The following is a 54,623-nucleotide window of genomic DNA, read 5'->3' as shown; positions in this document are numbered from 1 at the left end:
CCGCGGTCCGCGAGCTCAGCCGACCGGGTCCTCGGCCCCGTAGGGCCGCAGCCGCAGCTGGCGGGCGGCGTCCGCCGGCGTGGTGGCGCGGAGCACGTCGAGGTCGTCGGCACCGGCCCGGAAGAACCGCCCCGACCACTGGTCCAGCTCACCGGCGGCGATCGCCAGGGCCAGGGCCACCACGTCCTCCGGGCGGGTCCACTCGGTGCGCCCGGCGTGCATCGGCATCGCCCGGGTCATCTCGGTGTCGATCACGCCCGGCGCCAGGTCGAACGCGCGCACCCCGTGCTCGGCGCCGGCCAGGTCGACCGCCTCGGTGATCCGCATCTGCGCCGTCTTCCCGGCCGAGTAGGCGCTGTAGACGTCGCTCCCCCGGGTGCCCAGGCCGCTGGCCAGCCCGATCACCCGGCCACCACCGGCGGCGATCATCCCGGGGACGACGGCGCGGGAGACCAGGAACGGCCCGCGCACCTGGCTCTCCACGACCTGCCACCACTGGTCGGGGTCGGCCTCCCACAGCGGCACCTCGGCGGCGTCGATGAGGCCGGCGTTGTTGACCAGCAGGGTGACCGGCCCGAGCTCCGCGACCACCTGGGTGACCGCGGCCTGCACGGCGTCGGGGTCGGTGACGTCGGCGGCCACCGCCAGGGTGCGGGCACCGGTGGTGTCGGCGACCTCGGCCATCGCCCCGTGCAGCCGGTCGGCCGAACGGGCGAGGCCGGCCACGGTCGCGCCCCGCTCGGCCAGCCCCTGCGCCAGGTACCGGCCGATGCCGGCCGATGCCCCGGTGACCAGCGCGACGGTGCCCGTCAGGTCCAGCTCAGGCACGGAGGGTCGCCCCCGTCCGCTCCACGGCCAGCGCGATCGCGGCGTCGCGCGCCGCGTTCGCCTCCTCACCGGTGAGTGTCCGGTCCGGCGCGCGCAGTGTCAGCGCGTACGCCAGCGACCGCGACCCGGCCGGCACCGGGGCACCGGTGTAGACGTCGAAGAGCCGCAGCACCTCCAGCAGCTCACCCGCCCCTTCCCGCAGTGCCGCCTCGACGTCGGCGGCCGGGACGGCGTCGGCCACGACCAGGGCCAGGTCGACCAGCACCGGCGGAAAGGTCGAGACGTGCGGCCCGACGGCCACCGGCGCCGCGGGCAGGGCGTCGACGTCGAGCTCCATGGCACAGGTGCGCGCGGGGAGGTCCAGCGCCGCGCAGACCCGCGGGTGGAGCTCGCCGGCGTAGCCGACGACCGTCGCCTCGGCACCGTCGCCGACGAGCAGCTCGGCGCAGCGGCCCGGGTGCCAGGGCGCCAGCTCACCGGCCCGCACGGTCAGCTCGACGCCGGCCGCGGCGGCCACGGTGCGCGCCGCCTGCACGGCGTCGGCCCAGGTGCCCGGCCGGCCCGGCCCCCACCAGCCGCGGGGTTCGAGGTTCCCGGCCAGCACCACGCCCACGTGCCAGGGCTGCTCGGGCACCGCGCCGAGCAGCGCCGCCAGCACGTCGTCGTCGGGGCGCCGGTCGACCCCGGGCACGGGGGCCTGGGTGCGCGGGCCGCCCGGGAAGACCGCACCGTGCTCGAACACGGCGACGTCGCGCTGCCCGCGGGCCAGGTTGCGGGCGAGGGTGGCGAGCAGGCCGGGCAGCAGCGTCGTCCGCATCGCCGGGGCCTCCTCCGACAGCGGGTTGCGCAGCGTGATCAGCGCCCGCCGGGCGTCGTCCGCGGGCAGGCCGAGGGCGTCCAGCTGCGCCTCCCCCACGAACGGGTAGGACGGCGCCTCGACGTAGCCGGCGTCGGCGAGGGCGCGGCCGATGCTGCGCCGGCGGCGCTGGCGCTCGGTGAGCCCACGACCCGGCGGCGCGGTCGGCAGCACGGAGGGGATCTCGTCGAAGCCCAGGTAGCGGACGACCTCCTCGACCAGGTCGGCCGGGTCGGTGAGGTCACCGCGCCAGGACGGCGGCGTGACCTGCAGCTGCTGGCCGTCCCCGTCGACGGTCGCACCGATCGCCTGCAGCACCTCCACGACCTGCGACGGCGGGTACTCGACGCCGGCGATCCGGCCGGGCCGGCCGGCGTCCAGCGGGATCACCGGGCGCGGGCGGCGCACGTCGAGGTCGACGGGTGCACCGACGACGTGGGCGCCGCCGTGCTGGGCCAGCAGCGCGGCGGCCCGGGCGAGAGCCACGACGGTGACGTCGGGGTCGGTGCCCCGCTCGAAGCGCTTGGCCGCCTCGCTGGGCAGCTTGTGCCGGCGCACCCCGCGCCCGATCCCGGCCGGCTCCCAGTGGGCGGCCTCCAGCAGCACCGCGGTGGTGGTCGAGCCGATCTCGGTCGAGGCGCCGCCCATCACGCCGGCCAGCCCGATCGGCCCGGACTCGTCGGCGATCAGCAGGTCGTCGCCGGTGAGCGCCCGGTCGACGCCGTCCAGCGTGGTCAGCCGCTCGCCGTCGGCCGCCCGGCGCACCGTGATCGGCCCGGTGACGGTGTCGCGGTCGAAGGCGTGCATCGGCTGGCCGAGCTCGAGCATCACGAAGTTCGTGACGTCGACGGCCAGGGAGATGCTGCGGATGCCGCACTGGGCCAGCCGCCGGCGCAGCTCCCACGGGCTGGGCGCGGTCGCGTCCAGGCCCTCCAACGCCACCATGGAGAAGCGGTCGCAGCGGCCCGGGTCGGCCACCTCGACGGCCCAGCCGGGCTCACCGGACCACGCCGGGGGCGTGAGCGCGGCCGGGTCACGCCAGTCGACGGCGAGCGCCCCGGCCAGGTCACGGGCGATGCCCCGCAGGCTCATCGCGTAGCCGCGGTCGGGGGTCACCTCGAGGTCGAAGACGACCTCGTCCAGACCCAGGACGCCGGCGGCCGGCGTCCCGGGGGTGAAGCCGTCCTGCCCGAGCACCAGGATGCCGGCGTGGTCCTCGCCGATGCCCAGCTCGCGGACCGAGCAGATCATCCCGTCGGAGACGTGGTCGTAGGTCGTCCGGGCGGCGATGGCGAAGTCCCCGGGCAGCACCGCGCCGGGCAGCGCCGCGACGACCAGGTCGCCGACGGCGAAGTTGCGCGCGCCGCAGACGATGCCGCGGGGCGTCTCCTCCCCCACGTCGACCTGGCAGTACCGGATCGGCTTCTTGAAGCCGGTGAGCTCCTCGATCTCCAGCACCCGGCCGACCACGAGCGGGCCGGTGGTGACCGGTGGCCGGAGCACCTCCTCGACCTCGAAGCCGAGCCGGACGAACGCCTCGTCCAGCTCCTCGACCGTCGTCCCCGCGGGGATGTCGACGTGCTCGCTCAGCCAGCTGACGGGGACCTTCACTGCTCAACTCCGAACGCACTCGTGAAGCGGACGTCGCCCTCGACGATGTCGCGCATGTCGCCGACCCCGGCGCGGAACTGCAGCGCCCGCTCGATGCCCATCCCGAAGGCGAAGCCGGTGTACTCCTCGGGGTCGATGCCGCAGGCGACCAGCACCCGGGGGTTGACCATCCCGCAGCCGCCCCACTCCACCCAGCGCGGCCCGTCCCGGTGCTCGGGGAACCAGACGTCGAACTCCGCCGACGGCTCGGTGAAGGGGAAGAAGTGCGGCCGCCACCGGGTCAGCGCGTCGGCGCCGAACAGCTGGCGGGCCAGGTGGTCCAGCGTGCCGCGCAGGTGGGCCATGGTCAGGCCGCGGTCGACGGCGAGGCCCTCGACCTGGTGGAAGACCGGGGTGTGCGTGGCGTCCAGCTCGTCGGTGCGGTAGACCCGGCCGGGCGCGACCACGTAGATCGGCGGCCGGCGCTCGAGCATCGTGCGCGCCTGCACCGGGCTGGTGTGCGTGCGCAGCACCAGGCCGGAGTCCTCGGGCGCGACGAAGAAGGTGTCGGCCAGCGACCGCGCCGGGTGGTCCGGGCCGGTGTTCAGCGCGTCGAAGTTCAGCCACTCGGCCTCGAGCTCCGGGCCCTCGGCGATCTCGTAGCCCATCCCGACGAAGACGTCGGAGATGCGGTCGGTCAGCGTGGTGAGCGGGTGCCGGGCGCCGGGCAGGGCACGGTCCCAGGGCAGCGTGACGTCGACGCGCTCCTCGGCGAGGACCCGCTCGTCACGCTCGGCCTCCAGCACCGCCAGCCGGGCGGCGTGCGCCTCGGTGACCGCGACGCGGGCGGCGTTGACCCGCTTGCCGGCGTCCGAGCGGGCGTGCGGGGGCAGGGCGCCGAGCTCGCGGCGGGCCAGCAGCACCGGCGCGCGATCGCCCAGGTGGGCGGGGCGGACGGCGGCCAGGGCCTCCAGGTCACCGGCGGCGGCGAAGGCGTCGATCGCTGCCTGCACCGCCGCGTCGAGGGCCTCCGCGGACAGCGCGGCGACCTGCTTGGGGTCATAGGGGTCGTTGGCGCCAGACACGGGAGGCCATTCTGCCCGGACGCACCGGCCCGGCGCGCCCGGGTCGGGCGCCACGGCCACGGCGACGGCCCCGGGCTCACCCCCAGGGGTGGTACCACGGCCTGCAGCCCGTGGGTTCGGGCCCGTCGACGCCGATCCCCCGCTCGTGACCTCGACCCACGCCCCTGCTGCGACCATCGACGCGGTGCTCGCGTCCGGCGGCGTGCACAGCCTCTACCAGCCCATCGTGGAGCTGGACTCCGGCCGCGTCGTCGCCTACGAGGCGCTCGCCCGCGGCCCGCAGGGACCGCTGCACACCCCCGACGCCCTCTTCGCCGCCGGCCCGGTCGGCCGGCCGGCTCGCCGAGCTGGACGCACTGTGCCGGTCCGCCGCGCTGCGCGGTGCGGTCGCCGCGGAGCTCGGCCCACCGCTCACCGTGTTCGTCAACGTCGAGCCGCAGGTGCTGGAGTCCGCGCCGCTGGAGGAGCTGCTGGCCATCGCCACCACCGCCCCGGCGGGGTTGCGGGTCGTCGTGGAGATCACCGAGCGGGCGCTGGCGACCCGCCCGGCGGACCTGCTGCGCGCCGTGGAACGGGTCCGTGAGGTGGGCTGGGGCATCGCCCTGGACGACGTCGGAGCCGAGTCGATGTCCCTGGCCTTCATGCCGCTGCTGCGTCCCGACGTGGTCAAGCTCGACCTCCGCCTGGTCCAGCAGCGGCCCGGCCCGGCGGTCGCCGAGATCATGAACGCGGTCAACGGCTACGCCGAGCGCACCGGAGCGCTCATCCTGGCCGAGGGGATCGAGGACGAGGCCCACCTGGCGATGGCGCGCGCCCTGGGCGCCAGCCTCGGGCAGGGCTGGCACTTCGGCCGGCCGGGCGCCACCGCGGTGCCGGACCGGGAGGTCGGCCGGCTGGAGCTGCCCGGCACGAGCGGCGCGGCCGGCAACGCGGAGACCTCCCCGTTCAGCTGCCTGCCGGACGGGACGCAGCTGCGCATCGCACCGAAGGCGCTGCTCATCGAGCTGAGCAAGCACCTGGAGCGCCAGGCCATGCGGCTCGGTGAGACCTGCGTGGTCGCCGCCACCTTCCAGGAGGCCCGGCACTTCACCCCCGCGACCGGGCTCCGCTACCGGGACCTGGTCGCCCGCACGGGCTTCGTGTGCGCACTCGGTGCCGACCTGCCGGTCGAGCCGCTGCCCGGGGTGCGCGGCGCCCACCTCGCGTCGGCCGACCCGGTGCGCGGGGAGTGGGACGTCGTCGTGCTGAGCCCGCACTTCAGCGCCGCGCTCCTGGCCCGGGACCTCGGCGACGGCGGCCCGGACATGCAGCGCCGCTACGAGTACGCCCTCACCTACGACCGGCGGACGGTCGAACGCGCCGGGGTCTCCCTGGTCGCGCGGGTCGCCGCCGAGCCGCTCCCGCTGGAGACGGTGCCGGACGTCGCCGTCCCGACGGCTGCCCCGGCCACCGCGGCCGCCGCCGGCCGAACGCCGGACGAGGTGCTCCTGCACCGCGCCCTGGCGGCGACGACCAGCGGCGTCACGATCGCGGACATGACGGCGCCGGACCAGCCGCTGGTCTACGTCAACGCCGCCTTCGAGCAGCTCGCCGGCCTCACCGCCGGGGAGGTGCTGGGCCGCAACTGCCGCTTCCTCCAGGGCTCGGACACCGACCCGGGCACGGTGGACCGCATGCGCCAGGCCATCCGGGAGGGCGCGGAGTTCCGGGCCACGCTGCTCAACCACCGCGGGCCGGACCGGGAGCCGTGGTGGAACGAGATCCACCTGGCCCCGGTGCTCGACGCCGCCGGCGACGTCGTCCAGTACATCGGCGTGCAGACCGACGTCACCGGCCGGGTGACCGCGGAGCGGGAGCTGCTCCGTGAGCGCGACCGAACGCGCCAGCACCTCGCCCAGATCGAGGAACTCGCCTACACCGACCCGCTCACCGCGCTGCCCAACCGGCGCCGCTTCGAGGAGCGGATGGAGTCCGCGCTGTGGCAGGCCCGGCTCGACGGATCGGCGGTGGCGTTGCTCTTCCTCGACCTCGACGGCTTCAAGGCGGTCAACGACGCCCTGGGCCACGCGGCCGGGGACGAGCTGCTGCAGGTGGTCGCCGACCGGCTGCGGGGCCGGCTGCGCCGCGGTGACCTGCTGGCCCGGCTCGGTGGCGACGAGTTCCTCGTCGGGTTGCTCGGGTTGGACCCGGCGACGGCGGCGCGCGAGGCCGGTGAGGTCGCCGGGCAGCTGCGGGCGGCGGTGACCGAGCCGGTGGTGCTGTGCTCGCAGAGCGTGCAGGTGCAGGCCAGCGTCGGGATCAGCGTGCACCCGGACGACGGCGCCGACTTCGGCCCGCTGCTGCACCGGGCCGACGCCCGGATGTACGCCAGCAAGCACCCGGCCACGGCCTGAGCTACGGGGCGAGCTGGGTGGCGTAGAGGCAGATCGAGGCGGCCACCGACAGGTTGAGGCTCTCCGCCCGGCCGCGCATCGGGATGCGCACCCGCGCGTCGGCGAGCGCGGCCAGCGCCGGGTCCAGCCCGCGGGCCTCGTTGCCGAACAACCACAGCACCGGCGCGGCGAGCAGCCCGTCGTGTGCCGCCGCGTCCAGGGCCACCTCTCCCCCACCGTCGGCGGCCAGCACGGTCATCCCGGCGGCCTGCACCTGCGGCACGAGCTCGGCCAGCGGTGCGCTGCGCACGACGTCGACGTGGAACAGGCTGCCGGCGCTGCTGCGCACCACCTTGCCGTTGTAGGGGTCGGCGGAGCCGGCGCCGAAGACCACGGTGCGGGCGCCGCAGGCGTCGGCGGTGCGCAGCACGGTGCCGGCGTTCCCGGGGTCGGCGAGCTCGGCCAGGGCGACCGCCAGCCGCGGCGGATCGGTCACCAGGGTCTCGGCCGGCACGTCGCGCAGCGCGCAGACGGCGACCAGCCCCTGCGGCGTCACCGTCTCCGACAGCGAGGCGACCGCTCGGTCGGTGGCCACGTGCACGGGCACCCGGGCGGCGGCCAGCAGGTCCCGGTGGGCGGCCGCCGCGGCCTCGGTGACGAACAGCTCGAGGACGGCGCCCGGGTCGTCCTGGGCCTCGGCCAGTGCCTCGCTGACCGCCTGCCGCCCCTCGGCGAGGAAGGCACCGGCGTCGTCCCGACCGCTGCGCCGGGTGAGCTTGCGGGCGGTGGCGATCCGCGCCGAGCGCTCGGTCAGCAGTTGAAGGACCCCGTCCCCCTCACGCCTCGCACGCTCGGCGCGAGCCTCTGGACGGGGCCGACCGGCGTGCGAGTGGCGAGGGGGAACGGGGTCCTCTTTCCAGCTGGGGTGGTGCTCAGGCGGCCTGGGTGGGGGCCTGGGCGCCGGCCGCCTCGGGGTTCGCGGCGAGCGCGGCCCGGGCGGACTCCACCAGGGTGGCGAAGGTGGCGGGCTCGTTCACGGCGAGCTCGGCCAGGACGCGACGGTCCAGCTCGATGCCGGCCAGCTTGAGGCCCTGCATGAACCGGTTGTAGGTCATGTCGTTCTGCCGGGCCGCGGCGTTGATCCGGGTGATCCACAGCTTGCGGAAGTCACCCTTGCGGACCTTGCGGTCGCGGTAGTTGTAGGTGGCCGAGTGGAGGATCTGCTCCTTGGCCTTGCGGTACAGCCGCGAGCGCTGGCCGCGGTAACCGCTGGCTGCCTCGAGAGTCGTACGGCGCTTCTTCTGGGCGTTGACCGCCCGCTTCACGCGTGCCACGTGAGAGCTCCTGTCTGCTGGTTACGGAAGGGGACGGTCAGAGACCGAGGAGCTTCTTCATCCGGCTGTTGTCCGCCGGGGAGAGCACCTCGATGCCGCTGATCCGGCGCTTCCGGCTCGAGGACTTGTGCTCGAACTTGTGCTGGTTGTTCGTGTGCTCACGCACCAGCTTCCCGGTGCCCGTGACGCGGATGCGCTTGGCCGCGCCCTTGTGGGTCTTGTTCTTCGGCATGTCCTCGTCCTCGTCTGCGTGTCTGTCCGCGCCGGGAGCAGGGGGCTGCTCCCGGCGCGGGCCGTCTCGGTGGTGCGGGGCCCTCTCCCGGCTCAGGCCGGGGGGGCCTGCTCGCCGGATGCCGCCTGCTTCTCTGCCTTGGCAGAGCGCCGCGCGTCGTCGGTCGCCGCCTGGTTCCGGTGCGGCGCGATCACCATGACCATGTTCCGGCCGTCCTGCTTCGGGTTGGACTCCACCACCCCGAGGTCGGCGACGTCGCCGGCCAGTCGCTGCAGCAGCTTGTAGCCCATCTCGGGGCGGGACTGCTCGCGACCGCGGAACATCACGGTGATCTTGACCTTGTCGCCGCCCTTGAGGAAGCGCTCGACGTGGCCCTTCTTGGTCTCGTAGTCGTGCGGGTCGATCTTGAGACGCAGCCGCATCTCCTTGATGACGGTGAGCGCCTGGTTCCGCCGGGCCTCACGGGCCTTCTGCGCGGCTTCGTACTTGAACTTCCCGTAGTCCATGAGCTTGACGACGGGGGGCCGGGCCATGGGCGCGACCTCGACCAGGTCGAGCTCGGAGTCCTGGGCCAGGCGCAGCGCCTCGCCGATCGGCACGATGCCGACCTGCTCGCCCTCCGGACCGACCAGGCGGACCTCGGGGACGCGGATACGGTCGTTGATGCGGGGCTCGGTGATGGCCTCTCCTCTGCTGCTGCGGGGAGGAGTCGCACCCGTCCCGGGCTCCGACGCAGAAAGGCCCCGTGAGCTGGTGCTCACGGGGCCCACTCGCCGGGTCGCCGCAGCGGGCACCCCGGGGCGGGGGTGCTCGTGCAGCCGCGCGAGCCGACCGGGGCCGACCTGCGCGAACCGGGGACCTGAGCGCCTGTACGGCGCCAGGTGGGAGCGGGCTCCTCTTTGGTCAGCGGCATCGGTCTCTGCAGACCGCGGCCGCTGTGGTTCTCGCGCCTCGATGTAGCGGGGGGAGGCACGCCCACAGTACAGCGCCGGGACCCCCGCCGTCATTCCCGGGGGTACAGCAGCTCCTCCTGCGGCGCGGGGTTCCGCGCCTGGTGGTCGGCGAGCAGAGCCCGGAGCCCACGGACGGCGGTCAGCGCCCTCTCCCCGTCGGCTGCCTGGACGGCTCCGATGGCCACCTCGTCGTCGTTGCCCAGCAGCAGGCTCGCCCACGGCGAGTGCTGGTCGAAGCGGACCGCGCGCACCGCCGACCAGGGCACCTCGTGGTTGATGACGACGTTGCGGATCCGCACCCCGTCGGCGTCGGCGTCCACCCGGGACCGGCCCAGCAGCATCACCCCGGCCCCCATCGCGACGCCGAGCCCCACCATGGCGATCTGGTCGGAGGTCCGGAAGGACACCACGCCGGTGGTCGACTCCTTCAGCAGCACGGCGACCACGCTCATGACGAGCACCAGGCCGGCCGCCATCAGCGCGGTGATCACCCGCAGCCGGCGCGGGACGGCGGAGACCGGGGAGGGCGTGGGATCGGCGGGCACGTCACCATCCTGCCCGTTCCAGCGGGCGCGGCGCAGACGTGCAGGTGGGGACGGCGGCGGCGCCTCCCGCACTCCGGACGTCCGAGGTGTGGGGCAGCACGTCACACGGATGGAACACCGAGGACGCACCATGGACAGGTGACCGACAGCCAGCTCGACCACCCCGTGGCCAGCCCTGCCGGAGAGCCCCCGGTGCCGGACCTGCTGCCGCTGGCCGGCTACACGGTCGCGGTCACCGCGGCCCGCCGCAGCGAGGAGCTGGGTGCCCTGCTGGACCGCCGGGGCGCCCGGGTGCTGTACGCCCCGGCGATCCGGATCGTGCCGCTGTCCGACGACGCCGACCTGGTCACCGCCACCCGGGAGGTGCTGGCCGAACCGGTCGACCTGGTCGTGGCCACCACGGGGGTCGGCTTCCGCGGCTGGCTGGAGGCCGCCGAGGCCTGGGACCTGCCGCTGCGGGAGCACCTGGCCACCGCCCGGGTGCTGGCCCGTGGACCGAAGGCCCGCGGCGCGATCCGCGGGGCCGGACTGGTCGACGCCTGGTCACCGGAGTCGGAGAGCTCGGCCGAGGTGCTGTCGCACCTGCTGTCCGGGGCCGAGGGCCCGCTGCCCGGCCGCCGGATCGCCGTCCAGCTGCACGGCGACCCGCTGCCCGAACTCGTCGCCGGGCTGGTGCGGGCCGGCGCCGAGGTGATCAGGGTGCCGGTCTACCGCTGGGTGCTGCCCGAGGACACCGCTCCGCTGCGCCGCCTGGTCGCGGTGATCGCCGCACGCGCCGTCGACGCGGTCACCTTCACCAGCGCACCGGCCGCCGCCAGCCTGCTGCAGGTGGCCGAGGAGGAGGGCGTGTACTCCGGCGTCCTCAGTGCCCTCACCGACGCCGTGCTCCCGGTCGCCGTCGGCCCGGTCACCGCTGCTCCGCTCGAGGCCGCCGGCGTCCGGTCCGTCCAGCCCGAGCGGGCCCGGCTCGGCGCGCTGGCCCGCTCGGTCGTCGCCGAGCTGCCGGCCCGGCACCCGGTGCTGCACTCCGGTCCGCACAGCCTGCAGGTCCGTGGGCACGCCGTCGTCCTGGACGGCCGGCTCGTGGAGCTGGCGCCGGGACCGATGGCGGTGCTGCGTGCCCTGGCCCGGCGTCCCGGCGTCGTCGTCTCCCGCGCCGACCTGCTGAGCGATCTCTCCGGTGGCGGCGACGCGCACGCCGTGGAGATGGCCGTGACCCGGCTGCGCGCCGCCCTGGGCGCGCCCGTGGTGCAGACCGTGGTCAAGCGCGGCTACCGCCTCGCCGTCTGAACCACCTCGCCGGCTGGGTCGCCCGGCCGTCGTGTGCGCCCGGCCGACCGGGCCGGCGCGTCGCCGACCTGCGGGGTCGAACGCGTGTCCTGGCCCTCACACCGGTGCCACCGGGCCGGTGCGGCCGTTGTTCCGTGCGGGTCACGCCGCCGCGTCCGTCCCGAAACGGCTCCTCCCTAGCGTTCACGTTGCCCGGCCGGACGACCCGGCCGACCGCACCCGAGGAGCTCGATGACCCCCGTCCTCCCGAAGTCCGACGCCGCCGCCCTGGTGGTCGCCGCCCGGATCAGACGTGGCCTGACCTGGGCCCAGCTCGCCGAGGAGATCGGCGCGCCGGTCGTCTGGACCACCGCCGCCCTGCTGGGCCAGCACCCGATGACCCCGGAGCAGGCGCGGTGCGCCTGCCTGCTGCTGGGGTTGGACGAGAGCGTCGAGGAGAGCCTGCGCCTGCAGCCCTCCCGCGGCGCCGACCCGGCCACCCTGACCGACCCGACGGTCTACCGGTTCCACGAGGCGCTGTCGGTCTACGGGCCGGCGCTCAAGGAGCTGATCCACGAGGAGTTCGGTGACGGGATCATGAGCGCGATCAACTTCCGCGTCGACATCGCCCGCCGGCCCGACCCGGACGGCGACCGGGTCGTCGTCACCTTCGACGGGAAGTTCCTGGACTACCGGTGGTGACCCCGCTCCTGCTCCCCTCCCGCGCCGCCGCGGTCGCTGCGCGCGCTCCCCTCCCACCCGCACAGCCGAGGAGCCACCCATGTCCTACGTGAGCCCGAAGGACTTCACCACCAAGATGATCGACGCGGGTGAGGCGAAGGTCTTCATGGCCACCCGCGACACGTTGATCCGGGCGTTCATGGCCGGCGCGATCCTCGCCCTGGCCGCCGCGTTCGCCGTCACCGTCACCGTGCAGACCGGCCAGCCCCTCCTCGGCGCGCTGCTGTTCCCCGTCGGGTTCTGCCTGCTCTACCTGCTCGGCTTCGACCTGCTCACCGGCGTCTTCACGCTGGTGCCGCTCGCGTTGTTCGACAAGCGGCCCGGGGTGACCGTGCGCGGCATGCTGCGCAACTGGGGGCTGGTCTTCACCGGCAACTTCCTCGGCGCGTTCACCGTCGCACTGATGATGGCGGTGATCTTCACCTACGGCTTCGCGATGCCCCCGAACGAGGTCGGTCAGGCCATCGGCACCATCGGCGAGGGCCGGACCGTCGGATACGCCGAGTACGGGGCCGCCGGGATGCTGACGCTGTTCCTGCGCGGCGTGCTGTGCAACTGGATGGTCTCCACCGGCGTGGTCGCCGCGATGATGTCGACCTCGGTCTCCGGCAAGGTGATCGGGATGTGGATGCCGGTCATGGTGTTCTTCTACATGGGCTTCGAGCACTCGATCGTGAACATGTTCCTGTTCCCCTCCGGTCTGCTGCTCGGCGGCGACTTCTCCGTCGGTGACTACCTGATCTGGAACGAGATCCCGACCGTGCTGGGCAACCTGGTGGGCGGGGTGACCTTCGTCGGGCTGACCCTGTACGCCACCCACGCCCGCACCGCGGCGCCCCGCAACGCCGCCGTCCTCCCGGTGCTCGCCGTGCCGGCCGACACCACGACGGCCGACACCACGCCCGTGACCGCCGACACCACCACGGTCGGGGCCCGCTGACCCCTGACCCGCGCCGGCGGCGCGCAGGGCACGACGACGAGGCGGCCTCTCTCCGGGAGGGGCCGCCTCGTCGTCGGTCCGGGGGCCGGCGTCAGCGCCAGCGGTACAGGTCACGGAGCAGGGCGATCTCCGCACCGTGGTGGGCCAGCTCGTCGGTGGCGTGCACCAGCAGGTCGGCCCAACTGGAGTCGGCGTAGGGCCCCCAGTCCGGTCCGAGGGGCCGCCACATCCCCTCCTCCCCCAGACCGGCCATCGTCGTGCGGAAGGCAGTCGCGGCCGTGTCCAGGTCCCGCAGCGCTGATGCCGCATCGCCGTGCCACTCCCGGCCGGTCACCGCCAGCGGCCGCCCGGACGGCGTCTGGGCGAGGTAGTCGGCGAAGCAGTCCGAGGCCAGGTGCCACAGCCGCCAGGCGATCGTGGTGACCGGCGCCGGGTCCGGGGCCGGGCGGGCCCAGTCCGCGGTCCAGCTGCCGTCGTCCCCGCGGCGCACCGACCAGGCGCCGTCCACCGGCTCGTCGAGGTACTCGGCGTCGTCCAGCCCGGCCAGCCGCTGGTCCAGTCGTCCGCGGGCCTCGTCCCAGCCGCGGAGCAGCACGGGCAGCACGAGTCGGTCCGTCATGCCCCTGGACGGTAGGACCGACTGCCCCGCGCCGGGGGGTTCCCCGGCCTCACAGCGTCGTCCGGCTGCCCGTGCGGGGCATGTACCGCACCGGTCACGCCGCTGCGGTCGGGTGGAAACGCCCCGTTCCTAGCGTCGTCCTCGGCGCCGTCCCAGCCGGGCGAGCGCCCCGCTGACCGGCCGCTGACCAGGGATGACCTCATGACCGAGACCCAGCTCCACCGCCCGGGCGCACCCACCGCCGCACCATCCGCCGGCGAGTCCCCTCCAGCAGTCCGGGGCGGCCGGTGGATCGACGACTACACCCCGGAGGACCCGGCGTTCTGGGCGTCACCGCAGGGCAGGCCGGTCGCCCGCCGGAACCTGGTGTGGTCGGTGCTCGCGGAGAACGTCGGGTTCAGCGTCTGGCAGATGTTCAGCGTCGCGACCGCCGTGCTGGCCTCGATCGGCTACGGCTTCACCAGCGACCAGCTGTTCTGGCTGGTGGCCACCGCCGGCCTGGTGGGCGCGATCATGCGGGTGCCCTACACCTTCATGCCGGCGCTGTTCGGTGGCCGGAACTGGACGGTCGTCAGCGCGGCGCTGCTGCTGGTGCCGGTGACGATGCTCGTGGTCGCCGCGACGACCGGGCAGCCCTACTGGTTCTGGGTGCTGACCGCGGTCACCTGCGGCTTCGGCGGCGGCAACTTCGCCTCCTCGATGGCCAACATCTCCTTCTTCTACCCGGACAGGGAGAAGGGCTTCGCGCTCGGCCTGAACGCTGCCGGCGGCAACATCGGCGTGGCGATCATCCAGCTCGTCGGCCCGCTGGCCGTCACCGCCGGCACGATCGCGGTGATCGGCGGGAGCACGGGGGCGACGGCCGGCGGTGACGCCCGGTACGTGCAGAACGTGGCCCTCATCTGGGTGCCGTTCATCGTCCTGGCGATCGCCGGCGCCTGGTTCGGGATGCACAACCTGTCCGGGGCGAAGGCCAACATCGCCGACCAGGCAGCCATCGCCCGGCGCAAGCAGACCTGGATCATGTCCTTCCTCTACATCGGCGCGTTCGGCTCCTTCATCGGGTTCTCCGGTGCGTTCCCACTGGTGCTGGCCAACGAGTTCGCCGCCGACACCTACCGCTACGCCTTCCTCGGGCCGCTGGTCGGCTCGCTCTCCCGGCCCTTCGGCGGGTGGCTCGCCGACCGGGTGGGCGGCGCGAAGGTCACGATCGTGACGTTCGTCGGCCAGGCCGTGGCGATCGGCGCCGCCATCGCCGCGCTCGGGGCGGGGAGCTTCGGCGGGTTCCTGGCCAGCTTCCTGGTGCTGTTCGCCGTCGTGGGCATGACCAACGGGTCGACCTACCGGATGATCCCGATCATCTACCGGGCCGAGGCGGCCGCGTCGCGGTCCACGGACTCCCCGGCGCAGGTGCTCTACCGGGCGCGGCGGGACACCGCCGCCGCCGTCGGCATCATCTCCGCGGTCGGTGCGCTGGGAGCGGTGTTCATCCCGCGGATCGTGTCGGAGTCCTACCTCGCCACCGGCAGCGTGGTGACCGCCCTCGGCGCGTTCTGCAGCTTCTACATCGCCTGCGTCGCCGTGACCTGGTTCGTCTACCTGCGCCGCGGCACGCTGATGCAGCAGACCGGCGTCTGACCCCCGTTGCTCCCGGCCGCCCCGCCCCTGCCAGGGTGCGGGGCGGCCGTGCGCTGCCCCGCCGTGGTGAGACGGGACCCGCGCCAGGTGCGTCACCGGGCGCGGCGGGCCATGATCACCGCGTGAGGGACTCCATCGGCGATGAGCGCGTGCCCGGCCGGGACCTGGTCGAGACCGGGGAACTGGTCGCCGGGTCGATGACCCGGGCCGTGGCCGGGCTGCTCTTCGAGCCCGGGTCCAGCCCACTGCGGCTGGACGACCGGCTCGCCGCCTGCCTCCGCGACGCCGCCACCTCGGCCGCCGAGCTGCCGCTGACCTGGGAACGCGCGCGGGCCGGCGCCGCCCTCGCCTTCGCCGCCGAACTGTCGATCACCCGTGCCCACCAGGGCCGCACGGTGCGCAGCGACGGCTTCTTCAGCGTGAGCACCGCCGCCCGGTCGGCCGCCGAGCGGCTGGTCGAGGACGTCGTCCAGGCCGCCCGGGAGACCACCGAGGAACGCCGGGTGCGGCACCTCGGCTACCTGGTCGCCGAGGTCGTCGTCTCCCCCGACATCGACGTGGCGCTGGCCGCCCGGGCGCTTCAGCTGGCCGAGTCGTGCAGCTGGCGGCAGCTGGTGTTCCTGGCCGCCGTGGGCCGGCGTGACCGGGCCCCGCTGCCGCTGGGCGCCCTGGAGGACGACCCGCGCGGCTGGCGGGCCTGGGGCGCCCGGGAGGACGTGTCGGACCTGCAACGCAGCGGGCTGCTGGACCCGGCGCCGGTCGTCTCCCGTCCCGGCGCCGTCCGGCCCCGGCTGCGCCCGACCGACCTGCGGCTGACCCGCCGCGGCGTGCTGGTGCACCGGCTGCTGGCGCTGGACTTCGTCCGCGAGGACGACGTGACCGCCGCCCTCGCCGACCTCGAGCTGCCCCCCACCTGACCCGCGCCACCTGTTCCCAGCAGTGATCAGGTGACCTGATCACCGACTGTCCCCCTGTACCAGCGTTGGTGCGGGGGGCCAGGCATTGGTGCAGGGGGACGGCGGACCGGCCGCGTTCTGACCGCCGTCGCGACCGGGTCAGTCCGCGGACCGCGCGTAGGCCGCCGGGGTCGTCGCGATCATCCGGCGGAAGTGCCGGGTCAGGTGCGACTGGTCGGTGAACCCGACCGTGCTGGCCACCTCGGCGGCGGACAGCACCTCCAGCAGCAGCCGCCGGGCGAGGTCGACCCGCCGTCCGGTCAGGTAGCGGTGCGGCGGCAGCCCGTGCCGCCGGGGGAACGCGCTGCCGATGCTGCGCCAGCCGGTGCTGGTGCTCGCTGGCCCGGCCGAGCTGCTCCGCGCCGCCCGCACCCATGCATTGGAGCGATCGCTCACCTCCGCCATCCTCACCGCCGAGCTGTTCAGCACGCCGGGCGACCTGCAGAACCGCGCCGCGGTGCGCGCGGTCGCCGGCGCCGACCTGGACCCTGACCTGGTGGACCTCGCCGTACACGGCCCAAGAAACGCCGTCGACAAGGTCATGAAGGGTGTCCGCATGCACCCCTGAGGTGGTGACGTCCTGGAACGGCTCCGCTGCAGAGGCCCGCCGCGAGCCCGCCAGTGGTGTGGGGCAGCGTGGTCCTTCGTCAGACGGTGACGAAGACACCGTCCCGGTCGGAGACCGGGAAGAGCCGGACCGGTGAGCCCCACCGGACGAGTTTAGGGCGGCTCACCGGACGGCCGCTGGGTCGCCTTAGTCTTTACGGATGCCCCTGGAGCTCCCCTTCCCTGCGTCGGCGGAAGCAGCTCGCGAGGTTCGACACGTCGGACAGGTTTTCACGCCACAGCCCATCGCAGCGCTGATGGCCGAAATGTTTGATCCGCGGCCTGGCGACAATCTTCGAGCCTTAGACGCTGGCGCTGGCGCTGGCGCATTGACCGATGCTTTACTTTCCTCACGACTATCCCAGTCAGCCCAGCAAGTCAACATGCTGCTCGCCGAGGTCGATGAGCTCCTATGCGACCACCTAGAGGATGCGGTTGCCGACTGGGAACGACTGAGTCGCGGATCGGTGAAAGTCCTTAACGCAAATTTCATTTCGTTCGCCGATCAAGCGAAAGAAGACGCGACTACGTTCGATGCCATCATATCCAATCCGCCGTACGCTAGGATTGGCAAGGACACGCCAGAACGCCATCCGCTAAAAGCAAGGTACATTCGGGTTCCCAACCTGTACGGCGCTTTCCTTTGGCTCTCCGTCGAGCTGCTAGCGCCACAAGGACAACTCGTCGCCATCGTCCCCAGAAGCTTCTGCTCTGGGCCGCAGTTCGCCGAGCTAAGGCGAAAGATGTTTTCGCAGTGCAGTTTGCGACGACTCCACCTCTTTCAGAGTCGCACCATGGTGTTTCCGGAAGATCGAGTGCTTCAGGAAACGGTCATTCTGCATCTCGTGCGCGACACTCAGGCGGACAACATCGAGCTATCCTGGTCGCCGGGACTCGACTTGCAGGCCACTCACGCAACCACAGTGCCCTCTGACCGAGTACTTCAGAGTCAGGGCAACGATTATTTCATCACAATACCCGCAAGCCCGGAGGCAGCCCGACAGACCGGCCGCGCAGCAGATCATGCACTTTTGCTGCGATCTCCGGTGACGGCATCGACGGGTTCCGTGGTCGACTTCCGCATGAAAGACTATATCGTCGAAGAGGTTGACACGAAAAATGTGCCGCTTATCGGTTCACCCTTCGTATCCAAGGGGCACAGGTCTCGCCGAGATGGCCGCCTGTATTTGAAGCGCACCGATAAAACTCAGAGGCATATCTTCCCAATAGGGAATTACATCGTCGTCAAGCGTATTGCACCGAAGGAAAGTACTCCTCGGTTGATGGCCAGGCTCGTGACAGAGCAGGAACTGCGACCGCACTCAGGGGTCGCCTTTGAGAACCACGTCAACGTCATCCATGCCGGTAGGAAAGGGTTGAGCGCAGGGCAAGCCCAACACATCATGACAAGCCTCGCTCACCCTGCCACGCAGCAGCAGTTCGAGGAACGAAGCGGCACGACACAGGTCAACGTGTCAGACTTGCTCAGTCTGCACGACCCATTAGAGATTAGAAACAAGGAGTCGCACGATGACTGATCCACTTGATGGTGGCATGGATCGACGGCCGAGCCTTCAAAGCATTACTTGGCTTCTAAACCTTAATCGCTACAAGCAGCTTGACCTTAATCCGCCATACCAGCGCAGAAGCGTATGGAGCCTGCGAGAGAAGCAGCGGTTCTTGGACACCATTCTGCGCAACTACCCGAGTCCGGCGATATTTTTTCACACCAGCCTCGACGACGAGGGAAACCCTACATACCACGTCGTAGACGGCAAGCAGCGCCTCTCGACGATCTTGGACTTTGTCGATAACAAGATTCGATTGCCAAAGGACTATGGAGATAGCCGACTCAGGGGTGCCAACTGGAAGGCCTTAGAGGAGTTTCCTTCCGCTCGTAAGGCCTTTTGGCGCTATCAGCTGCTGGTCGAGCAGTTGGATGACGTCCAAGAAGCGATCGTTAAGGAGATCTTCGAACGCCTGAACCGAAACTCCCGGAAACTCGAACCGCAAGAGATGCGTCACGCCCGTTTCGACGGATGGCTGATCACATACCTCGAGGCCCAAGCCGACGCAGAAATCTGGAAGCAACTGAAGGTCTCAACACTCGCTCGACGCAAAAGAATGGCCGACGTCCAGATTCTTTCCGAGTTCGCCGAGATCATGCTTCGCCGTCAAGTAGTCGGATTCGACCAAGAAGGCATCGACTTCATATACGCCATGTATGAGGATCCAGCAGAGAGTGTTCCGGATTTTGATGGCCCTGCCTTCACGGAGGCCTTTGAGTCGAATGCACTATTTCTTCGGGACATGAATCTTCACAACTCCGTGATAACCGAAAAGGCAACCTCTCGGAATCATCTTTATCCCCTCTGGGCCACTGTCGCCTTGACGGACTTGCGCAAAAAGGATGCCAGCGCATGTGCTGATAAGTATCTCGGGTTCCACACGGAGCTTGAGCGATTGCGAATCCTCGACGCGGGAGACCCCACCCGCGACCGCTCAACGGACAACACCTCGGTACAGAGATATTTGTCCAACTCAACCGGGGCGAGCACCGAAGAGCCTCAGCGGCGCGCGCGATTTGAAGCGCTGCGGGACTACCTCCTAACGGAGTAGGCGTTGATCCCGGAATCGATGCGTCAGGCCTATGCGGCTCAAAGCGCACTAGCCGACCTACTCCTCCGTGAACTCACAGAGCTGTTCAGCAGCAGGAGAAGTGACTGGTACTACACCTCACGGAAGAAGGCGCAAGAAAGCTTTTACCAGAAACTTGAGTCCGGTCGATTCAGCGACCCTGAACGCCTCGAAGACTTCGTAGGCACCATGATAGTGGTGCCAACGCTTGCCGACATACCGATCGCTCTGGCGTACATCGACGACTTTTTCCAGGTGGTCGACCGGCGCCCCCCGACAAGCGATGTAACGAGCAAACAAGCGTCCGATTTTCGATTCGATGACTTGCGCTTGTATGGACACCTCAAGCCTGCCGAGGAACTACCACCTCGACCGATCGATGAGATCGTGTTCGAAATCCAGATAAAGACCTTCTTGCAACACGCTTGGTCGATAGCCACGCATGACCTTGTCTACAAGTACGACCGGGCTAGCTGGGCCAGGAGCAGGGTGGCGTTTCAAATCAAGGCTCTATTGGAGCATGCTGATCTGTCCGTCTCCTCCATGAATGCCCTGGAAGATTCGCCACATCTACCATCGATCGGCGAGCCCGAATCTCGACTAGATGAGGTGATTCGGTATCTGAAGGCCGAGTGGACTGCGGACGTACTGGCCACGGACTTGCGTCGCCAAGGCGAGAATTTCAGCAAAGTGGCTCGCACGTTGGATCTGAAAGACTTCGCTCAGTTGACCGCTTTTATCGAGAGGGGCAAAGCGGATGGCGGGGGGCGCCATCCCGACGGATTGAGCCCTTACCAGACGCTGGTGTGGTATGCAAGCATTCTCTCGAAGGACAAGCTCTTGAGCGTACTCAGGCGCCGCAACCAAACCTACAAAATATACATCACGCCTGAGGTCCTAGTCCGGCTTGGAGCAGATATTGAGTCACTTCCCAACGCGCTGCTGTAGCCACCGACAGTTAGACGAGGACCACAAGCTGGCCTGACTCCTCACGGACCGGGTAGATGCGCAGCGGGGCGGCTCCGCCGGTGCAGGCGCCGTCGGACCAGCGGAAGGCGTACAGGTGCAGCGGGCAGACCAGCACGGATGCGTCGGTCTGCCCGTCGGCGAGCGGCCCGCCGGAGTGCGGGCAGGCCGCCTGGGTGGCGTGCAGCGACCCGTCGCGCAGCCGGAAGACGGCGACCTGCACGCCCCCGGCCACGAACGCCCGGCCCTCCCCCGGCGGCACGTCGTCCATCCGGCCGACGACGTGCGGCACGCCCGCTCCCCCGGCGCTGGCCGGCGCGGTGGTGGGCGCCTCGGAGGTGCCGGAGTGGGTGGCGATCACCGGACCGGCACCTTCGGCAGGTCGACCAGCGGCAGTGCGGTGCGGAACTGGCCAGGGGTGGCCGGTCGCCCGCCGTCCTGGCCCCACGGGTCGGTGTAGGCGTCGATGGAGCGCTGGAGACCGGCGTCCAACTCGGCGAGGACCTCCGCGCTGCCCTCCAGCAGCACCGCCCTGATCTGCTCCAGCCCGACCCGGAGCACGAAGTCGTAGGTGCGCTCGAGCCAGTTGGCGTTCTCCCGGTAGTACTGGATGAACCGGCCACTGAGCTCCATGACCGCCGCCGGGGAGTCGACGGTGGCCAGCAGGTCGCCCTTGCGGATGGTGGCCCCGGCCGCGCCACCGACGTACACCTCCCACCTGCCGTTGCCGACCGCGACGACGCCGACGTCCTTGACGTAGGCCTCGGCGCAGTTCCGCGGGCAGCCGACCACGGCCATCTTGATCTTGGCCGGGCTCTCGATGCCCTGGAACCGGGTCTCCAGGTCGATGCCGAGCTGGGTGGAGTCGCCGAGCCCGAAGCGGCAGAAGTCGGTGCCCACGCAGGTCTTCACGGTGCGGAAGCTCTTGCCGTAGGCGTAGCCCGAGAGCATGCCCAGATCGGCCCAGACCGCCGGCAGGTCCTCCTTGCGGACCCCGAGCAGGTCGATCCGCTGGCCGCCGGTGACCTTGACCATCGGCACCTCGTACCTCTCCGCGACGTCGGCGATCGTCCGGAGCTGGGCCGGGGTCGTGACCCCGCCCTTCATCTGCGGGACGACGGAGAACGTGCCGTCGCGCTGGATGTTGCCGTGCACCCGGTCGTTGATGAACTTGGCGTCGTTCTCCTGCTCGTACTCCGCACCCCAGACCAGCCGCAGCAGCGAGGTCAGCCCCATCTTCGACTTCGCGTCCTCCTCCCCACCGGGGGCCAGGGCGGCGAAGACGGCGGAGACGCTGCGCAGCTGCCGGTCGCGGATGGCGGCGATCAGCTCCGGCTTGGCCAGCGGGATGCCCGGGACGTACCAGGACTCGGCCGGGTCCTCCTGCACGTCGCCGTCAGCGGCCCACTCGACGACCTGCTTCACCAGCAGCTTGCAGGAGCCGCAGCCCTTGCCGGCGCGGGTGGCGTCCATGCAGCCGCCGACGCTGGTGGTGCCGGCCCTGACCGTTTCGACGAGCGTCTGCTTGGTCACCCCGTTGCAGTTGCAGACCTGCGAGTCCCCGGGCAGCTCGGCGACCCCGACCTCCGCCGCGCCGTCGGAGAGGTCGACCAGCAGCCGGATCCGCTCGGCCGGCAGCGGCGTGCCCCGGTCGAAGGCCTGGGTGAGGAAGGCGACCTTGCGGGTGTCGCCGAGCAGCGTGGCGCCGATGAGCTTGTCGTCCCGGACGACGACCGACAGGTGCACCCCGCGGCGCGGCTCGGAGATCACCAGGAACTCGTCGGTGTCCCGCTCGGGCCGGTTGACGCCCATCGTGGCGACGTCCACCCCGGCGACCTTGAGCTTCGTCGCCGTCCGCGAGCCGTGGTACTCCGCGTCCGGGTCGGCACCGGTGAGCAGGTCGGCGAGCACCCGGGCCTGCTCCCAGACCGGCGCGACCAGCCCGTAGAGCTCGCCGCGGTGCTGGGCGCACTCGCCGACGGCGTAGACGTCGGGGTCGTCGGTGCGCAGCTGGTCGTCGACGACGATGCCGCGCTCCACCTCCAGGCCGCTGAACAGCGCGACCTCGGTGACCGGCCGGATGCCCGCGGCGATGACCAGCATGTCGGCGTCGACCGCCCGGCCGTCGGCCAGCACGACGCCGCGCACCCGGTCCGGGCCGATCGCCTCGGTGGTGCGGGTGGCCAGGTGGACGACGATGCCCAGCGCCTCGACGCTGTTCGCCAGGATCGCCCCCGCTTCCGCCGAGAGCTGCTGGTTCATCAGGTGGGTGCCGGCGTGCACGACCTCGACCTGCAGCCCGTGCCCCTGCAGCGCGCGGGCGGCTTCGAGGCCGAGCAGCCCACCGCCGACGACGATCGCCCGCTCGTGTTCAGCAGCGGCCGCCAGCATGGCCCGGGTGTCGTCGATGGTGCGGAACCCGAACACCCCGGGCAGCAGCTGCTCGCCCTCGGTGTAGAGCCCGGTCATCGGCGGGATGAACGAGCGGCTGCCGGTGGCCAGCACCAGCTGGTCGTAGGCGGTCGTCGTCCCGTCGGCGGCGTAGGCGATCTTGGCGTGGGTGTCGATCCGGTCGATCCGCACCCCGGCCCGCAGCGTCACGCCCTGGCCGGCGTACCAGTCGTGGCTGTTGAGCACGATGTCGTCCTCGTGCTCCTCCCCCGCCAGGACGTGGGACAGCATGATCCGGTTGTAGTTGCCGTGCGGCTCCTCACCGAACACGGTGATCGCGAACTGCTCGCCGCCGCCGCGTTCGAGCACCTCCTCGACCACCCGCGCCCCGGCCATGCCGTTGCCGACCACGACCAGCCGCTGCCGGGCGTCGATGCCGTCGGCGTCGTCCATGGCGAAGTGCAGCGTGCTCACGCCCTCGGGGCGTCCCCCGAGCACCGCCGTCATCAGACCTCCACCAGCCCGAGGTCGAGGACGAGCTCCCCGGTGACGCCCACCGGCGCGGCGGCGTGCAGCTCGACGACGGTGCCGCCGTCGAGGTCCTCGACCACCCGCAGCGGCACGTGGCAGTCGCCCTTGGCGCCGATCGGGAACCAGCGCATCGGCTGGCCGTCGCGCACCAGCAGCACGTAGACGAGCTCGTCGGTGGAGTTGCCGCCGCGGAAGTAGAGCGCCTGGGCGCTCTTGCCCTCGGGGACCTGGTAGCGCAGGGCGGGGTCCAGGGGGCCGGGCTTGCCCAGTCCCTCGCCGGTGATCGGGTAGACGCCGTGCAGGAAGCGCGGGGTGCTCTTCACGCTGGTGGTCCTCCTCCGGGACGGGGCGTGCGGGGTGTGGGCCGTCGGTCGGGTGTGCGGGCCGGGCTGGGGCTGGGTGGCCGGTTCCGGTGGCGGGAGGCGTTCGGCGGGTCCGCCGACCCGGGACACGGCGACCGCGCAGACCTTGAAGGCCGGCATCCGGCTGGTGGGGTCCAGGGCCGGGTCGGTGAGCGCGTTGGCGCTGGAGCCGCCGCCCCAGTGGAAGGGCGCGAAGACGACGTCCGGGCGGATCGCGTCGGTGATCAGCGCGTGGAAGCGGGCCCGGCCGCGCCGGGTGGAGAGCTCGACGACGTCGTCCTGCGCGATGCCGAGGGTGCGGGCCAGGTCGGGGTGCAGCTCCGCCCGCGGCGTGGGGGCGACCAGCGACAGGCTGCGGGAGCGGCGGGTCTGGGTGCCCGACTGGTACTGGGCGAGCACCCGGCCGGTGGTGAGCACGTAGGGGTACTCGGCGTCCGGGCGCTCGCGGGCGTCGACCTGCTCGACCCGCCAGAACCGGGCCCGCCCGTCGGGGGTGGCGAACCGGTCGGTGAACAGCCGCGGTGTGCCGGGGTGGTCGGGGTCCGGGACGGGCCAGAACAGGCCCTGCTCGTCGTCGATCCGCCGGTAGGTGATGCCCGAGTAGTCGGCCGGCCCGCCGGCGCTGGCCCGGCCGAGCTCGGTGAAGACGGTCTCGGCGTCTCCGCTGAACCCCGGCACCCCCAGCCGGTCGGCGAGTTCGGCGAGCAGCTGCAGGTCGTCGCGGACGCCGGCGGGCGGGTCCATCGCCCGGCGGCGGCGGAGCACCCGGCCCTCGAGGTTGGTCATCGTCCCCTCCTCCTCCGCCCACATGGCGCTGGGCAGCACCACGTCGGCGAGCTCGGCGGTCTCGGAGAGGAAGAAGTCGCTGACGACGAGGAAGTCCAGGTCGCGCAGCCGGCTGATCACCCGGCGCGCGTCCGGGGCGGAGACGGCGACGTTGGAGGCCATCACCAGCAGCGTGCGGACCCCGCCCTCGGTGCCGAGGGAGTCCAGCAGCTCGAAGGCGCTGCGGCCGGGGCCGGGGAGGTCGTCGGGCTCGACGCCCCAGACGGCGGCGACGTGCGCCCGGGCCGCCGGGTCGGTGATCTTCCGGTAGCCGGGCAGCTGGTCGGCCTTCTGCCCGTGCTCCCGCCCGCCCTGCCCGTTGCCCTGACCGGTGACGGTCCCCCAGCCGCTGCCCTCGCGGCCGGGCAGGCCGAGCGCCAGGGCCAGGTTGATCCAGGCCTGGGTGGTGTCGACGCCGCTGCGGTGCTGCTCGGCACCCCGGGCGGTGAGGACGATCGACCGCCGTCCCCGGGCGAGGGCGAAGACGGTGCGGCGCAGCTGCTGCACCGGCACCCCGGTGAGCCGTTCCACCCGGTCGGGCCAGTACCCGGCGACCCCGGCCCGGACGGCGTCGAAGCCGGTGGTGCGCGCGGCGACGTAGGCCTCGTCGACCAGCCCCTCGGCCAGCGCGATGTGCAGCAGTCCGTTGGCCAGCGCCAGGTCGGTGGCCGGCAGCGGCTGCAGGTGCAGCGTGGCGTTCCGGGCGGTGCTGGTGCGCCGCGGGTCGATGACGATGTGCTCGGCGCCGCGCGCCCGGCCGGCGTCGAACCACTGCATGGCCGGGGGCATCGTGTCGGCCGGGTTGCTGCCCACCAGCACGACGACGTCGGCCTCGGCGATGTCGGCCAGCGGGAACGGCAGGCCGCGGTCCAGCCCGAACGCCCGGATCGCCGCACCGGCCGCCGAGGACATGCAGAACCGGCCGTTGTAGTCGATGGCGCTGGTACGCAGCGCCACCCGGGCGAACTTGCCGAACTGGTAGGCCTGCTCGTTGGTCAGCCCGCCGCCGCCGAAACAGCCGACCGCGTCGCGGCCGTGGTCGCGCTGGGCGGCCCGGACCGCTGCGACCACCCGGTCGAGGGCGACCTCCCAGCTGCTCTCCACCAGCGGGCTGGTGCGGTCGGTGGGATCGGCGCGCACCAGCGGCCGGGTGAGCCGTTCGGGGTGGTCGAGCAGCTCGGGAGCCGACCAGCCCTTGGAGCAGAGCCCCCCGCGGTTGGTCGGGAAGTCCGACGGCACCAGGGTGGCCGGGCGGTCGCCGGCGGTCATCGTGACCCCGCACTGCAGCGAGCAGTACGGGCAGTGGGTGGCGGTGGTGCGCGTGCCGACGCCGGGGGTGGGCAACGAGACGGCGGCGGGCACGTCTGCGAGCCTGCGGGGGCGCCGTTTCCCGGTGGAGGCGCCGGGGTCAAGACCGCGTTCCGTCCACCTCACACCCGCCTGCGGACGGCGGTGCGGCTGCCGGCGCCGGTCGCGTCGTCCGGCCGGAGGCACTCTGCGGCTCGACGGGCCGAGCGGTACCTGCCAGTCTGCTCGGGTGGTCGCGGACTGGGGTGAGCTCCTGGCCCCGCTGCTGACCGGTGCGATCGGCGCCGGGATCGGCGGGCTGTTCGGCCGGCGGCTGCGCCACCGGCGGGTGCAGCGCCGGATGCGCGCGGGTCGCGCCGAGCTGTCCGCGCGCTCCCCGGACGGCTGGGGCCCGTCGCTGTCCCGGAGCTGGCGGACCTACGTCGCGACGCCGAGGATGGGCGCGCTCGTGCTGCACCGCCGGTTCCGGCGTGACCGGGCGGAGCACGCGATGACGGTGCTCGCCGTCGACCCGGGGACCCGCCGGCCGAGGGCTCGTGAGCTGTGGAGCATGCAGGCGGTGAAGTCCCGGGTGCTGACCGTCCGGACTCCCGAGGGCCGCCTGGAGCTCGCCGTCCCGGACCACCAGGAGGACTGGCTGCGGGAGCGGCTGGCCGGCCCCGGCAACTGAGCCGGCCCGTCGGGGCTGTCCCCGGATCGACGGGCGCCCTACCGTCGGTGTACGCGGTCACGATCGACAGGCGGAGGTGGAGACGATGCGACGGTGCCTGGTGCTCGCCAATCAGACCCTCGGCGGGTCCCGCCTGCTGGAGGCGATCCAGCAGCGGATGGCCGCCCGACAGCACGAGTTCTACGTCGTCGTCCCCGCCACGCCGGTCGCCCACCAGGAGCGGGCGACCGTCGGGAACGGCACGTCGACCGACCCCGCACGCGCCGTGGCCGCCCAGCGCCTGACCGACACGCTGGACCAGATCCGCGGACTCGGCGCAGCCGCGGACGGCGAGGTCGGCGACCCCGATCCGCTGCAGGCCGTACGCCTGGCGCTGCGCCGGTTCGCCGCCGACGAGGTCGTGGTGTCGACCCTGCGCCGGGGGGTCTCCCGCTGGCTGCGAGCCGATCTGCCGAGCCGGATCGAGCGGTCCTTCGGCCTGCCGGTCGAGCACGTCATCGGCGAGTCGGGATCGGACTGACGCCTCGTCGGCCCGCCGCACCATCGAGATCCGGGCCGGGAAGGGTGGTGTGCGTCCCGGCGCCGGGGCAGGCTGTCCGCCGTGGACGAGCAGACCGAGCAGCGGCTGGTGCAGGTGGCGACCGACGAGATGCGGGTGCCCTTCTGGGTGGTGCTCGCCGGGGTCGGCGTGGGGTCCTTCTGGACGCTGATGGGCGTCCTCGTCGGTACCAGGCTGAGCCGCCGCCGCTGACGCCTCCGACGGCCGCTCAGTAGGCGGAGATCTCCACCAGGTTGGCGTCCGGGTCGCGCACGTACACGCTGCGCATCTCCCCCAGCGCCCCCTGCTTGGTCACCGGGCCGACCTCGATGGGCACGCCGTGCGCGGCGAGCTCGTCGCGCACCTGGTCCAGCGGGTCCTCGGTGACCAGGCAGAAGTCGGCCGCGCCGGTGCCGGCGTGCGCGGCCCGCGGCTCGAACTCCGCGCCGCGCACGTGCAGGTTGATCTTCTGCCGGCCGAACCGCAGCGCCGTCCGCCCCTCCCCGAACGTCTCCGCGGTCATGCCGAGCACCTGCGTGTAGAAGTCGAGGGTCCGGTCGAGGTCGGCCACGGTCAGCACCAGGTGGTCGATCCGGTCGATGCGCATGTGCCTGTCCTACCCTCCCCCAGCGTGCCGCCACAGCCGTGGGGTCATGACCAGGAGCGCCAGGGCCAAGGCCGTGATGACCGCCTGTCCGACCCGGCCGGCGGTCACGCCGCCGCTCGGGTCCAGTACGTGGTTGGCCCAACCGTTGGCGGCCGCATCGGTGACGAACACCGCCACTGTCAGCAGCACACCGCTGCGCCGTCCTCGCCACAGCAGCACCGCGGCCAGCGGATCGACAACGGTGAGGCCGATGAAGTACCCGGCCAGCCAGTCCGGCAGCCCGGGGTATGGGTCGAGGCCACCGAGGGCCAGGTGGACGACGTGCACCGCCGTCCCGTAGGCGAGCAGCAGCACGGAGCCGACCACCGTGACGTGCACGGCCGAGGGCGCACCGGCCCACGCCCTGGCGAGGTGCTCAGTCCCACCGGCCGCGCAGGCGTTTGGTCTCCCCGCGCTGCTTCTTCGCCGTGATCCGCCGCTCCTTTGAACCGCGGGTCGGCTTGGTCTTCCGCCGGGCCGCCGGCGGGGGCGCGATCGCCCCGCGGAGCAGCGCAGCCAGCCTCGCCCGGGCGGCCTCCCGATTGCGCAGCTGCTGGCGGTGCTCACTGGCGGCGATGGTGAGCACGCCGTCGACCAGCCGGTCGCCGAGCCGCTCGACCAGCCGCCGGCGCTGGGTCTCGGTCAGCCCGGGCAGCTGCAACGGCGACACCGCGAGCTCCACCCGGGAATCGGCCGTGTTGACGCCCTGCCCACCGGGCCCGGAGGACCGGGAGAACCGCCACGACAGCGCCCCGGCCGGGACGACGAGACGGTCGCTCACCGGCAGGTCGCCGAACGCGTCGTCCCCGGGCACGTCGCACAGTCTCCCCGACGCCGGCCCGGAGGACGACCGACATCCGGCCCGTGCTGTGGGAGCCTGCCCGCCATGACCGCCCCCGAGGAGAGCTGGTCCGGGGTCCGCTCCGCCGTCCGGCTGATCGTCGCCGCGCTGCTGCTGACCGTCCTGGCGGTGCTGGTCGGCAGCGGGGACTGGCCCGCGCCCCGGCGGACCAGCTCCGGCTGGCAGGTCGCCGATGTCCCCGCGCCGCTGCTGACCCTGCTGGTCGTCACGGCGGTGCTGGGCCTGGCCGTCGCGGTGGTGCTCGCCCGACCGCACCGGCTCGGGGCCGCCGTCACGGCGACCTGGTGGGCGGTGGCCGCCGCGGCCGGGTTCGCGCTGATCTGGAACGACCTCCACCTGACCGCGCTGGGCGACGGCCCGATCATCCCGGTGTTCGCCTGGGCGTTCACCTTCGTGCCCACGCTGCTCATCGGGCTGGTCGCCCGCCGAGGCGGCCGGGCGGTGCACCTGCGGGCGACCCTGGGCCTCGCCGTCCTGCTGCTGCCGTTGTCCGCGCTGGGCTGGCCGCTGGCCTCCGACTCCCGGGCCCTGATCTCCTTCTTCGGCGGCATCTACACCGTCGGGCTCTTCGGCGTGCTGCCCCTGGTCCTCGCGGTCGTCCTCACCCGGGCGCCGCGCGCACAGGTGACCCCGGTCGGGTGAACCCGGCGCCGCCGGAGGGTGGTGCGGACTCCGGCGGTCGCCCGGTGCGGTGAACGCGGACGGTTCACCTCGCCGAGTCCGTGACTGCGTGTGACGCTCGGTGGGTGACTCAGGACGCCTCCCCCCGGCTGCACCTGGTGACCGGCAACTCCGTCGCGCCCCTCACCGACGGCGCCCGGCCGGCCGAGGTCGAGACCGACAACGCGGTGATGGCCGACCTGCTGCGCCGCGCCGAGGCCCTCGACGCCCGGGTCGCCGCGGAGACCACGCCCCGCTCGCCGCACCCGGCCGGTCTGGTCGCGGTCGGGACGGTGCTGACCGTCGTCCTCGCCCTGCTGGGTCGCCAGCCGTGGCAGCTGCCCTCCCGCGACGGCGGCGCGGTCGCCGACGTCCCGCAGTCGCTGGTGACCTTCCTGCTGCTCAGCGCGGTCCTGTGCGTCTGGACCGCCGGCCGGCTGACCCGCCCGGCGGCGACCCTGCGCTCGGCCACCGCGGCCCAGACCTGGTGGGCGCTGCTCGGCGGGGCGGCCGTGGTCTCGCTGGCCGCCACCGTGTCGCTGGCCTCCTTCGCCGGCTACGAGGGGCCGGGTGACCTCCTGGCGCGCTGTGCGGTGGTCGCCGTGCCGGCCGTGCTGGCCGGGTTCGTCGCCCGGTACGACGGGCGCGCGGCCCGCATCCGGCTGGCCCTGGGCACCGGGTTGGTCACCGTGCCGCTGTGCGGCCTGGGCTGGGCCCTGCTGTCCTCCTCCGCCCGGTCGACGGCCGGCCTCGCCGACGTCCTGACCATGACCGGCATGGCCGCCGTCATCCCCCTGGCCCTGGCCGTCACGTTCGTGGCGGCCGACCGGCGCCGCCGCACCGCCAGCTGACCGGAGGACCATCGCGGGGTGACCACCCTCGCCGAGGCACTCCGCACCGGGACCGTCGTGGCCGACGGCGGCCTCTCCACCGAGCTCGAGTCCCGCGGGCACGACGTCACCTCGTCGCTGTGGTCGGCTCGGCTGCTGCGCGACGACCCGGCGGCCGTCACCGACGCACACGCCGCCTTCGCGCGCGCCGGCGCCCAGGTCGCCACCACCGCCAGCTACCAGGCGTCCTTCCCCGGCTTCACCGCCGCGGGCATCGACGGGTCGCAGGCCCGCATGCTGATGGCCCGCTCGGTGCAACTGGCCCGCGACGGCCTGGCCCTGGCCGACCGAGAGGGTTGGGTGGCCGGCTCGATCGGGCCCTACGGCGCCTTCCTGGCCGACGGCTCGGAGTACACCGGCGACTACGCCGAGCACGTCTCCGTCGCCGAGCTGCGCGCGTTCCACCGGCCGCGGCTGGCCGTGCTCGCCGAGGCCGGGGCCGACGTGCTGGCCTGCGAGACGCTGCCTGCCGCCGCGGAGGTGGAGGCGTTGCTGGCCGAGCTGGCCGAGCTCGGTGTCCCCGCCTGGCTGTCGCTGACCTCGACGACCGGCCCGGACGGGGTGGCGCGCACCCGGCGGGGTGAGCGGCTGGACGAGGTCTGCGCGATGGCGCGGGACGTCGACGCGGTCATCGCCGTCGGCGTCAACTGCACCGACCCGGCCGGGGTGCCCGCCGCGGTAACCGCCGCCGGGGCCAGCGGGAAGCCGGGAGTGGCCTACCCGAACAGCGGCGAGGCGTGGGACGCCACCGCCCGCCGGTGGACCGGCCGGCCGGGCGTCGGCGACGTGTCGGGGTGGCTGGCCGCCGGCGCCCGGCTGGTGGGTGGGTGCTGCCGGGTGCGACCGGACGACGTCCGCACCCTCGCCGACGCCGTCCGGTGACCTGTCCCCCGCAGCGGGGCCGTCAGCGAACCGGGACGGCGTCCTGCCCGAGGGCACCACCCGGCCGGCAACGCACCAGCCGGCGCACGGTCAGCCAGCTGCCGCGCAGCGCCCCGTGCCGTTCCAGCGCCTCGATCGCGTAGGCCGAGCAGGTCGGCGTGAAGTGGCAGCACGGGCGGCGCCGCGGGCTGACCTCCCGCTGGTACACCCGCACTGCTGCGATGAGCCGGTCGGCCAGCCGTCCGCCCGGGCTCTCGACCCGCAGCCGGCGCACCGTCGTCGGGGCCACCAGCAGCAGGTCCATCCCGCAGCCCAGGGCCTGGGCCAGGCAGCACCCGGTGTTCAGGAAGAACAGGTTCTGCAGGCACGACCCGTTGCGCCGGTACCCGTGGCCGGGACCGTAGCCACCGTACCCGCGCGGTGGGCCGTAGCCCCGGCCGTACCCCGGGCCGAAGCCCCGGCCGAAGCCCGGGTGCGGGCGACCCCGGCCGCGGCGCCGCCGTCGTGGTCCCCCGCCGCCCCAGCCCCAGACGAAGACCACCGGGTCAGAGGATCGGCCGGCCGCCGGTGACGGCGACCCGGGCCCCGGAGACGTAGCTGGACTCGTCGCTGGCCAGCAGCACGTAGACCGGCGCCAGCTCGGCCGGCTGCGCGGCGCGGCCCAGGGGCGTGTCGCCCCCGAAGGCGGCGACCTTCTCCGGCGGCATCGTCGACGGAATCAGCGGCGTCCACACCGGGCCGGGCGCCACGCTGTTGGCGCGGATGCCCTTCTCCCCCAGCAGCTGGGCCATGCTGGCGGTGAAGTTGGCGATGCCGGCCTTGGTCATCGCGTAGGGCGCCAGGGTGGGGCTCGGGTTGTCCGAGTTCACCGACGAGGAGTTGATGATCGACGCGCCCGGCTGCATGTGCGGCACGGCGTCGCGGATCAGGGTGAACATCGCGGTCAGGTTCAGCGCGACGGTGTGGTCCCACTCGTCGTCGGTGATCTCGTCGAGGGACTCGTGGCTCATCTGGAAGGCCGCGTTGTTGACCAGGATGTCGATCCCGCCCAGCTCCTCGACTGCCTTGGGGATGATCGTCTCCTGGTGGGCCCGGTCGGCGAGGTCGCCGGGCACCAGCACGCACTTCCGGCCGGCGTCCTCGACGTACTTCGCGGTCTCCCGGGCATCCTCGTGCTCGTCGAGGTAGGCGATGAGGACGTCGGCGCCTTCGCGCGCGAAGGCGATCGCGACGGCGCGGCCGATGCCGCTGTCGCCGCCGGTGATCACGGCGCGCTTCCCGATCAGCTTCCCGGAGCCGCGGTAGCTCTCCTCGCCGTGGTCGGGCTTGGGGTCCATCTGGCCGAGCGTGCCGGGCGGGGTCTGCTGCTGCTCGGGCTGGGACTCGGGGCGGGGTGACGACACGGTGGTACCTCCTGCGGGTCCGGGCGGCGGCACCCCCAGCGCTCTGCTCACGCAGCCGGCGCATCCTCCGCGCCGGCCCGGTGCCGCGTCGTGCTCGCGCCTACCCCTGCGGCGGAGCGACGAACCGGACCTCTTCGACCGTCAGGCAGCCCGGCTGGTCAGACCCGAGCCGGGGAACGCGACGACGGCACTGCCGGGACGGTCCCACCGCATCTCCAGGTGACGACGACCGGCACCGTCCACGACGGGCACCCAACGACACTCCGGGCAACGACTCTCACGCATGTCCGATCCACCTTCCGTTCACCTGTTGTTCACCCAGTGAACAGGATCGGCCGGTTCCAGTCCCGCGCTTGAGTCTTCGTGACCGAACTGTGACCTGGGCCGCACCGGGCCGTCGGACGGCGGCGTCCGTGCGGGAACGTCCGGGGCGTCGGGCACGCTGTCCACCACGATGACGCTCTCTCCTGCCGGCACCGACTCGACCCCAGCCGACTCCCCTGCCGCCGCACTGCCCTCGCCGGACGCGCCGGCCCTGATCGCCGACCCCGGCGACCTCTCGGAGCTGTTCGCCCTGGGCGACGACCCGGATGCGGTCTTCGCCCGGTTCGCCGAGTGGGCCGAGGCCGCCGGCACGACGCTGTACCCGGCGCAGGAGGAGGCGCTGATCGAGCTGGTCAGCGGCGCCAACGTCGTCCTCGCCACCCCCACCGGGTCGGGCAAGTCGCTGGTGGCCACCGGTGCGCAGTACGCCGCACTGGCCACCGACCGGGTCAGCTTCTACACCGCGCCGATCAAGGCGCTGGTGAGCGAGAAGTTCTTCGCCCTGTGCGGCGTCTTCGGTGCGGAGAACGTCGGCATGCTCACCGGCGACGCGAGCGTCAACGCCGACGCACCGATCATCGCCTGCACCGCCGAGGTGCTGGCCAACATCGCGCTGCGCGAGGGGCCGGACGCCGACATCGGCCTGGTCGTGATGGACGAGTTCCACTTCTACGGCGACCCCGATCGCGGGTGGGCCTGGCAGGTGCCGCTGATCGAGCTGCCGAAGGCCCAGTTCCTGCTGATGAGCGCCACCCTCGGCGACGTCACCACGCTCCGGGAGGACCTCACCCGCCGGACCGGCCGGCCCACCGCGCTGGTCGCCCACGCCGAGCGCCCGGTCCCGCTGCACCACTACTACGCGACGACGCCGATGCACGAGACGATCCAGGAGCTGCTGGACACCCGGCAGGCGCCGGTCTACGTCGTCCACTTCACCCAGGCCTCGGCGCTGGAGCGCGCCCAGGCGCTGATGAGCGTGAACGTCTCCACCAAGGAGCAGAAGCAGGCGATCGCCGACCTGATCGGCGGCTTCCGGTTCTCCTCCGCGTTCGGGACGACGCTGTCCCGGCTGGTGCGGCACGGCATCGGCGTCCACCACGCCGGGATGCTGCCCAAGTACCGGCGCCTGGTGGAGCAGCTGGCCCAGGCCGGGCTGCTCAAGGTCATCTGCGGCACCGACACCCTGGGCGTGGGCATCAACGTGCCGATCCGCACCGTGGTGTTCTCCGCACTGAGCAAGTACGACGGCACCCGCACCCGCTTGCTCAACGCCCGGGAGTTCCACCAGATCGCCGGGCGGGCCGGGCGCGCGGGCTACGACACCGCCGGCACCGTCGTCGTCCAGGCGCCCGAGCACGAGGTGGAGAACCTCAAGCAGTTCGCCAAGGTCGCCGACGACCCGAAGAAGCGCCGCAAGCTGGTTCGCCGCAAGGTGCCCGACGGCATGGTGCCGTGGAGCGAGTCGACCCAGCAGCGGCTGATCAACGCCGACCCCGAGCCGCTGAGCAGCCACTTCCGGGTGTCGACCGGCATGGTGCTCAACGTGCTGGCCCGGCCGGGCGACCCGGTGGCGGCGATGCGGCACCTGCTCACCGACAACCACGAGCCCCGCTCCCGCCAGCTGCGGCACGTCCGCGAGGTGATCGGCATCGCCCGGTCGCTGGTCACCGCCGGGGTCATCGAGCGACTCGAGGTGCCTGAGCCCGACGGTCGCCGCTACCGGCTGACCCTGGACCTGCCGCCGGACTTCCAGCTCAACCAGCCGCTGTCGACGTTCGCTCTCGCCGCGATCGACCTGCTCACCCCCGGCCCGGACGCCGAGGGCAACGACACCTACGCCTTGGACGTCGTCTCGGTCATCGAGGCGACGCTGGACGACCCGCGCCAGATCATCTCCGCGCAGCTGAACAAGGCCAAGGGCGAGGCCGTGGCGCAGATGAAGGCCGAGGGCATCGAGTACGAGGAGCGGATGGAGCTGCTGGAGGAGATCACCTACCCGCAGCCGCTCAAGGAGCTGCTCGACCACGCCTTCGAGATCTACTCCGCCGGCAACCCGTGGGCGCGCGACGCGCAGCTCTCCCCCAAGTCCGTCGTCCGGGACATGTGGGAGCAGGCGATGACGTTCCGGGAGCTGGTGAACCACTACGGGCTGACCCGCTCCGAGGGGGCGGTGCTGCGCTACTTGTCCGATGCCTTCAAGGCGCTGCGCTCGGGGGTGCCCGCCGACGCCCGCACCGAGGAGGTCACCGACATCGTCGAGTGGCTGGGTGAGCTGGTGCGCCAGGTCGACTCCTCGCTGCTGGACGAGTGGGAGCAGCTGACCAGCGCCGACCAGCCGCTGGACGCCCCGGTCGCCGTCCCGGCCCGGCCGCGCCCACTGACCGGCAACGAGCGGGCCTTCACCGCGATGATCCGCAACGCGCTGTTCCGCCGGGTCGAGCTCATCGCCCGGCGGCGCTGGTACGACCTCGGCGAGCTCGACTCCGCCGCCGGCTGGGACGCCGAGCGGTGGGGCGAGGTCGTCCAGGCCTACTTCGCCGAGCACGCCGACCTCAACACCGGCGGCGACGCCCGCGGCCCGGCCCTGCTGATCGTGGACAAGTCCGAGCCGCGGCTGTGGCAGGTGCGGCAGATCCTCGACGACCCGGCCGGTGACCACGACTGGGGCTTCGACGCCGAGATCGACCTGGACGCCTCCGACGAGGAGGGCGTGCTGGTGATGCGGCTGGTCGACGCCGGCCGCCGCGACTGAGGCGACCTCGTCCTCCTCGGAACGGGGCCTGGCCCACCTCCCCGACCACCCGGGTCCGGGTGGGCCGGCAATGCGCCGACTGCCCGGAACTGTCAGACCTCGAACGTATGTTCGATCCATGCTGAAACACGCGGACCGCCTGGTGGTCGACCTGGCGTGGGAGCACCGGGTCGCTGCTCCGCGGCTGCCAGTGGGCTGGCTGTCCGATGACGAGGTGGCTGTCGAGCTGCAACGGGTCCAGGCACGGCGGGCGGCGGACACCGCGTACGAGGCCGAGCTGATCCTGCAGCTCGCGCAGCACCGGCCGGCAGAGCAGGACCCGTCCGCCAGTGCCCCGGGTGGTCGCCGACCGGGGTGGACGGTCGACGAGGCCTACGACGGGGTGAGCGAGTTCTTCACCGCCGAGCTGTCCGCCGTGCTCAACCTCGGCCGGGGCACCGCCGCCTACCGCCAGGCCCGGGCCTCCACCTGGCTGACCAAGCTGCCCGCCACCTTCGCTGCACTCCGCGCCGGCCAGCTCGACGAGCGCCGCGCCACCCAGCTCGCCGAGGTCCTGCAGTACACGAACGCCGAGGTCGCCGGCCAGGTCGAGGCCGCGCTGCTCCGCGAGGCGAGCGAGCTCTCGGTGGCGCGGCTACGCGCCCGCGCCACCGAGGAGCTGCTCCGCCTCGACGCCGCCGCAGCCGACGAGCGCCGCGAGCAGGCCGCCAGGGACGCCGACGTGCGGGTGCACTCCTCCCCCACCGACGGCCGCTCCACGCTGGCCGCGGACCTGCCCACCGACGAAGCCGCCGAGTGCCACGACCTGGTCGACCAGTTGGCCCGGATGCTCAAGGCCGATGGCGACGACCGCCGGATCGGGGCGCTGCGCGCGCACGTGCTGTCCACGCTGATCCGCCGCCCCGCCGACCCCGGGCTCCCCGCCGTGGCCGCGAACGTCACGATCACCGCCGACCTGCACGCGTTGGCCGGCGTCAGTAGCACCCCGGGTGAGGTGAACGGGCTGCCCATCACCGCCGCCCACCTCCGTGACCTGCTCGTCCGGGTCGGCGCCCTCGGGCTCACCACCCCCGAGGGTGGGTCGCTGACCTACGCCCTCACCGGCCCCGACGGGCAGCTGCTGGCCACCACCACCCCCGCCGAACTGGCCCGCCTCGCCCGCCGCGGCTGCCCGCACCACCCCAACACCGGCAAGGGCACCCGCCGCGGTGACACCGGCAGCGGAGGCACCGGCAGCGACGGCAAGGATGCGACAACCGGCCAGCAGTGCGGCTGCGCGGTGCTCGGCCCGCCGCCACCAACCGACGCCTACACGCCCACCGACCGGCAGCGGTCCTTCCTGATCACCCGTGACCGGCGCTGCCGGTTCCCCAACTGTGGCCAACGAGTCGGCTGGACCGATCTGGACCACGTCACCGCCCACGCCTGCGGCGGGGCCACCGACTGCACCAACCTCTGCTGCCTGTGCCGCTCCCACCACCGCCTCAAGACCTTTGCCACCGGCTGGCGGTTCCGCATCGCCGACGACGGCACCCTGCACGTCACCACCCCGTCGGGCGTCACCAGGACCACCCGACCACCCGGCCAACGACCATCCACGCCGCCGCCGGAGCCTGAGCCACCGCCCCAGCCCGACGACCCGCCCCCCTTCTAGCCACCGGGCAACCTTCGCGCGCCCCGGAGGCGGCGTGAGGGCACGTGTGCGCACCGCGCACCAGGGCAGCGGCCCAGGAGATACACGGAGGATCGAGAGCGTCTCGAGGCCTCGACGACCGACAGCAGGCCATCGCGCCTGTCCTCGGGACTCATGCCCGTCATCGCCGGCCAGCCCGACATGGAGGGCAAGCCGCCAGCCGCTGCGGGATCACCTCGTTGCGAAGCTGCGCGCAACGAGGATCGATTGACGAGCCCGGAAGCACCTCACTGCGGCGGTGGGAGGCGCGGAGGGTCTCGGTACAGCCAGTGGACTTGCCACGGCGCCAGACGACCCGCTGGACTTGCTGCCATGGGGAAGTCGCGCGCTTCGATCAACGACCCTCGCCCGCGACCGAAACAGCTGTGGCCGCGGAGGCTGTGGGCGCACATAACCTGGCTGTTGCTCGTTGGGATGTTGCTGACCGTCGGCGTCGCCTGGCTCTTCTGGTCAGTACTTGGACGGCCCGAACTGACCGGGGGCCCGCTGGACACCGGAGGACTCATCGATGCCCTGAAACTCGTCTTGGCAGTGGTGGGGGGCACTGGCGCGGTCTTCGCTCTCACCATCGCCTACCGCAAGCAACGCCACGGAGAGGCTGCTGAATACCGAGAGGACAACAAGCTATTCAACGAGCGGTACGCCAAAGGCGCCGAGTTGCTCGGGCATGAACGAGCTCCAACGCGCATGGCCGGGCTCTATGCCCTGGCGCGGTTGGCTGACGACGTCGAAGACTATGAAAGAAGACAGCAGTGCATCGATGCGCTGTGCGCCTATCTACGACTGCCCTATGCGCCTGGCCCCAACGAGACTGGCGAGACCAAGGCCGAGCGCACCGTCCGGAGAACAACGCTTCGAGTGATCCGGGACCACCTGCGCGAGGACATGGCCGCGACCTCATGGGATGGACACAAGTTCAATCTGGCCAGCGCCGTCTTCGACGGTGGCGACTTGGCTAGAATCCGCCTCTCGAGCGGCCACATGACTTTTCATGACGCCATCTTCGTGCAGGGAGTCTTCACCTTCGACAAAGCGGAGATTCAGGAGGATGCACGAATCTGGTTCTCTGACGTGAGATTCGCTGGCGGGGATGTCCGTTTCCATGGCGCACTGCTTGGTGGGAAGAGAGTCTCATTCGATGGCGCACGATTCGACAGTGGTGTCGTGAGCTTTCGAGAGGTACGGGACCCGGATGGCATCGTGACCTTCGACAACGCCATCTGGGGTGCCGCCACCGTGGAATGGGGACCGTTCACACCCCCCAACGCCGCCATCGGGTCAGGTCCATGATCACCGCGGGCGCCGACCCAATGACGCAGTTCGGGGGCACGTCGTCGTCCCTGCGTGGGCGCCTCAGGGCCAACATCGCAGGTCGTGGTGCCGGTCACCAGGCATCAGCCGTCAGACGTCCTTCAAGAGCGAGATGAGTTGAGGCGCCGGAAGGTCGGGCCGGGCGGCGGTGGGACGGTGGCGGTCGGGTCGCGCCGGCGGCGGAGCTCCAGCGCCAGGCTCTCCTCGCCGCGAGCCATCGCCCACCGGTGGTTGGCCTCGAACGCCGGCCGCAGCAGCCAGCTGAGCCGGGCCAGCAGCGGCTTGGCGGCGCGCACCTGCCAGTCGTAGGTGATCACCACCTCCGGCCCCTCCTGCGCGAAGGTCCAGCGGCCGCTGCCCACCAGGTCACCCACCGCGGCGAGGGCGAACCCGGAGTCGGTCATCGTCTCGGTGATCCGCAGCGTCCAGCGCAGCGTGTAAGGCAGCCACCCCGTGGTGAAGAGCTCGACCGTGCGCCCGACCCCGTCCGGCCCGCCGTCAGCGACCGGCACGACGTCGAGGTAGACCGCCGGCCACCACCGGGGCAGGGAAGCGCTGTCGCTGAGCACCGCCCGCACCTCGGCGATCGTGCCGGGCACCCGCCAGACGGTGTGGAACCGGTAGGACGGCGGTCGGCGAGCCACGACCGGCACTCTGCTCACCTGCGCGTGGGCTGTCCACACCGGCGCGCGACCCGGCAGCCGGCCACGGGCAGTCGGCGTGGGGACCCGGACGGGTGATCCAGATCCCGCCCCCCGACGCCGAAGACCTGGGTGGACGCACCGGCGAGCGGAGCCGGGCCCGAGGACGAGGACCGACATGCCCCCACTCCCGGCGACGCGGCCGGCGATGCGCCGGTCGGTCTTCCGTCGCCCCGCCGACCTGGTCGAGCGCACCCGCTGGCTGTTCGGGGCCTGCGCCGTCGTCTCCCTGGTGCTCACCTCGCTCGGTGCCGTGGCGGGCGCGGGCACCTGGCAGCTGACAGCGGTCGCGGTGTCCGTGGCCGCGCTGCTCGCCTCCTGGCTGCACCGCTACACGGCCCGCCGCGGGTCGATCGCCCTGGACCTCCTCGACGCGGTGGCCGTATGCGTGTTCGCCCTCGCCTCGCCGGTGCCCGCGGTGGCCCTCGGCGTGACCTTCTCCGCGCTGTGGTTCCGCGCCGTCTACGGCCGCACGTGGGAGACCTGGGCCTACACGGCCGCCCAGTGCGCCGGCCTGGTCGCCGCGCTCCTGCTGTGGGAGGTCGTCCCCGGGCACGCCGGCGCTGCCCCGGCCGCCCCGCTGCTCGGCGCACTCCCGATCGCGCCCCTGCTCGCCGTGGTCGCTCGGCACCTGGCCGCGGTGCTGCAGGAGCACCGGCAGGCGCAGGCCTGGGACGCCACGCTCGCCCGGCTGACCACCCAACTGCTCGGCGTCACCGACGTCGCGCAGATCAGGCAGCGTGGCTGGGAGGCCGCGGAGCACATCTGCCGGATCACCCCCGGGCTGTCCATGGTCGTCGTCGATGACGACGGGACACACCTGGTCGTGCAGCGGTCCGTCGGCCTGGTCCGGCAGCTGCCCGACACCCTCGACCGCACCCCGGCCGCCGCCGGACTGGCCGCTGCCGCCACCGCCCGCGAGCCCCGGCGCATCACGGCTCCCCAGCAGCTCATCGCGTCGTCCGGCGGGGCGCGATGCTGGGCGGCCATCCCGATGCCGGACGAGCCGGGCAGCTACCTCCTGCTGGGCGGCAGCGTGCTGCACCCCGAGGGCGTGGCCCTGATCCAGTCGCTGGTCAACCAGGCCGCCCTCGCGGTGCGCGCGACCAGCGCCTACCGCAAGCTGGAGGTGCAGGCGCGCACCGACGCCCTCACCGGCCTGGCGAACCGCAGCACCTTCTCCGCCGCGCTGGCGGCAGCGACCTCCGACGCCGACGGCGACCCGTGGGTGCTCTTCGTCGACCTTGACGACTTCAAGCTGGTCAACGACCGGCTGGGGCACGCGGCGGGCGACGAGCTGCTCCGCGCGGTGGGCGCACGGCTGGCCGGTGTCGTCCGTGCGCCTGACCTGTGCGCCCGGCTGGGCGGCGACGAGTTCGCCGTCCTGGTGCACGCCGCCGACGCAGGGGAGGCCGAGACCCTGGGCCGGCGACTGGTCGAGGTCGCGTCCGCGCCGGTCCAGCTGGGCGCCGGCACGGCGCGGGTGGGCGCCAGCGTGGGTGCCGCGTGCGTGCTGCCCGGCGCCTCCTGGACCAGCACGCTGCAGCAGGCCGACCTGGCGATGTACGCCGCCAAGGCGGCGGGCAAGAACCGGGTGCGGGTCGCCGGCTCCCCGCCGCCGGTCAGCGCCGGAGCGCTCACCCCGGCCTGACGGCCGTGCGCGGGCTCACACGAGGCCGCTGTGACACCCTCGCGTCGATGTGGGCATGACGGCGTGGGAGATGGTCGCGGTGGCCGCTGCCGGGCTGGCCGCAGGCGGCATCAACGCCGTCGTCGGCTCCGGCACGCTGGTCACCTTCCCGGTGCTGCTGGCCGTCGGACTGCCGCCGGTGACCGCGACCATCACCAACTCCCTGGGCCTGGTCCCCGGCAACCTGACCGGGGCGATCGGCTACCGCAGGGAGCTGCAGGGTCAGCGCCGGCTGCTGCTGCAGCTGCTTCCGGCGTCGGTGCTCGGGGCCCTCACCGGTGCCTTCCTGCTCCTGCACCTGCCCGCCTCGGCGTTCGAGGCGATCGTCCCGGCGCTGGTGGGGCTGGCCGTCGTGCTGGTCGCCGTCCAGCCGCTGCTGCAACGCCGGCTGGCCGCGCGCCGGGCCCGCGCGGGCACCGTCGAGGAGGAGCAGGGGATCGGCCCCGGCCGGCTGGCCGGGCTGTTCGCCGGCGCCTACGCGACCGGCACCTACGGCGGCTACTTCGCCGCCAGCCAGGGGGTGCTGCAGATCGGCATCTTCGGGTTGCTGCTCCGCGAGCCGCTGCACCGGCTCAACGCGATCAAGAACGTGCTGACCCTCGCCGTCAACGCGGTCGCGGCGCTGGCCTACGTGGTCGTGGCGGCGGAGCGGATCGACTGGCGCGCGGCCGCCCTGGTCGCCGCCGGCGCACTGGTCGGCGGGTACGTCGGGTCGACGTTCGGACGGCGGCTGCCCGCAGCGCTGCTGCGGACCGCGATCGTGGTGCTCGGGCTGATCGCGATCTGGGTGCTGCTCCGCCGATGAGCCTCCTGGAGTTCGGGCTCCTGACGCTGGCCGGCCTGGGCGCCGGGCTGATCGGCAGCATCGCCGGGCTGGCGTCCCTGATCAGCTACCCCGCGCTGCTGGCCACCGGCCTGTCGCCGGTGGCGGCCAACGTGACCAACACCGTGGCGCTGGTGCTCAGCGGCGTCGGCGCGGTGAGCGCCTCCCGACCGGAGCTGACCGGCCAACGGGACCGGCTGGTCCGGCTGGGGGCCGCCGGACTGCTCGGTGGCGTCACCGGTGCGGTCCTGCTGCTGCTCACCCCGGCAGCGGCCTTCGAGCGGCTGGTGCCCTTCCTGATCGCCGGGGCCTCGGTCGCCATCCTCGTCCAGCGCCCGCCCCGTGAGCTGGCCGCCGGGGGTACGGCAGCCGGGCAGCGGCACCGCGTCCACTGGGGCCTGGTGCTGGGCACCTTCGGGGCCTCCGTCTACGCCGGCTACTTCGGAGCCGCCGCCGGCGTCGTGCTGCTGGCGATGTACCTGCTGGTCACCGGTGAGGGCGTGCCGCGCAGCAACGCACTGAAGAACGTCGTCCTGGGGCTGGCCAACGGGGTCGCCGCGGTGGGCTACGCCTTCTTCGCCGACGTCGCCTGGCTGGCCGCCCTCCCCCTGGCGATCGGCTTCCTGCTCGGCGGCCGGCTCGGCCCGCGGGTGGTCCGCCGGGTGCCGCAGACGCTGCTCCGCCGGCTGATCGCCGTCGCCGGGCTGGCCCTCGCCGTCCACCTCGGGCTCGACGCCTTCGACTGACCACCCTCCGGTGGTGCGCCGTGGCTGCGGGCAGCAGGCTGGCCGTGCGCCGCCCGCACCCCTCGGACAGGAGTCGTCATGACCGGCACCAGCCCTGCGGCCCAGCGGTTCGCCGCCGCACTGGGTCAGCTGCCCCCGCCCGAACTGCGCGGTCCGGAGATGCTCGCCGTCCGGCTCACCCAGGCGTGCGTCGCCGCCCTCCCGATCGACGGCGCGGGGCTGAGCGTCCACGACGTGCACGGCCGGCGCATGCCGATCGGCGCGAGCGACCCGGCCGCCTCCCTGGCCGAGCGCCTGCAGTTCACCCACGGGGCCGGCCCGTGCCTGCGCGCGCACGACGACGGCCGCGTCATCGCCTTCGATGCGGCGGACATCGCCCGCAACTGGCCGGAGCTGCACGCCTCGCTGGTCGGCGAGACGCCGTTCCGCGGCGTCCTGTCGGTGCCACTGCCACCGCCGCTGGGGCCCCTGGTCGTCCTCGACCTCTGGGTGCGTGAGCCGGCCACGCTGCCGGCCACCGACCGGGACGACGTCGTGCAGGTGACCGAGGCGCTGACCCGGGCGATGGCAGCCACCGTGACCGGCGCCCCGGTGACGGGGGCGCAACGCGGCTGGTGGGACGGGCCGGACGCCTCGAGCCGCGCGCGGGTCTGGCAGGCGACCGGCATGGTGAACGTCGCCCTGGGCCTGGACACCGCCGACGCCCTGGCCGTGCTCCGGGCGCACGCCTTCACCGCCGGTCGGGTCGTCGACGACCTCGCCGACGACCTCGTGACCGGCCGGTTGTCGCTGGCCGAGCTGCGGACCGCGGACACCAGCTCCTGACCGGCGCCGCCAGACGGCGTGCCGGGCATTTGTTCAACCAGCTGGTTGACAAGTTTCCGACGGAGGTCCACCCTCGTCATCAACCGATCGGTTGACAACAAGAGGAGGTGTCGTGGCGGCAGATCCCCTGTCCCGGGTGTTCTCGGCCCTCGCCGACCCCACCCGGCGCGACATGGTGGCCCGGCTCGCCCTCGGCGACGCCACGGTCAACGAACTCGCCGCCCCCTACGACGTGAGCCTGCAGGCGGTGTCCAAGCACCTCAAGGTGCTCGAGGACGCCGGCCTCGTCAGCCGCAGCCGGGAGGCCCAGCGCCGCCCGGTGCACCTGGAGGCGCAGGTCTTCGACCTGATGACGAAGTGGATCGAGCGCTACCGGCGTGCAGCCGAGCAGCGCTACCGCCGGCTCGACGACGTCCTGGCTGCCATGCCGGACGACGTCTCCCCCACCACTGGACAGGAAGGCCCGTCATGACCAGCACCAACACCCGAGAGACCCAGATCGTCGCCGACCCGGACGTCCCGCTCGTCCGGATCACCCGCGAGTTCGACGCGCCCCGGGAGAAGGTCTTCCGCGCGCACACCGACCCGGCCCTGGTCGTGCAGTGGCAGGGCCCGAACGGCATCGAGTCGCGGATCGACCACTACGACTGCCGCACCGGTGGCTCCTACCGCTACGTGCACGTCCAGGGCGGCGAGGAGCACGGCTTCCACGGCTGCTTCCACGAGGTCCGCTCCCCCGAGCTGATCGTGCAGACCTTCACCTACGAGGGCTTCCCGGACGGCGTCGCGCTGGAGAAGCTCGTGCTCGAGGAGCTCCCCGGTGGGCGCACCCGGCTCACCGCCACCTCGCTCGTCGACTCCTTCGAGGGCCGGGACGGTTTCCTGGCCAGCGGCATGGAGAGCGGGGTGCGGCAGGGCTACCAGCGCCTCGACGCCCTGCTCGCCGGCTGATCCCGGGCCGAGGAGGAGCCGGCGATGACGACGACCGGGACCCGGCGGCGACCCGGGTCGACCATCGGGACGGTGGCCCACTGGACCGTGCGGATCGGGCTCGTCGCGGTCTTCGCGGCGGCGGGCCTGGCCAAGCTCGGCGGCGACGCCACGATGGTCGAGCTGTTCGACGACATCGGCGCAGGCCAGGGCCTGCGCTCCCTGGTCGGGTCGCTGGAGCTGGCCGGCGCGGTCGGCCTCCTGGTGCCCCGCCTGGCGCGGACGGCGGCGGTCTGCCTCGCCCTGCTGATGGTGGGCGCGACCGTGACCAACGTGGCGGTGCTGCACACCAGCCCCCTGCTCACGGTGGTGCTGGGGCTGGCCGCAGCGGGCCTGGCCTGGGTGTGGCCCGGTCAGCGGGGACAGCGCTGACCGGGCCGGGGATCAGACCCCGCCGTTGGTGACGTAGGCGCTCAGCAGCAGCACGAACGCGCTGGCGGTGATCAGCAGCCGGGCCGGGGTGAGGCCGTTGAGCAGACCGGCGATCACCCCCGCGTTCGAGGCCCGCACCTCGGCGGCCTGGGCGCCGCGGCGGAGCAGCCGCACCTCGTCGGCCAGGAGGGTGCCGCCGGCGCCCAGCAGCGTCAGCCCGAGGACGACGAACACCAGGGACAGCCGCTGGTCGAAGGTGTCCACCGCCGGCGCCAGGAACAGCACCACGATCAGGCCCAGCAGCAGGCCGATCCCGGCGCCGGCCACCGGGGCCCAGGGGCCCATCCGCACCATCGGTCCCCCGCGCCGGGGCAGTCGCGGCCGAGGTCTGAAGCCGACCGGGGCGGTCGGGTGGGGAGGAGCCGGTGGTTCGGTGGCCGGTTCCTCCCCCTGCTCGGGCCCGGCAGCGGCAGCCGCCTCGACCGGTGCGCCCTGCGGCACCTCGTCCGCGGTCTCCGGCACGGCCGGCCCCGGTTCACCCTGCGTCCGTTGGCCGGGCACCACCGCCGCCGCCGTCGACCCGGTGTCCGTCCGTCGTCCGTCCTGCTCGACCGGTCCGGCCGCCAGCACGTCCTGCTCGTCGCTCATCTGTGTGATCACCTCGGGTGCGGACGCTAGGTGGGCCCTGCGGCGAACCAGTGCAGGTGCCCGGGTGTGGCGCGCGGGACGCGCGGGACACCGGCGGGGAGTGACCCACCGTGGTCCCCCGCGGCCACAGCGTCAACTCCGTCGGCACAGCGTCAGCTCCGCCGGCACAGCGTCAGCTGTGCCGGCGGAGCGTCGGCTACAGCAGCCGCCGGCTGTCCTCGGCGACGACCCGCAGCCAGCGGTACCCGTACCCCTCCAGCGCCAGCTCGACGGAGCCGTCCTCCGCGAGCTGCTCGCCGCCTGCGGTGAGCAGGTCCTCCAGCCGGTGACCGGTCCCGCAGCCGGGCACCGTGAGCGGCACCGTCAGGGGGTCCGGGCCGAGGTTGTGCACCGCGAGCAGCGCCCCGTCGTCCCAGGTGCACAGGTGCGCCAGGACGGCGGCGTGCGGCTGCTCCAGCAGCTGGAAGCCGCCCCAGCCCAGCTCCGGGGACTCCCGGTAGCGGCGGATGAGCAGCTTCATGAACGACAGCAGCGAGTCCGGGTCGCGGCGCTGGTCGGCGACGTTGACGAACTCAGGGGCGAAACCACCGTCGACGACCGGCCGGGTCAGCTCCTTCGCCGGTGCGTCGGAGAAGCCGCCGTTGGCGCCGCTGGTCCACTGCATCGGGGTGCGCACCGACAGCCGGCTGCCGGCCGAGAGGTCCTCCCCCATCCCGATCTCCTCGCCGTAGAAGAGCACCGGGGTGCCGGGCAGGGAGAACAGCAGGCTGTAGACCATCCGCACCCGCCGCGGGTCGCCGGCCAGCATCGGCGGCAGCCGGCGGATCAGGCCACGGTCGTAGACCTGCATCGACTCCTCCGGCCCGAAGGCGGCGAACACCTCGGCCCGCTCGTCGTCGCCGAGCTTGTCCAGGGTGAGCTCGTCGTGGTTGCGCACGAACGTGCCCCACTGGCTGTCCGGGGAGATCGCCGGCCGGGCGGCCAGCGAGGCGGCCAGCGGCCCGGCGTCACCGCGGGCCAGCGACAGGTACATCTGCTGCATGGTGTTGAAGTCGAACTGCATGGTCAGCTCGTCGCCGTCCTGCCCGCCGAAGAACTCCGCCTGCTGCTCGAACGGCAGGTTCACCTCCCCGAGCAGGACGCCCGAGCCGGTGCGGCGGCCCAGGAACGCACGCAGCGCGCGCAGGTACTCGTGCGGGTCGGGGAAGTGCGCGGCGTCGTCCGGGTCCACGCCGTCCGTCTCCAGCAGGAACGGGACGGCGTCGACCCGGAAGCCGGACAGGCCCAGCTCCAGCCAGAAGCCCATGATCTTGGCGATCTCGTCCCGCACCCGGGGGTTGGTGACGTCGAGGTCGGGCTGCTCGGAGTAGAAGCGGTGCAGGTACCACTCCCCCGTCTCCGGGCTGTGCGTCCAGATGCCGCCCTCGGCATCGGGGAAGACCACCTGGTCGCTGGTGTCCGGCGGCTCGTCGCCCCGCCAGACGTAGAAGTCCCGGTACGGGGAGTCCTTGCTGGCCTTGGCCGACTGGAACCACGGGTGCTGGTCGGAGGTGTGGTTGACGACCAGGTCGGCGATGACCCGCATGCCGCGGTCCTTCGCCGTCCGGATCATCTCCACCAGGTCGCCGTGCGTGCCCAGCCGCGGGTCGACCCCGTAGTAGTCGGTGATGTCGTAGCCGTCGTCCCGCCCGGCGGTCGGGTAGAAGGGCATCAGCCACAGGCAGGTGACGCCGAGGTCGGCCAGGTGGTCCAGCCGCTGGGCCAGGCCCTCCAGGTCACCCACCCCGTCGCCGTTCCAGTCCATGAACGTCTCGACGTCCAGGCAGTAGACGACGGCGTTCTTCCACCACAGGTCGGACGTGTCGGTGATCCGCATCGGTCTGCTCCTCAGTCCAGGACGGCGGGCTCGGGCGCCTGCGCCGGACGGCGGGGCTGGGGAGGGCCGGGCGGGTCGATCGCCACGGCCGGGGCGGGTGCGGTGACGTCCAGCTGGGGCAGCACGTGCTCGCCGAAGGCGTCCAGGAACGGCAGCTGCTCCTGGCCCACGTGGTGCAGGTAGACCTGGTCGAAGCCGAGGTCGACGTACTCGGCGAGCCAGGCCGCGTGCTGGCCGAGGTCGCTGGAGATGCGCACCGACGTGCCCATGTCCTCGGGTCGCACGTGCTGGCTGGCCTGGTCGAAGGCGCGGGTGGTGTCCAGGTCCCAGCACAGCGGCGGCGGGAAGACGTTGCTGCGCCACTGGTCGTGCGCGATCGCCACCGCGCGCTCGGCGTCGGGGTCGTAGGAGACGTGCACCTGGATGGTCAGCGTGCCCTGGCCACCGGCGTCCCGGTAGGCGGCGATCACCTCCCGGAGGACGTCGTGCGGCTGGTTGATGGTGACCAGCCCGTCGGCCCACTCGGCGTGCCGGGTGGCGGTCCGCGCCGAGACGGCCGGGGCGATGAGCGCCGGCTGCTGCTCGGGCAGCGTCCAGATCCGGGCCCGGTCGACGGTGACCAGCCCGTCGTGGCTGACCTCCTCGCCGGCCAGCAGGGCCCGGATGATGTCGACGCACTCGCGCAGCCGGGCGTCACGCAGCTCCTTGCGCGGCCAGACGTGCCCGGTGACGTGCTCGTTCATCGCCTCGCCGGAACCGAGGGCCACCCAGAACCGGCCGGGGAACATCGCGCCGAGGGTGGCGATCGCCTGGGCGACGATCACCGGGTGGTACCGCTGGCCGGGGGCGTTCACCGCCCCGAAGGGCAGCCCGGTGGTGGCCAGCGCCGCGCCCAGCCAGGACCAGGCGAACCCGGACTGGCCCTGCCGCTCGTTCCAGGGCTCGAGGTGGTCGGAGCACATGGCGGCGGTGAAGCCGACCTGCTCGGCGTGCTGCACCGCGCGCAGCAGGTCGGTGGGGTGCACCTGCTCGTGGGAGTTGTGGAAGCCGATCACCGTCATGGCGCATGCCTACCGTCACTGGTGATCAACCGCACGGCGAGCGCCGGTCAGCTGCCCGCGGCCCGGCGGTACAGCCGGCGGCCGGGTGCGGAGCTGATCCCGTGCGCGACCGTGCTGGCCGCGACCACCAGGGTCCCGGCCGCCCACAGCCGGGGATCGGTGACGCCGTCCTCCTCGCTGAGGGTCAGGTAGAACAGCGCGCTCACCCCGATCGGCCCGAACCACCCGAGGAAGACGGCGTCCCGCAGCCGCAGCCCCAGCGGGCGGGCCAGCACCAGCAGCACCGGCAGGCGCCGCAGGAGCAGCACGGCCACCGGGAAGAGCACCGCCGCCCAGCCGAGGTCGGCCCACTCCGACCAGGGCAGCAGGATGCCGAGCAGCAGGAACAGCGGGAGCACCAGGTACCGGTTCACGCCCTCGTCGATGGTGTTCTGCGGGCCGACCTCGTCCTGGGCGACGGCGAAGTTGTAGGCCAGCCCGGCGACGAAGACGGCCAGGACGCCGTCGGAGTTCGCGATCCGGGCGATGCCGAGCACCGCGACCGCCAGCACCAGCGTGAACACCAGCGACGGGCCCTCGTCGACGTCGGAGCGGCTCATCGCGAAGCTCATGGCGCGGCCGGCGACCAGGCCGGCCACGATCCCGATGACGATGCCGACGACGACCTGGTAGAGGCCGTCGAGGGCGGCGTGCCCGAGGGAGTCGGCGAGCACCAGCGCGATGCCCAGCAGCACCAACGGCAGGGCCAGGCCGTCGTTGGCGCCCGACTCCTCCGACAGCAACTGCCGGGTGCGGGCCGGCAGGTGCTCCTCGGCCGGCTTCCCGGTGACCACGCTGGAGGCGAGCACCGGGTCGGTGGGCGTGATGCAGGCGCCGATGAGCACGGCGAGGGCGACCGGGATGCCGAGCACCAGCCAGGCCAGGCCGGCCGAGAGCGCGGCCATCCCGGCCATCCCGGCCATCACCAGCACCGTCGTCGGGGTGACCACCGCGCGCAGCCGGCGCACCGGGAAGCGCAGCGCCACCCCGATCAGCGAGATCGCGAGCAGCACCCGGGCCATCTCGTGCACCAGGGGCGTGCGGAGCGGGTCGGCCACCTCCACCAGCCCGAGGACCTGCGGGCCCACGACCACCCCGAGCACGAGCGCCAGCAGGGGCTCGCTGAACGGCAGGTCTCGCATCTTGCTGGACAGCGCGGCCAGGGCCACCGCCAGGCTGCCGACCAGCGCGTACCCCAGGTGCAGGTCGTCCACGGTGCCCTCCTCGCCCGGCTCGGACGGCGTGGGACGACGCGCCGGTCACGTGCCCCGGGGCCCCGTGCCCCGCAACCGACGGTCGGGAAACACCGTCCCGGCCGCTGGTCCGGCGGGAGCTCAGAAGGTGATGCCCAGGGCGACCCCGCCGAGGAAGTAGACCGCGGCGGTGATCAGCACGATGCCGATCACGTTGAGGACGACGCCCGCGCGGATCATCTGCCCGATGGTGACGTAGCCCGAGCCGAACACGATCGCGTTGGGCGGGGTGGCCACCGGGAGCATGAACGCGCAGGTGGCGGCCAGCGCGGCGGGCACCAGCAGCACCAGCGGGAAGAGGTCGAGCCCGAGGGCGACCCCACCGAGGACCGGCAGGAAGGCCGCCGCCGTCGCCGTGTTGCTGGTGACCTCGGTGAGCAGCAGGACGATCCCGGCGGTCACGACCACCAGGAGGATGGCCGGCAGCGTCCCCACCGCGCCCACCTGGTTGCCCACGTACTCGTCGAGCCCGCTCGCCTGCACCGCGGCGGCCAGGCTCAGGCCGCCACCGAAGAGCAGCAGCACGCCCCAGGGCAGCTTCTGCGCCTGCTGCCAGTCCAGTGCGGAGACGCCCTCCCGGGCCTTGACCGGGATGAGGAACAGTGCGACGGCCGCGGCGATGGCGATGGTGGCGTCGTCGAGGTTCGCCACGAACGGCAGCACGTCGGTCAGCGCGCCCCAGCCGGTCAGCGGTTGGCGGAACACCCACAGCAGGGCGGTGGTCACGAAGACCACCAGCACGGTCCACTCGCCCCGGGACATGGAGCCGAGCTTCTCGATCTCGGACTGGATCACCTGCCGGCCACCCGGGATCTCCCGCAGGCCGGAGCGGAACGTCAGCTTCGTGAGCACCAGCCAGGCGAGCACCAGGAAGACCGCGGCGAGCGGCAGCCCCATCAGCATCCACTCGCCGAAGCCCAGCTCGATGTCGTAGTTCTGCTCCACGAAGCCGGCGAGGATGAGGTTGGGCGGGGTGCCGATCAGCGTGGCCAGCGAGCCGATGCTGGCCGCGTAGGCGATGCCCAGCATCAGGGCGACGGCGAAGTTGCGGGTGTCGGAGTCCTGGATCAGCTCGGTGACCGCCGGACCGCCGTCGCCAGGGGTGTCGGTGCCGGTCCCGCCGTCGGTGCCGGTGGCCGCCTCCACGGCCTCCGCGTCGGCGCTGCCGGCGGCCACCCGGTCCAGCACGAGCATCAGCACGCTGAGCCCGATGGGCAGCATCAGCACGGTGGTCGCGGTGTTGCTCACCCACATGCTCAGGAAGGCGGTGGCGAGCATGAAGCCGGCGATCAGCCGGGGCGGCTTGGTGCCGACCGCCCGGACGGTGAGCAGCGCGATCCGCCGGTGCAGCTCCCACTTCTGCATGGCCAGGGCGATCATGAAGCCGCCCATGAACAGGAAGATGTTGGGGTTCGCGTAGGGCGCGGTCGCCTCCTCCACCGACAGCACGCCCAGCAGCGGGAAGGCGACGATCGGCACCAGCGCCGTCGCCGGCAGCGGGAGCGCCTCGGTCATCCACCAGATGGCGAGCAGCACGCCGATCGCCGCCGTCGTCCGGCCGGCCGTGCTCAGCGCGTCGTCCTGCCGGAGCAGGAAGTAGACGACCAGCGCGGCGACCGGTCCGCCGATCCGGCCCGCCCACTGGCGCCCGGGTGGGACCGACGTGTCGGTGACGTTCACCTGCTCCCCGCCCCGGCCGGTGGCGGGCCGGCTGCGGTCGGTCACTTCCGCCGCGGGTGCCTGCTGGTCTGCCCGTCGTGCCACGGTGGGTCCTCTCCTCGTCGCTCGGCCGGTGCCCCCGGCCCGGGTCAGGCCGGTTGCAGGTCGGCGACGACGGCGGCCGGGGCCGGTTCGTGGCCCAGCCGGCGGCGGGTGAACCGGCCGGTGCCGTGCGACACCGACCGCAGCGCACGCGGGTACTCGATCAGCTCCCGCTCCGGCACCTCGGCGTGCACCGTCGTCTCCTCCCGCGTGGGCTCGGCGACGCTACCGGTGACCCGGGCCCGCCGCCCGGCGAGGTCGCCCAGCACCGGGCCGACGTGCTCGGCGGGGACCGTCACCTCCACGGCGCACCAGGGCTCCAGCACCTGGGTGCCGGCGGCGGCGGCGAGCTCCCGCAGCGCCAGCGCGCCGGCGGCGGCGAACGCTGCGTCGGAGGAGTCGACGGAGTGCGCCTTGCCGTCGACGAGGACGACCTCCACGTCGACCAGTGGGCGGTTCCCGCTGATCCCGCGGGCGGCCTGGGCGCGGACCCCCTTCTCCACACTGGCTTGGAACTGGGTGGGCACCGCCCCGCCGACCACCCGCTGGCTGAAGGTCACCCCGGACCCGGCCGCACCCGGCCGCCCCTCCAGGACGACGACGGCGTACTGCCCGTGCCCGCCGGACTGCTTGACGTGCCGCCCGGTCACGGTGGCCGGACCGGCGAGCGTCTCGACCATCGGCACCTGCACCGGCGGGGTCTGCACGGCGACCCCGTACCGGCCGCGCAGCCGGTCCAACAGCACCTCCGCGTGCGCGTCGCCCACGCACCACAGCAGCAGCTGCCCGGTGTCCGGCCGCCGCTCCACGCGTACGGCCGGGTCCTCGACGGCCAGCCGGGTGAGCGCACCGGCGAGCCGGTCCTCGTCGCTGCGCGAGGCCGCCTCGACGGCCACCGGCAGCTGCGGGTCCGGCAGCGGCCAGGGCCGCACCACCAGCGGGTGCTCCGGGTCGGAGAGGGTGTCCCCGGTCTCCGCGCTGCTCAGCCGGGCCACCGCGCAGAGGTCGCCGGCCGGGCACTCGGCGACCGGCCGCAGCACGCTGCCCAGCACGCTGGCGAGGGCGCCGACCCGCTCGTCGGCGTCGTGGTCGGGGTGCTGCTCGCCCCAACCGGAGCCGTGGCTGCCCACGTGCACCGGGACGTCGGGGCGCAGGGTGCCGGAGAAGACCCGCACGAGCGAGATCCGGCCGAGGTAGGGGTCGGTCGTCGTCTTCACCACCTCGGCCACGAGCGGCCCGGCCGGGTCGCAGCCCACGTGCCCGGCCGGCCGGCCGTCCAGCCGGGCGACCGCTGGGCACGGGCGCTCCAGCGGCGAGGGGAAGGCGCTCACCAGCAGGTCCAGCAGCTCGGCCACCCCGAGCCCGGTGGGCGCCGCGGTGCACAGCACCGGGTGGAAGTCGCCGCGGGCGACCGCCGTCTCCAGGTCGGCGACCAGGTCGGCGACTCCGATCGGTTCACCGGCGAGGTAGCGGTCCATCAGCGTCTCGTCCTCGCTCTCGGCGATCACCCCCTCGATCAGCTCGGCGCGCAGCCGGTCGCGCTCCGGGTTCCCGGGCAGTGGTTCCAGCAGGGAGGTGAGCGCGCCGTCGTCGCCCAGCACGTGCAACGGGTGCACCCCGGCGCCGAGCAGCTCCCGGCAGCTGCGCACGACCGCCGGGACGTCGGCCCGCGGCCGGTCGACCTGGGTGACCACGACCGCCCGCGGCAGCGCGACGGCGGCGCACTCGTCCCACAGCTGCACGGTGCCGGCGTCCACCCCGGCCACGGCGGAGACGACGACCAGCGCGGCGTCCGCGGCCCGCAGCGCGGCCCGCAGCTCACCCACGAAGTCCGGGGCACCCGGGGTGTCCAGCAGGGTGACCCGGTGGCCGGCGTGCTCGACCGTGGCCGCGGCCAGCGAGACCGAGTGCTGGAGCCGGACCTCCACCTCCTCGGTGTCCAGGCAGGTGGTGCCCTCCTCCACCCGGCCGACGCGGGGCAACGCGCCGGCAGCCGCCAGCAGCGCCTCGGCCAGGGTGGTCTTCCCGGCTCCGGCGCGGCCGACCAGCGCCACGTTGCGCACCTGCTCGGGTGGGCGGGGTGCCGGTGCACCCGCGCCGGTTCGGTTGCTGCTGCCGCTGTGCGTCGCCACGCAGACCTCCGGACGTCGTCGTCCCAGGTGCCCACCCTGGCCCGGGCGGGCGGCACTCACAAGGGCTCGGCGCGTCGGGCCTGACCGGCCAGGCGAGACTGGCCGTCGTGCTGCCGCCGTCGGGGACGCCCGGGACCGACCTGCCGGTCCGCTCGGTGCTGCCCGCCCTCGACGCGGCGCTGACCGCCGCCGGCGCTGCGGTGCTGGTCGCCCCGCCGGGCACGGGCAAGACCACGCTGGTGCCGCTGGCGCTGGCCGGCCGGCTGCCCGGCCGGGTGCTGGTGGCCGAGCCCCGGCGGGTGGCCGCCCGGGCCGCCGCGCGCCGGATGGCGTCGCTGCTGGGCGAGCCGGTGGGCCGCTCGGTGGGCTACAGCGTGCGCGGGGACAGCCGGCGCAGCGACGCCACCCGCGTCGAGGTGGTCACCACCGGCCTGCTCGTCCGCCGGCTGCAGGCCGACCCGGAGCTGCCGGGGGTGTCGGCCGTGGTGCTCGACGAGTGCCACGAACGGCAGCTGGACACCGACCTCGCGCTGGCCTTCACCCTCGACGTCCGGGCCGCGCTGCGCCCGGAGCTGGAGCTGCTGGCGATGTCGGCGACCGCGCAGGCGGGCCGGCTGGCCGAGCTCATGGGCGGACCAGCGCCGGTGCTCGAGGCGACCGGCTCGCTGCACGACGTCGAGCCGGTCTGGTGCCCGCCGAGCCCCCCGGTCGCCCCGCCGCACGGTTCCTCCGTGGACCCGCGGCTGCTGGCTGCCGTCGCCGACACCGTGCGCCGGGCGCTGACCGAGGGCCCCGGCGACGTGCTGGTCTTCCTCCCCGGCGCCGCCGAGATCGGCCGGGTCGCCGGGCTGCTCGCCGGGGTGGACGCCGACGTCCGGCCGCTGCACGGCCGGTTGCCGGCCGACCAGCAGGACGCCGCGCTCACCCCGGGCCCCCGGCGCCGGGTGGTGCTGTCGACCGACGTCGCGGAGACCAGCCTGACCGTGCCCGGGGTGCGCACCGTCGTCGACGCCGGCCTGGCGCGGGTGCCGCGGTTCGACGTGGCCCGCGGGATGGGCGCGCTGGTCACCGTCCGGGTCTCCCGCGCCTCGGCGGTGCAGCGGGCCGGCCGGGCCGGGCGGGAGGCGCCCGGGCGGGTGTACCGGCTGTGGTCGGCCGCCGAGCACGACCGGCTGCCCGCCTCGGGCGAACCGGAGATCGCCCTGGCCGACCTGACCGGGCTGGCGTTGGAGCTGGCGGTCTGGGGCGCCCCGGACGGCGCCGGCCTGGCGCTGCCGGACGCACCGCCGGAGGCCGCGTTCACCGTCGCCCGGTCGACGCTGCGCCAGCTGGGCGCGGTGGACGACGACGGCCGGGTCACCCCGCGCGGCCGGGCGCTCACCGCGGTCGGGGCGCACCCACGGCTGGCCCGGGCGCTGCTCGACGGCGCCGCGCAGGTGGGCCGGCGGCGCGCGGCGGAGGTCGTGGCGCTGCTGTCGGCCGACGTCGCGC

At 73.1% G+C, this 54,623-nt stretch carries 52 protein-coding genes; 27 read left to right on the top strand and 25 right to left on the bottom strand.

Features of this window, described 5'->3' with window-relative positions:
* Positions 1-15 precede the first annotated feature (15 nt).
* The 3 genes from IN07_RS14025 to pheS are packed head-to-tail and all read right to left on the bottom strand — an operon-like array spanning position 16 to position 4,359.
* Positions 16-828 (bottom strand): SDR family NAD(P)-dependent oxidoreductase, encoded by an 813-nt coding sequence (locus IN07_RS14025; protein WP_231558370.1) that lies wholly within the window; start codon positions 826-828, stop codon positions 16-18.
* Positions 821-3,295: a phenylalanine--tRNA ligase subunit beta gene (pheT, locus tag IN07_RS14020; protein ID WP_036336541.1), complete on the bottom strand. Its 2,475-nt coding sequence runs from the start codon at positions 3,293-3,295 to the stop codon at positions 821-823. Before pheT ends, IN07_RS14025 begins: the two co-directional genes overlap by 8 nt.
* Positions 3,292-4,359, bottom strand: a complete 1,068-nt coding sequence (pheS, locus tag IN07_RS14015) for a phenylalanine--tRNA ligase subunit alpha (RefSeq protein WP_036336538.1) — start codon at positions 4,357-4,359, stop codon at positions 3,292-3,294. The genes pheT and pheS overlap by 4 nt, the downstream gene beginning before the upstream one ends.
* A gap of 164 nt (positions 4,360-4,523) precedes the next feature.
* On the opposite strand from pheS, the gene IN07_RS14010 reads away from it, so the two are divergent.
* Positions 4,524-6,752: a diguanylate cyclase domain-containing protein gene (locus IN07_RS14010; RefSeq protein ID WP_331437136.1), complete on the top strand. Its 2,229-nt coding sequence runs from the start codon at positions 4,524-4,526 to the stop codon at positions 6,750-6,752.
* Between the two features lies 1 nt (position 6,753).
* Here the strand turns inward: IN07_RS14010 and IN07_RS14005 are convergent, their stop codons facing one another.
* The 5 genes from IN07_RS14005 to IN07_RS13985 form a co-directional block, all read right to left on the bottom strand.
* Complete coding sequence (locus tag IN07_RS14005) at positions 6,754-7,524, bottom strand: TrmH family RNA methyltransferase (protein WP_269429967.1); 771 nt, start codon at positions 7,522-7,524, stop codon at positions 6,754-6,756.
* A 139-nt stretch (positions 7,525-7,663) separates the two neighbouring features.
* Positions 7,664-8,065 (bottom strand): 50S ribosomal protein L20, encoded by a 402-nt coding sequence (rplT, locus tag IN07_RS14000; RefSeq protein ID WP_036336532.1) that lies wholly within the window; start codon positions 8,063-8,065, stop codon positions 7,664-7,666.
* Positions 8,066-8,102: 37 nt separating this feature from the next.
* Positions 8,103-8,297 (bottom strand): 50S ribosomal protein L35, encoded by a 195-nt coding sequence (gene rpmI, locus IN07_RS13995; RefSeq protein WP_036336530.1) that lies wholly within the window; start codon positions 8,295-8,297, stop codon positions 8,103-8,105.
* A 92-nt stretch (positions 8,298-8,389) separates the two neighbouring features.
* Positions 8,390-9,058: a translation initiation factor IF-3 gene (gene infC / locus IN07_RS13990; protein WP_231558369.1), complete on the bottom strand. Its 669-nt coding sequence runs from the start codon at positions 9,056-9,058 to the stop codon at positions 8,390-8,392.
* A gap of 242 nt (positions 9,059-9,300) precedes the next feature.
* Positions 9,301-9,795 (bottom strand): PH domain-containing protein, encoded by a 495-nt coding sequence (locus IN07_RS13985; protein WP_036336527.1) that lies wholly within the window; start codon positions 9,793-9,795, stop codon positions 9,301-9,303.
* Between the two features lie 138 nt (positions 9,796-9,933).
* Between IN07_RS13985 and IN07_RS13980 the strand changes: the two genes are divergently transcribed.
* The 3 genes from IN07_RS13980 (at position 9,934) to IN07_RS13970 (ending at position 12,745) form a co-directional block, all read left to right on the top strand.
* A complete protein-coding gene (locus IN07_RS13980) occupies positions 9,934-11,085 on the top strand; it encodes a uroporphyrinogen-III synthase (RefSeq protein ID WP_081975411.1) in 1,152 nt (383 codons plus the stop codon).
* Between the two features lie 231 nt (positions 11,086-11,316).
* The gene (gene cynS, locus IN07_RS13975) at positions 11,317-11,766 is read left to right on the top strand and encodes a cyanase (RefSeq protein WP_036336524.1); all 450 of its coding nucleotides are present in this window, start codon (positions 11,317-11,319) and stop codon (positions 11,764-11,766) included.
* 79 nt (positions 11,767-11,845) lie between these two features.
* Positions 11,846-12,745 carry a formate/nitrite transporter family protein gene (locus tag IN07_RS13970; protein WP_036336523.1) on the top strand — a complete coding sequence of 300 codons (900 nt, stop codon included), beginning with the start codon at positions 11,846-11,848 and terminating at the stop codon, positions 12,743-12,745.
* Positions 12,746-12,836: 91 nt separating this feature from the next.
* On the opposite strand, the gene IN07_RS13965 is transcribed toward IN07_RS13970, so the two are convergent.
* Positions 12,837-13,364, bottom strand: coding sequence for a DinB family protein (locus tag IN07_RS13965; RefSeq protein ID WP_036336522.1), 528 nt, complete (start codon positions 13,362-13,364; stop codon positions 12,837-12,839).
* Positions 13,365-13,565: 201 nt separating this feature from the next.
* On the opposite strand from IN07_RS13965, the gene IN07_RS13960 reads away from it, so the two are divergent.
* Positions 13,566-15,002 (top strand): MFS transporter, encoded by a 1,437-nt coding sequence (locus tag IN07_RS13960; RefSeq protein WP_081975410.1) that lies wholly within the window; start codon positions 13,566-13,568, stop codon positions 15,000-15,002.
* Between the two features lie 122 nt (positions 15,003-15,124).
* Positions 15,125-15,919, top strand: a complete 795-nt coding sequence (locus tag IN07_RS13955) for a hypothetical protein (protein ID WP_036336521.1) — start codon at positions 15,125-15,127, stop codon at positions 15,917-15,919.
* Positions 15,920-16,057: 138 nt separating this feature from the next.
* Here IN07_RS13955 and IN07_RS26390 read toward each other — a convergent pair whose 3' ends face one another.
* Positions 16,058-16,354 carry a helix-turn-helix domain-containing protein gene (locus IN07_RS26390; RefSeq protein ID WP_231558368.1) on the bottom strand — a complete coding sequence of 99 codons (297 nt, stop codon included), beginning with the start codon at positions 16,352-16,354 and terminating at the stop codon, positions 16,058-16,060.
* Between IN07_RS26390 and IN07_RS26385 the strand changes: the two genes are divergently transcribed.
* The 4 genes from IN07_RS26385 to IN07_RS13935 all read left to right on the top strand — a co-directional run bounded on the left by IN07_RS26385 (position 16,269) and on the right by IN07_RS13935 (position 20,149).
* Positions 16,269-16,526 carry a DUF2000 family protein gene (locus IN07_RS26385; protein ID WP_156119194.1) on the top strand — a complete coding sequence of 86 codons (258 nt, stop codon included), beginning with the start codon at positions 16,269-16,271 and terminating at the stop codon, positions 16,524-16,526. The genes IN07_RS26390 and IN07_RS26385 overlap by 86 nt on opposite strands.
* A 199-nt stretch (positions 16,527-16,725) precedes the next feature.
* Positions 16,726-18,102 carry an Eco57I restriction-modification methylase domain-containing protein gene (locus IN07_RS24745; RefSeq protein ID WP_081975408.1) on the top strand — a complete coding sequence of 459 codons (1,377 nt, stop codon included), beginning with the start codon at positions 16,726-16,728 and terminating at the stop codon, positions 18,100-18,102.
* Positions 18,095-19,183: a DUF262 domain-containing protein gene (locus tag IN07_RS13940; protein WP_081975407.1), complete on the top strand. Its 1,089-nt coding sequence runs from the start codon at positions 18,095-18,097 to the stop codon at positions 19,181-19,183. The genes IN07_RS24745 and IN07_RS13940 overlap by 8 nt, the downstream gene beginning before the upstream one ends.
* Before the next feature lie 3 nt (positions 19,184-19,186).
* A complete protein-coding gene (locus tag IN07_RS13935; RefSeq protein ID WP_156119193.1) occupies positions 19,187-20,149 on the top strand; it encodes a nucleotidyltransferase family protein in 963 nt (320 codons plus the stop codon).
* Positions 20,150-20,159: 10 nt separating this feature from the next.
* Here the strand turns inward: IN07_RS13935 and IN07_RS13930 are convergent, their stop codons facing one another.
* Genes IN07_RS13930 through IN07_RS13920 form a run of 3 tightly spaced genes read right to left on the bottom strand, consistent with a single transcriptional unit; the run spans position 20,160 to position 25,638 of the window.
* On the bottom strand, positions 20,160-20,528 hold the full coding sequence (locus IN07_RS13930; RefSeq protein ID WP_197058484.1) for a Rieske (2Fe-2S) protein: 369 nt from the start codon (positions 20,526-20,528) through the stop codon (positions 20,160-20,162).
* On the bottom strand, positions 20,525-23,065 hold the full coding sequence (gene nirB, locus IN07_RS13925) for a nitrite reductase large subunit NirB (RefSeq protein WP_081975406.1): 2,541 nt from the start codon (positions 23,063-23,065) through the stop codon (positions 20,525-20,527). The genes IN07_RS13930 and nirB overlap by 4 nt, the downstream gene beginning before the upstream one ends.
* On the bottom strand, positions 23,065-25,638 hold the full coding sequence (locus IN07_RS13920) for a molybdopterin oxidoreductase family protein (RefSeq protein ID WP_231558367.1): 2,574 nt from the start codon (positions 25,636-25,638) through the stop codon (positions 23,065-23,067). The genes nirB and IN07_RS13920 overlap by 1 nt, the downstream gene beginning before the upstream one ends.
* Before the next feature lie 175 nt (positions 25,639-25,813).
* Between IN07_RS13920 and IN07_RS13915 the strand changes: the two genes are divergently transcribed.
* The 3 genes from IN07_RS13915 (at position 25,814) to IN07_RS25295 (ending at position 27,005) form a co-directional block, all read left to right on the top strand.
* A complete protein-coding gene (locus tag IN07_RS13915; RefSeq protein WP_036336517.1) occupies positions 25,814-26,254 on the top strand; it encodes a hypothetical protein in 441 nt (146 codons plus the stop codon).
* A gap of 85 nt (positions 26,255-26,339) precedes the next feature.
* Entirely contained in the window at positions 26,340-26,774 is a 435-nt protein-coding gene (locus tag IN07_RS13910) for a hypothetical protein (RefSeq protein WP_036336516.1), read from the top strand.
* 81 nt (positions 26,775-26,855) lie between these two features.
* A complete protein-coding gene (locus IN07_RS25295; protein ID WP_156119192.1) occupies positions 26,856-27,005 on the top strand; it encodes a hypothetical protein in 150 nt (49 codons plus the stop codon).
* 16 nt (positions 27,006-27,021) lie between these two features.
* Here IN07_RS25295 and IN07_RS13905 read toward each other — a convergent pair whose 3' ends face one another.
* From IN07_RS13905 to arfB, 3 genes are read right to left on the bottom strand one after another with little or no spacing between them, the layout of a single operon-like run.
* A complete protein-coding gene (locus tag IN07_RS13905; protein WP_036336515.1) occupies positions 27,022-27,399 on the bottom strand; it encodes a VOC family protein in 378 nt (125 codons plus the stop codon).
* A gap of 9 nt (positions 27,400-27,408) precedes the next feature.
* Positions 27,409-27,777 (bottom strand): hypothetical protein, encoded by a 369-nt coding sequence (locus IN07_RS13900; RefSeq protein WP_052091259.1) that lies wholly within the window; start codon positions 27,775-27,777, stop codon positions 27,409-27,411.
* Positions 27,778-27,814: 37 nt separating this feature from the next.
* Positions 27,815-28,252 (bottom strand): alternative ribosome rescue aminoacyl-tRNA hydrolase ArfB, encoded by a 438-nt coding sequence (arfB, locus tag IN07_RS13895; protein WP_036336514.1) that lies wholly within the window; start codon positions 28,250-28,252, stop codon positions 27,815-27,817.
* A gap of 72 nt (positions 28,253-28,324) precedes the next feature.
* Here arfB and IN07_RS13890 point away from each other — a divergent pair, with 72 nt between their 5' ends.
* From IN07_RS13890 to mmuM, 3 genes are all read left to right on the top strand, one after another.
* On the top strand, positions 28,325-28,942 hold the full coding sequence (locus IN07_RS13890; protein ID WP_036336513.1) for a hypothetical protein: 618 nt from the start codon (positions 28,325-28,327) through the stop codon (positions 28,940-28,942).
* 104 nt (positions 28,943-29,046) lie between these two features.
* Entirely contained in the window at positions 29,047-29,811 is a 765-nt protein-coding gene (locus IN07_RS13885) for a hypothetical protein (protein ID WP_036336512.1), read from the top strand.
* 18 nt (positions 29,812-29,829) lie between these two features.
* On the top strand, positions 29,830-30,732 hold the full coding sequence (gene mmuM, locus IN07_RS13880) for a homocysteine S-methyltransferase (RefSeq protein WP_036336511.1): 903 nt from the start codon (positions 29,830-29,832) through the stop codon (positions 30,730-30,732).
* Between the two features lie 22 nt (positions 30,733-30,754).
* Here the strand turns inward: mmuM and yidD are convergent, their stop codons facing one another.
* Together yidD and IN07_RS13870 are read right to left on the bottom strand one after the other, a co-directional pair.
* Positions 30,755-31,273 (bottom strand): membrane protein insertion efficiency factor YidD, encoded by a 519-nt coding sequence (gene yidD, locus IN07_RS26380; protein ID WP_231558366.1) that lies wholly within the window; start codon positions 31,271-31,273, stop codon positions 30,755-30,757.
* A gap of 4 nt (positions 31,274-31,277) precedes the next feature.
* Positions 31,278-32,135 carry an SDR family oxidoreductase gene (locus IN07_RS13870; RefSeq protein WP_036336510.1) on the bottom strand — a complete coding sequence of 286 codons (858 nt, stop codon included), beginning with the start codon at positions 32,133-32,135 and terminating at the stop codon, positions 31,278-31,280.
* 454 nt (positions 32,136-32,589) lie between these two features.
* Between IN07_RS13870 and IN07_RS13865 the strand changes: the two genes are divergently transcribed.
* From IN07_RS13865 to IN07_RS13855, 3 genes are all read left to right on the top strand, one after another.
* The gene (locus tag IN07_RS13865; RefSeq protein WP_231558361.1) at positions 32,590-35,211 is read left to right on the top strand and encodes a DEAD/DEAH box helicase; all 2,622 of its coding nucleotides are present in this window, start codon (positions 32,590-32,592) and stop codon (positions 35,209-35,211) included.
* A gap of 118 nt (positions 35,212-35,329) precedes the next feature.
* Positions 35,330-36,865: an HNH endonuclease signature motif containing protein gene (locus IN07_RS13860; RefSeq protein ID WP_036336509.1), complete on the top strand. Its 1,536-nt coding sequence runs from the start codon at positions 35,330-35,332 to the stop codon at positions 36,863-36,865.
* A gap of 453 nt (positions 36,866-37,318) precedes the next feature.
* Positions 37,319-38,194, top strand: a complete 876-nt coding sequence (locus tag IN07_RS13855; RefSeq protein WP_156119191.1) for a pentapeptide repeat-containing protein — start codon at positions 37,319-37,321, stop codon at positions 38,192-38,194.
* A gap of 122 nt (positions 38,195-38,316) precedes the next feature.
* On the opposite strand, the gene IN07_RS13850 is transcribed toward IN07_RS13855, so the two are convergent.
* On the bottom strand, positions 38,317-38,859 hold the full coding sequence (locus tag IN07_RS13850) for an SRPBCC family protein (protein WP_036336569.1): 543 nt from the start codon (positions 38,857-38,859) through the stop codon (positions 38,317-38,319).
* Positions 38,860-39,034: 175 nt separating this feature from the next.
* Between IN07_RS13850 and IN07_RS26725 the strand changes: the two genes are divergently transcribed.
* The 7 genes from IN07_RS26725 to IN07_RS13815 all read left to right on the top strand — a co-directional run bounded on the left by IN07_RS26725 (position 39,035) and on the right by IN07_RS13815 (position 44,362).
* A complete protein-coding gene (locus IN07_RS26725; RefSeq protein WP_081975405.1) occupies positions 39,035-40,567 on the top strand; it encodes a GGDEF domain-containing protein in 1,533 nt (510 codons plus the stop codon).
* Positions 40,568-40,622: 55 nt separating this feature from the next.
* Entirely contained in the window at positions 40,623-41,411 is a 789-nt protein-coding gene (locus tag IN07_RS13840) for a sulfite exporter TauE/SafE family protein (RefSeq protein ID WP_036336508.1), read from the top strand.
* Positions 41,408-42,175 (top strand): sulfite exporter TauE/SafE family protein, encoded by a 768-nt coding sequence (locus IN07_RS13835; RefSeq protein WP_036336507.1) that lies wholly within the window; start codon positions 41,408-41,410, stop codon positions 42,173-42,175. Before IN07_RS13840 ends, IN07_RS13835 begins: the two co-directional genes overlap by 4 nt.
* A 78-nt stretch (positions 42,176-42,253) precedes the next feature.
* Positions 42,254-43,000 carry an ANTAR domain-containing protein gene (locus IN07_RS13830; RefSeq protein ID WP_036336506.1) on the top strand — a complete coding sequence of 249 codons (747 nt, stop codon included), beginning with the start codon at positions 42,254-42,256 and terminating at the stop codon, positions 42,998-43,000.
* Positions 43,001-43,112: 112 nt separating this feature from the next.
* Positions 43,113-43,472 carry an ArsR/SmtB family transcription factor gene (locus IN07_RS13825; RefSeq protein WP_036336505.1) on the top strand — a complete coding sequence of 120 codons (360 nt, stop codon included), beginning with the start codon at positions 43,113-43,115 and terminating at the stop codon, positions 43,470-43,472.
* Positions 43,469-43,951, top strand: a complete 483-nt coding sequence (locus IN07_RS13820) for an SRPBCC family protein (protein ID WP_036336504.1) — start codon at positions 43,469-43,471, stop codon at positions 43,949-43,951. The genes IN07_RS13825 and IN07_RS13820 overlap by 4 nt, the downstream gene beginning before the upstream one ends.
* A 24-nt stretch (positions 43,952-43,975) precedes the next feature.
* Positions 43,976-44,362, top strand: coding sequence for a DoxX family protein (locus IN07_RS13815; protein WP_036336503.1), 387 nt, complete (start codon positions 43,976-43,978; stop codon positions 44,360-44,362).
* Between the two features lie 12 nt (positions 44,363-44,374).
* Here IN07_RS13815 and IN07_RS13810 read toward each other — a convergent pair whose 3' ends face one another.
* The 6 genes from IN07_RS13810 to IN07_RS13785 all read right to left on the bottom strand — a co-directional run bounded on the left by IN07_RS13810 (position 44,375) and on the right by IN07_RS13785 (position 53,132).
* On the bottom strand, positions 44,375-45,010 hold the full coding sequence (locus tag IN07_RS13810) for a hypothetical protein (RefSeq protein ID WP_156119189.1): 636 nt from the start codon (positions 45,008-45,010) through the stop codon (positions 44,375-44,377).
* A gap of 196 nt (positions 45,011-45,206) precedes the next feature.
* Positions 45,207-46,886 (bottom strand): alpha-amylase family protein, encoded by a 1,680-nt coding sequence (locus tag IN07_RS13805; protein ID WP_036336502.1) that lies wholly within the window; start codon positions 46,884-46,886, stop codon positions 45,207-45,209.
* Between the two features lie 11 nt (positions 46,887-46,897).
* Complete coding sequence (locus IN07_RS13800) at positions 46,898-47,947, bottom strand: TIGR03885 family FMN-dependent LLM class oxidoreductase (protein ID WP_036336501.1); 1,050 nt, start codon at positions 47,945-47,947, stop codon at positions 46,898-46,900.
* Positions 47,948-47,994: 47 nt separating this feature from the next.
* Positions 47,995-49,200, bottom strand: a complete 1,206-nt coding sequence (locus tag IN07_RS13795; RefSeq protein WP_036336500.1) for a cation:proton antiporter domain-containing protein — start codon at positions 49,198-49,200, stop codon at positions 47,995-47,997.
* A 120-nt stretch (positions 49,201-49,320) separates the two neighbouring features.
* Positions 49,321-51,003, bottom strand: coding sequence for an SLC13 family permease (locus IN07_RS13790; protein ID WP_197058483.1), 1,683 nt, complete (start codon positions 51,001-51,003; stop codon positions 49,321-49,323).
* Positions 51,004-51,047: 44 nt separating this feature from the next.
* Positions 51,048-53,132 (bottom strand): elongation factor G-like protein EF-G2, encoded by a 2,085-nt coding sequence (locus tag IN07_RS13785; RefSeq protein WP_036336499.1) that lies wholly within the window; start codon positions 53,130-53,132, stop codon positions 51,048-51,050.
* Between the two features lie 107 nt (positions 53,133-53,239).
* Here IN07_RS13785 and IN07_RS13780 point away from each other — a divergent pair.
* Positions 53,240-54,623: helicase-related protein (locus IN07_RS13780; RefSeq protein WP_036336498.1), on the top strand; the 1,384-nt coding region annotated here is incomplete at its 3' end.

The organism is Modestobacter caceresii (assembly GCF_000761485.1).
Taxonomy (GTDB): domain Bacteria; phylum Actinomycetota; class Actinomycetes; order Mycobacteriales; family Geodermatophilaceae; genus Modestobacter; species Modestobacter caceresii.
Note: the sequence above shows the minus strand (reverse complement) of the source record. Positions and strands in the feature narration are given on the sequence as shown.

What these genes read in the sequence shown, in the direction of transcription:
- rpmI (WP_036336530.1), bottom strand. Translation starts at nt 8,297, where the DNA reads ATGCCGAAGAACAAGACCCACAAGGGCGCGGCCAAGCGCATCCGCGTC.
- cynS (WP_036336524.1), top strand. Translation starts at nt 11,317, where the DNA reads ATGACCCCCGTCCTCCCGAAGTCCGACGCCGCCGCCCTGGTGGTCGCC.
- IN07_RS13970 (WP_036336523.1), top strand. Translation starts at nt 11,846, where the DNA reads ATGTCCTACGTGAGCCCGAAGGACTTCACCACCAAGATGATCGACGCG.
- IN07_RS13965 (WP_036336522.1), bottom strand. Translation starts at nt 13,364, where the DNA reads ATGACGGACCGACTCGTGCTGCCCGTGCTGCTCCGCGGCTGGGACGAG.
- IN07_RS13960 (WP_081975410.1), top strand. Translation starts at nt 13,566, where the DNA reads ATGACCGAGACCCAGCTCCACCGCCCGGGCGCACCCACCGCCGCACCA.
- IN07_RS26385 (WP_156119194.1), top strand. Translation starts at nt 16,269, where the DNA reads ATGCTGCGCCAGCCGGTGCTGGTGCTCGCTGGCCCGGCCGAGCTGCTC.
- IN07_RS24745 (WP_081975408.1), top strand. Translation starts at nt 16,726, where the DNA reads ATGCCCCTGGAGCTCCCCTTCCCTGCGTCGGCGGAAGCAGCTCGCGAG.
- IN07_RS13940 (WP_081975407.1), top strand. Translation starts at nt 18,095, where the DNA reads ATGACTGATCCACTTGATGGTGGCATGGATCGACGGCCGAGCCTTCAA.
- nirB (WP_081975406.1), bottom strand. Translation starts at nt 23,065, where the DNA reads ATGACGGCGGTGCTCGGGGGACGCCCCGAGGGCGTGAGCACGCTGCAC.
- IN07_RS13910 (WP_036336516.1), top strand. Translation starts at nt 26,340, where the DNA reads ATGCGACGGTGCCTGGTGCTCGCCAATCAGACCCTCGGCGGGTCCCGC.
- IN07_RS13905 (WP_036336515.1), bottom strand. Translation starts at nt 27,399, where the DNA reads ATGCGCATCGACCGGATCGACCACCTGGTGCTGACCGTGGCCGACCTC.
- IN07_RS13890 (WP_036336513.1), top strand. Translation starts at nt 28,325, where the DNA reads ATGACCGCCCCCGAGGAGAGCTGGTCCGGGGTCCGCTCCGCCGTCCGG.
- IN07_RS13865 (WP_231558361.1), top strand. Translation starts at nt 32,590, where the DNA reads ATGACGCTCTCTCCTGCCGGCACCGACTCGACCCCAGCCGACTCCCCT.
- IN07_RS13860 (WP_036336509.1), top strand. Translation starts at nt 35,330, where the DNA reads ATGCTGAAACACGCGGACCGCCTGGTGGTCGACCTGGCGTGGGAGCAC.
- IN07_RS13855 (WP_156119191.1), top strand. Translation starts at nt 37,319, where the DNA reads ATGTTGCTGACCGTCGGCGTCGCCTGGCTCTTCTGGTCAGTACTTGGA.
- IN07_RS26725 (WP_081975405.1), top strand. Translation starts at nt 39,035, where the DNA reads ATGCCCCCACTCCCGGCGACGCGGCCGGCGATGCGCCGGTCGGTCTTC.
- IN07_RS13840 (WP_036336508.1), top strand. Translation starts at nt 40,623, where the DNA reads ATGACGGCGTGGGAGATGGTCGCGGTGGCCGCTGCCGGGCTGGCCGCA.
- IN07_RS13835 (WP_036336507.1), top strand. Translation starts at nt 41,408, where the DNA reads ATGAGCCTCCTGGAGTTCGGGCTCCTGACGCTGGCCGGCCTGGGCGCC.
- IN07_RS13830 (WP_036336506.1), top strand. Translation starts at nt 42,254, where the DNA reads ATGACCGGCACCAGCCCTGCGGCCCAGCGGTTCGCCGCCGCACTGGGT.
- IN07_RS13820 (WP_036336504.1), top strand. Translation starts at nt 43,469, where the DNA reads ATGACCAGCACCAACACCCGAGAGACCCAGATCGTCGCCGACCCGGAC.
- IN07_RS13815 (WP_036336503.1), top strand. Translation starts at nt 43,976, where the DNA reads ATGACGACGACCGGGACCCGGCGGCGACCCGGGTCGACCATCGGGACG.
- IN07_RS13810 (WP_156119189.1), bottom strand. Translation starts at nt 45,010, where the DNA reads ATGAGCGACGAGCAGGACGTGCTGGCGGCCGGACCGGTCGAGCAGGAC.
- IN07_RS13805 (WP_036336502.1), bottom strand. Translation starts at nt 46,886, where the DNA reads ATGCGGATCACCGACACGTCCGACCTGTGGTGGAAGAACGCCGTCGTC.
- IN07_RS13800 (WP_036336501.1), bottom strand. Translation starts at nt 47,947, where the DNA reads ATGACGGTGATCGGCTTCCACAACTCCCACGAGCAGGTGCACCCCACC.